Genomic DNA, 40,671 nt, shown 5'->3' with positions numbered 1-40,671 from the left:
GGGACGGAAAATCCGGTTTTCTGCTAGCTGCTCTTTCCAATGGGCTAGCCAACCGGCAACGCGAGCGATCGCAAATATTGGTGTAAACAAGTCTGTGGGAATTCCCATTTTCCTATACACCAAACCTGAATAAAAGTCAACATTGGGATAAATCCCTTTGCTGCCAAGTTTTTCTTCGACTACTCTTTCCATCTCTTGGGCAATGTCATAATATTTATCTGCCCCAAACTTGGCAAACAACTGTTCTGCTAAGTTTTGTAAAATGGTGGCTCGTGGGTCTTTGACTTTGTAAACGCGATGCCCAAAGCCCATAATTTTGGCTTTACGTTGCAGAAGATCCTCAACGTAGGGACGGACATTTTCTACTGAGCCGATGTCTTCCAACATCTGAATTACTTCTTCATTGGCTCCACCATGCAGCGGCCCTCCCAAGGTGCCTACAGCACTAGCAACCACGGCGTAGGGGTCAGTTAAGGTAGAAGCCGTTACCCTGGCACTAAAGGTAGAGGCATTCATTGTATGTTCGACATGAAGTATCAAGCAAATGTCGAAAATTTTTGCCGCCAAAGGATCGGGTTCTTTCTCATTCAGCATGTACAAAAAGTTTGCGGCGTAGTCTAAGTCATCACGAGGCCGCACCGGATCATTACCCTTCCGCATCAACTGAAATGCAGCCACCATTGTGGGAATGGTTGCTATCAAGCGCACTACAGAATCCCGAATGTAAACAGGGTTGTGTAAGTCACGCAGAGAATAGAACAAACCCAAAGCCGCAGCAGAAGCTTGCAAAGCATCCATTGGGTGACCACTTTCAGGAAAGGATTTCATCATGTCCCGAATGCGGTACTTTATCCGCCTGTGGTGGCGAACTTCATCTTCAAACGCTTTTAGTTCTTCTTTACTTGGCAGTTCACCCCAGATTAAGAGATAAGCAGTTTCCAAAAATGTACTTTTTGCTGCTAATTCCTCAATCCGGATGCCACGATACTCTAGTATTCCCTTTTGCCCATCTACATAACTGATACTCGATTGGGCGGCGGGAATGCCTTCTAAACCAGGCTTGTATTCGCACACCATCATGGCAACACCATTTGCTTTGTGAAATATCCGACTAGCTAATTTACCAGAAAATGATTTTCGCCATAACAGTAGCCGATCTAACAACAATCCTTAGAGAAAGGTTGAAAAACTGTTACAGCAGGTACTTGGGTGGTGTCATCCAGAACATCTGACTACGACCCACAGCAGACCCTATTTCTGGTAGTTTTATCCCAATCATACCTGCTTTTTTCAAGACTAGGCTGGCTTTGACTTCCCCCCAAAGCAAAATTTCTGCCCAACTGCTCAAACAAGGTTCGTGTCCCACCAAGGCAAGCTGGGTATTTGGGGAATAATTTCTCGGTTCTAACCAGTTAAGCAGCCAACTGGAAATTTGTCCATCAGGGGCAAGGTGAGTTGATTCCTCTAACTGGGAACTGACTCCGGCTGCGATGAGAATTTCAGCCGTTTGGCGGGCGCGTACTAAGGGACTGGTGAGAATCAAATCAAATTGCAAACCCAGTTTTTCCAGCCGATGAGCAACTTTTTCAGTTTTTTGTCGCCCTTCTTTGGTGAGATTTCGCTGTTCATCTTTCAGACCAGGTTGCTTTTCTTCGGCGATGCCATGACGAATTAGATACAGTTCCACACTAGAGTCCTGAGTACTAAATTCAGCTGCTTTAACACAATATTAGAACGCTATCCATCACTTAGTAAAACTAAAATTATTGTAGTGTCGTGTCAAGGCTAAAATGGTGGATTAACGAACCGCAGAGGCGCAGAGAACACAGAGATATTAGAAGAAATTTATGCACAACTTTAGTCGTGACACGCTACTACTTAAGATTTACTTAGGTTTAGATTTTGCAAACAGTTTACTGCTTCAAGAACACCGCGTAGCGTAGATAACCTTACAGCTATTTGTCAGCGTGAGGATAAAAGTCTAAGTCTAAAATTTCATCGACAGAAAAAGGGCAGGCGATCGCAAAATTTTCTTCTAACAAACCAGTTTCCACCATAGCCTCTCGCCGCGCTCTTTGATAAGTACTATTAATCCACTGTGCATCATCTAAAAAACGGCGCAAGCTTGGACTTTCTTGCAGTAATTCATCTATATTTAGTCGCTCACGGGTAATGGTTACTTGCCAACTTTGGGTACGACGTTCGGGTTGATATTTCCACTTCAACAAATGTGATAACACTAACCGCAATGCACTTTGCAAAGCCCGCTGTTGACTTTTACCCAAGTCCACTACTTCCTCAATTAAGTTGTCTAAATCCAGCGCTTCCCACTGATGTGATTGTAAAAGCTCTGCGGTTTGCTTTACCCAAGCATAATAATCTTGCTCGTACAAAGTTTGTAACATTTGGAGTTCTCTAGACTGCACAATCTTCCTCCTGAGCAAGATTGAAATGTTGGTATGAAGGGCATTTAGAAAAGAGAGCAAAGGCAAAGCGAAAAGATTTACTATAACTTACCTTCCGCCCCTTTGCTCTGTTTTACTCTGACTGAATCGGGTTATCTTTAGGATTAACTAACCTCAGCAGCTTTTGCTTAATTTGAGTATCGAAAACTTCCCATTTCATTTTTGCATAGGCAGAATTTTCATTACTACCTGATAAGAAACCCATGGGAATTTCAAAGCCGCCTGCACTGGTGCGTCCACCACCAAAAAATCGCCCTGTGCTATCTTGCCCAAAGGCTTCTTTGATGAATTCATCAGGGTCGAGGGTGAGTTTTGTAGTTCTCAAGGAACCGATGACTACTTCTAATTCATCATCTTCATCGTGAACGATACCGTAAACTACTGCGGTGTGGACGTTTTCTTCAGTAACCAAGAAATCTGCCGCTTGGGGGATGGCGTCGCGGTCGTCGTAGCGTAAGTAACCAACACCAGCAATGGAAAAGTTATTTTGGACGATGCGATTTTTTAGCGATCGCTCGATCACATCCATCACCCGCTTGGAACGATTTGCCTGTAAAATCGCATTCAGCAGCTGGGCATCATAAAATCGGCTCAGATATGCAGCTGCCATAAAGTCTTCTTCTTGGGCTTGCATCAGCCGATTAGTATCCGATCGCAAGCCGTGCATTAAAGCTGTAGCACATTTAACATGTTGAGCGATGCTGCTATCTAAGGTCAGTAACCCCACCTGTAAATACTGTGTAAAAATCGTTGCAGTTGCTCGCACATAAGGACGGACATCTACAAACTCTGACTTGAGTTCCGCCTGTAAGCTGTGATGATCTATGACTGCTATCAGCGGTATATTTGCGTGCTGTATACAAGATAGTAGCTGACTTGTTGTTCCTTGATTATCAATTAAGACAAAACCTTGATAAGATGATAAATCCTTGCTTTTCAAGGTTTGCTGTGTCCAACGCTGAGCTGGTAAGTTTGTCAGCTTGACCAGGGCAATATTTTCTTGGTGGCTTAAAGTACCAGCATAAATAATTTCACATTTAATATCGTATTGCTGGGCAATTAACTGGTAAGTCCAAGCAGAAGAGAGAGCATCAGGATCAGGAAAATCTTGCAGAATTATCAGATGACGCTCATGTTGGTGCGCTAACAGGGTTTTTTGCAGTTCTTCAGACTTCTGAAAAGCCAAAGAATTGCTTCGCTGATTTGTATAAAAAGTTACTGAATCTCCTGTGGATGGTGGCAAGGATGGCCTGGTAAATGGCACTTCAACCGCTTCTTTATCTATCTCACCATCTTCAGGGTGTGGTTCTGTCTTCAATGACAATTTCTCAGACTGCTTAAAAGAAGAATTCAATTGCATAGCAAACGTTTTTGTTGAGTGTGAGGCGTCGTTAATTTGTTAAGAAATCTTAAAACCAGCACTGTACTGATTTAGCCGCACATTATGATCTTCGCAAAAAGATAGAATCTTGTGGATACATATGTGGGTCTATTTTTTTATCAATGGAATCTATGAGAAATATGCTAAGTTACACCTGAGTGGATACAAGTGGCTCAAAACAAAGACCTTTGGTTGCTTAAATTTCATCTTAAAGGAGTACAAGTAGGAGGCAGGAGGTAGGAGTTGTAGGGGCGGGTATACCGCGAAATGCAGTTAGTAGCAATATATACCCAGTAAATCTGCCCATACAGGAGTTAGTGGTTATTTCCCTCATCCCCCTATCTCCTCTACTCAGTAATAACTATTGAGTATTAGTTAATACTTGAATTTAACTATATGTGTGGTTATTAGTTCTAAATGTTGCCGAGGATAGATAATTAATAATTATTTGTATTTTGAACTACAAAGACACTTAGATTGCGATTCTCAGCAAACTTCAAGTACGAGCTAGGAGGCAGAATAACAATCTTTCCTGTCTTCTCAATTCTGACCTCGAAGCGAAAGCCTATTGCTGGTAGCGAGATGATTACCAAACTACAAAAACAAACTTTAGAGTGTATCAGCGCTTTTGCAAAATTACAAGGTATAATCGAAAGCTAAATATTTGCAAATGACTTTAGCAGGCGATCGCAGAGAATCCCCAACAAGATGTATAGCCTAGTCGCATAGCTTAGGACAATGTTAATTGCTCAAAGCCAATGAACAACTGGCTTCTGACTCAGAACTCAGCACGAGCGCACTTTGCTGTATCAGCACTTCATATGGGCCCATCCAGTCAACAAAGTTTGTTTGCACCCAGACTCAACTGACACCAGATGCATACAGGTCTATGGCTAAGACACAATCGCAGCACCAAAAGTGATGACAACTACTCTGCCATCTTAATTCAGTTACTTAGCCCAATGCTAAAGACCTATAACATATTTTTGCCACTCTTGGTGTAGTCCATTCTTCAGATGCTTGCTAACCTCAAAATATAGGCTGCTATAAGGTTGGCGAGGGGCATGACGTAGAGGCATGTGTGCTTCGTGGGGTGTGCGATTGCCTTTTTTGACATTGCAACGTACACAAGCAGTCACAATGTTTTCCCAAGTATCGCCCCCACCGCGCGATCGCGGTATTACATGGTCTAACGTCAACTCATCACCTATATAACCGCAGTATTGACATGTATGACCGTCACGGTGCAGTATATTGCGGCGAGTGAGAGGCATCTCCTTGTAGGGAACGCGCACGTAATGACGCAATCGAATAACGGTTGGCAACGGGAAATCAGAATAAAGAAATTTACCGTTGTGTTCAACGCGTTCTGCTTTGCCTTTAATTAATAAAACCGCAGCCCGACGCCAGCTCGTGATATTGAGCGGTTCGTAAGAGGCGTTCAGGACTAAAACCTTCCCCATTGATTAACGCTCAAGGTATTAGTTTTACATATATTAACACAAATATACTCTTCTTGGAAGATGAGAATAAATTATACTTCCGGAATAATTTAAAAATTAATGTTTAGTTACAGGGCATTGGGAATTGGGCATTGGGCATGGGGAATGGGGAGACAATAAGTAAGAATAAATATTCAGTAACTAACCACTGACAACTGACAACTGACAACTAACACTTAAGCATCTTGTATCAATTCGCAAATCAACGCTAAACTTCCAGATTAACTCGCTATGTGGCTTGTAGGTCTATAAATAAGCATAATAAATAACTTACAAGCAAAAGCAGTGGTGTGATAGGAGGGAGTAAAAATGTTAAGTCGTAAGCCAAGACCTAGTGTTGATTCTAATCAAGAGTGCGATACCTACGCGTGGTTCTCACAACGTGCTTGGGTGGAAATTGATCTAGAGGCTTTATCGTACAACGTCAAACAACTGGTGCAGTTTTTGTCACCACGTACTCAATTGATGGCAGTGGTAAAAGCTGATGCTTATGGGCACGGAGCAGTAACAGTTGCCCAAACAGCATTAGAATCGGGAGCTAGTTGGCTGGGAGTTGCTACAGTTCCAGAGGGTATTCAATTACGGGAAGCAGGCATTAATGCTCCAATTTTGATTTTGGGGGCGACTCATACAATAGAACAAATTCATGCGATCGCTCAATGGAAATTACAGCCAACTTTGTGTAGCCCCAAACATGCCTTAATTTTTTCTAATATTTTAGAATCTATCAAACATGATTCCCCTATTCCCGTACACATCAAATTAGACACGGGAATGTCTCGCTTAGGTACTAATTGGCAGCAAGCAGCTGAATTTGTGCAGTTAGTGCAACGGTTGCCTCATCTTGAAATGAAGAGTATTTATTCTCACCTAGCAACAGCAGATAGTCCTGATGCTACAGTCATGCAAGAACAGCATAGAAGATTTTCAGAAGCGATCGCCCAAATCAAAGCCATGGGAATTAAAATCCCCTGCTTGCACTTGGCAAACTCAGCCGCCACTCTTGCAGATTCAGCATTGCACTATGACATTGTACGAGTCGGTTTAGCAGTTTACGGACTCTATCCAGCGACTCATTTACAAAATGTCATTGACCTCAAGCCAGTTTTACAACTCAAGGCGCGAGTTACCCAAGTGAAAACAATTGCCGCTGGAACTGGCGTCAGCTACGGTCATCAATTCATCGCCCCTCATGAAATACGCCTCGCCGTTGTGGGAATTGGTTACGCTGATGGTGTACCGCGTAATCTTTCTAACAATATGGAGGTACTAATTCGCGGTCAACGAGTGCAACAAATCGGCACAATTACAATGGATCAGTTGATGCTGGATGTGAGTGCCTTTGGTGATTTACAAGAAGGGGAAGTAGTCACCTTACTTGGTCAACAGGGAAACGAGCAAATTTCAGCTAATGACTGGGCAGAAAAACTCAACACCATTTCATGGGAAATTCTCTGCGGGTTCAAGCATCGTCTGCCTCGTGTTGCAGTCATGTAATTGGGAATTGGGCATGGGGCATTAGGTTTCTTTCCAATTGCCTCTTGCCGTACATAATTAGTTATGTTAGGATAATAAGCTAATGCGGATGTGGCGGAATTGGCAGACGCGCTAGATTTAGGTTCTAGTTCCGAGAGGAGTGAAGGTTCAAGTCCTTTCATCCGCATGAACGTGTAAACATAAAATAGTAATAAGTTTCAAGCACTAGCAAAGTACTGCATAGTCTTGAAACTTTTTTTTGACTACTAGCTTGAAACAGAGAGTTGGAAGTAGGCAACGGATAGCTATGCTCAAAAAGACAGTTTGATATAGCAAAGTGCGATCGTGTTGTAGACGCTTGGTGCGGCTTCCCCCAAGGTGGAGCCACTGTGCGATCGCGCTTTGGCGACAGCCGTGTATGTGGCGTTGCTAAGTAAAAAGCCAGTTTATTCAAGGCTTTGAACAATCAACACTGTCCTCATACCATTTCCAAAAATATTTGCAACACATAAATCGACTCTCCGGGGCGTACAGCTGTACGCCCCTACAACTTTACGTCTCATTGAGATTCGTTCAGGCAAGATGTAGCATTCTTATTTAACGAGAGTGCTTGAACCTACTGTTTTTCCATTATATATAGTGCTGATTTATACTGCAAAATATTGCCAATTTCTGATGCTTTTCATGCTGTAAAAAGACTCTTAGGTTTAAGTTATTTATCGATCGGTTCTATCAAGGGTATTGAATTGCAGATTTAAGGGAATTGGTTATTTTACAGTGTATTGGTAGATTTAAGAGATGCCGTAGCTGATGAACTATATTTATATGCGAAGCATATATTTGATATAATTTACTATTGTCTTTATCATTTTTCTGTTGTTCATTAAAAAAAATCCCGCTTCTGATCCAATTAAGTATTTTTATACTACTGCAAATAAAGATTTAGGCATTGTTAGACGATAGCCAAAACCAAGCACGAAGAGAATCGTTGCGCTTTTACCTGAACAAGAGTGAGGCACTGAACAATGTTTATTTCAAGCTTATTATCAAAGCTCCTTGATATCTGGCAAACAGCATTAACTTGTGAGCAATGATTGAAGACAGGAAGTGGCATAGCAAAACATTGTTGGTATGAGAATAATTAAGAGAAGTGGAGATTTGTCTCATTTCATATGTTTGTTATATTTTTCTGCTACTCTCTGAATTTATAGAAGATTGGCTAACCGACTTGTCCTAAAGCCAAAGAATTGCAATTGGGACGGCTCGAAAAGCCCCTACTTTTATCGCACATGACGCACCCTCAACTATGGTAGTTAAAGAGTCTCCAACAATTGGACTGATTGAAGTTCCAGCAACAGGACTATACGATGCAGAAGGCAAAAATTGGACTTCTTTATATAGACATCGTTCCTTAATCAGTAAGCAAGTTTTGATCCCTGACTTGCAAGCAGGAGGATTTGATGCCCGATTGGTCAACCTCAGAGATGATAACTATAGTGAAGAATTTGGGGAAGTTTCCTGGAAAGGGATGACCCTGCGGAAAACTTACGTTGGGGGCAAAATTTCCGCCCTCGATCCCCACGCATTCGATGCTTGGGGAGTTACAGTTAATTTCTCCCAAGACCGTCAAGTCACTTGTATGATAATCGAGCATCTGGCTAAGGGAGGTCGTCCCATTGTCGTTGGCGGATCGGATGCTTTCGCTGAACCGCACCACTACTTGAAAGCTGGCGCAACAGCAGTTGTTCAGGATAAATCCGGGGCAGCAAATTGGGCAATTTTCGACTATGTACTGGGAAAAACTCCACGGGAAGAACTTACGGGTGTGATTCTCGCAGACGGCAAACAATATCCCAGAAAGAATAAAGCCAAAAGTCCAGAGGATTGGGCCCTACCCTCGGTGGAAGTGGCGCAGGACTGTTTAGGGACACTCCCCAATGTCCAGGGATTTGTGCCAGTAGGTTCACTGGTGGCTGATATTGGTTGCGATCGCACCTGCGATTTTTGCATGACACCCACCTACGGCACTGGCTTTCGGAGAATGTCCCCAGAAACAGCCCTCAAATGGTTGGCTATCCAGAAAGAAGCGGGGGCCCGTTCGATCAATATCGGTTCCGATCAATTCCTCGCCCGTGGACTCTTTCCGGAGGGACGACAAGAGATCCTCGAAATTACCAATGGTGCGCGGGAGATGGGAATAACTCTGATGTGGCCGAATGGTTTAGAACTGAGGAAAACAACTTTGGGAAGTGGGCGGAACTACGAAAGCACTGACCTCAGACCTGACGAAGAACTGATTGAAGCACTGTTTGGCTGGGATGGCAAAGTCGGTTGTCCTTTGGCTTATATCCCTGCCGAACGTCCCGTTTTTGGACGAGAAGCCTACAAGAAGCTCCTGCCGTGGCAAGAGCATTGTACGTTGATGAAATCTGTAGTCAGAACTGGTGTACCTGTCATTGCTTATGGCATCATTATCGGGCTACCCGACGATGACAATGATGACTTGTTACGTCTTGAGGAAGCGATCTCAGAACTCGTGGATGAACTGGTAGAGATTAACCCTCAGCTGGAATTTCAGACTTCGTGCTACAGCATTATTCCCTTGCCCGGAACTCCGCAAGCCTTTAATTTACGCAAGTCAGGACTGCTACAGTTTGAAGACACCTGTCTTTGGGGGGTGTGGACTACTACTTCCAAGACTCATCACCTTACCTACGAGCAGGTCTCCGATTGGCAAATTCGTCTGTCTAATATTCGCAGAGCAGCGTCTGAATTTACCAACTATAACGGGGAATATTCAGGGATGGTTAGTCAAGCTTCCTCCGACGACTCAAAGATTGTGTTGGCAAATTCTTGAGCTAAGGAACTTCCAGAAATAAAATATACAGTTTGATAATAATCATTACAGTAAAGAGGGCAAGGGTTCCAACGGCAACTCTTGCCCTCCCTAAATAGATCGAATAAAAAACTTCACTTCAAAAGGGGATGGAGTTTTTGGGCATAAGGAATGGGGTATGGGGCAGTCCCCCAGACGCTCAAAGACTCGCTAACGCTGCGCTAACGACGGAAACCGCCAAGATGGGGGCTGCCTCACCGCAGTGGCTCCTCAAGCACTCAGCAACGCCACATGCTCCACTTGGTGAGTGAGTCGCCGTCTTGGCGCTTTGCGTCGATGGCGAACTCACGAACCCGAAGGGGGAGACCCCAAGACCGCAGTGGCTCCTCAGCACTTGGCTATAACTGTTGAATTTCAACTGGCTGCATTAATAATAATCGGTGAAGTGGGAATTATATAGAGAATTCCACTAATAAAAGCTGAGGTAATTTTCATGCTTACTTTATATTAACTTTCAGAAATTTTACTTAATAAATCGTCACATTCCATGAGATTTGAGCGAGCCAGATTGTTTTTAAGTGTTAATACTGAGAAAAAATTAGTTAGATTTTGGTAACTTAACTGTAGTATTTCAGCGAGTATCACTTAAAGTTACGTGGCTTTATTTAGTCTTTACTTTTTGTTGACTTATTCTCTAGAGATGTCGATCTATCTCAGTACAAATAAGTAAGTAAATTAACAATAACTTACAATTTATGGGGTTTTGACAATCTCAAAATATCTTTGCTGCTGTTGAGTTGATCCACAAGTTGTGATTGAAGCTCTTGTATTTGATATTACAAAAAACTGTTCATTAATATTTTGATGGGAATTGTGGCAAGGCTGATGTCCAAATTTAGCTTACACGTATTAAATTTAGCTGAAGTAAAGGCAAAATGAGTACAACTCCTACAGATAGCTACCGGTTGGGCCATAAACTACATCCGCTATCTCTGTTGGCACAATTAACTAGTCGTAATGCTACAGGGTGCTTACGCGTATTTAGTGGGGCGGGTTTTTGGTCAATTAATTTAGAAGAAGGTAAACTAACTTATGCTTCCTACTCAAATCAAGAATTTGAGCGGCTTGATAATCACTTGCGACAGTTGAGTCAAAAAATTCCGACTCTTAACAGCGCCACTCGCGTACAGATGCGGCTGATATTTGAACCAAAAAGTGAAAATCAGTCAATACCATACGCAGATTATCAAGGGATTTGTTGGTTAGTCAATCAGGAATATCTCAACCATACGCAAGCGGCAAAACTCATAGAAGGACTGGCTAAAGAAGTCTTAGAGTCTTTTTTGGTACTCAAAGAAGGAAACTATGAATTTTATTCTGATAGTTCCTGGGATGAATTGCCAAAGTTCTGTTATTTGGACTTACGGTTATTAGTCGAATATTGTCAAAGGCAGTTACGACAGAGATCAAATATTCAGTCACCAGTTCATGCTGCGGGGAATTCTCAAGTTTTGCCCACAGCTAAATTACCTCAATCTCAGTCACTATTGCCAAATGGGCAACAATTACCAAGGCAAAAAAATCAAGAACCTCCTGAAAATAGAAATACAACAACTGCTTCATCAGTTGTGCAAAAAAGTCTCTATACAATTGCCTGTATTGATGATAGCCAAACAGTGTTGAATTCTATCAACCTTTTTTTAGAAGGAAATCCATTCTCAGTAGTTACAATTAATGATCCAGTCAAAGCTTTAATGCAAATTATCCGCAGCAAACCAGACCTAATTTTGCTAGACGTTGAAATGCCTAATTTAGATGGATACGAACTATGTTCTTTATTACGTAAGCATTCAGCTTTTAAGAATATCCCAATCATTATGGTGACTGGGAGGACAGGCTTTATCGACAGAGCAAAAGCCAAACTTGTCAGAGCATCGGGATATTTAACCAAGCCTTTTACACAATCAGATTTGCTAAAAATAGTGTTTAAGCATATCGGTTAATTTTGTCATATTCAGGTCATAAATTCAGGCAGTTATCTAAAAAAAATAGGAGGTTTACGAGTGAGTATTACCTTGGTTGGCACAATTTTAATTGTAGAAGATTCGCCCAGCGAATTGGAACTCATGAGCCATTATCTGAAAGAAAGTGGTTACAACGTCATTAAAGCTAGTGGTGCTAAAGAAGCTTTAGAAAAAGCTTTATTACAAGAGCCAGATGCAATTGTTACTGATGTAGTTATGCCGGGGATGAGTGGATTTGAGTTATGTCGCTCTCTGAAAAAAAATCCGGCAACTCAAAAACTACCAATAGTAATTTGTAGTTCTAAAAATTTAGAAATTGACCGCTTGTGGGCAATGAAACAAGGTGCTGATGTCTATATAACTAAGCCATATACACGGGAGCAACTCTTACGCGCTATTAAATCAGTGGTGTTTTAAATCAATGAATAATACTCAAATGATACTGACTGCTAAAAAAACAAAAAATAACTTATTAGATGGTTATCTCAAATTCCAGCTAAATCAACAGACGACAGCTGTTTTATCAATGAAGCACACGCAAGAAGCGGTGATTTTTCCTATTGAAGCTGTAACTTCAATGCCAAATATGCCTGCCTGCATCTTGGGATTAATGAATTGGCGCAGTCGGATAATTTGGGCGATTGACCTGCCTAGGTTACTGAATTTAGAAGCCTTAGATCATAGATTATGGCAATACAATGCGATTGTGATCAAAGTAGAATCACTGCTCTTAGGCTTAGTTGTGCAAGAGATAAAAGGAACAACTAAATTCATGCCTGATGATATTCGTTCTCCTGTAGGACAAGTGGCATCCAGTTTAGTGCCTTATTTACGTGGGTGTGTTGTGCAACAAGAAGAAACCTTGCTGGTTTTAGATGCACAAGCTATTGTAGATTCTTCTATTCTCCGTAATGAATAGGTGCTATTAAAATACCATTTTTTAGTGTTCTCATTTACCTATTCAGGAGAATTATATTATGTTTAATAAAACTGACATGGCTAAGAGTAGTGATGCTCAAAATCGAGCAGATTTCATTTCACCCCCACAAGTTACTGATAGTACAATAGAGCTATCAAGTCAGCCTGATATTGCAACAGCTGATGGTTCTGTCTGGAAGCGAGCAATTGCTTACTGGCAGCGGCTCAGCTTTAGTAAAAAAGCCACAATTTTAGCGATCGCTATCAGCACTATACCAACATTGGGCATAGGAGCGATCGCTTATAGCTTGATGAATAAATTCATTACTCAACAAATTACTCAATCTCAACAAGCCGCAGCTATTGACTTAACTAACACAGTCAACCGCTTTATCTTGGGAAGATATAGAGATATTCAAGTACTGGCAAATCTGCCATTTTTGGCAAATACCAAAATTATCGCTAGAACCAGCGATGAAGAAAAGCAAGCTGTGCTAAATCGCCTTGTGGAATCTTACAAAGCTTATAACAGCATTGCCGTCTTGGATCTCCAAGGTAACTTGATTGTTCAATCTAACGGTGAACCTCTGGATAATCAAAAAGACCGCAGTTATTTTCAAGAAACTCTGCAAAAAGATGCAGCTGTTATTAGTAAGCCGGAAAAATCAAATAAGACTAATGTCGTGAGTATTGATATATCTGCACCAGTTAAAGATAGTAACACAGGCAATACCATCGCTGTAGTGAAAGCAAGTGTGCCTGTCACATCTTTAGGAGAGGCGATTCAAAACTACACAGGCAAAGGACAACAATATCATTTACTCGATGATTCAGGAAAAGTTTTCCTGACTCCACAAAAAGAATTCATGGGGAAAGATGCAAAAGCAGAATATCCCGGTTTAGCTCAAGTATTGACAGCTAAGAAAATCGAGACTTTTACAACAGTTCAAAAAATTCATAAAAAGCAAGAATTAGTTAGCTACATTCCATCAACAAAACTCGAAGGTTTACCCAATTTAAACTGGCAAATACTTTTATCCACAGATACAGCAATTGCTTTTGCACCTCAAAGACAATTGTTGTGGACAATCGCCATCACCACAATATTTATAGCAGTAATTGTAGGAGCGATCGCCACTTGGATAGCCAAGGTTATCACACAACCAATTCTCAATGCAACTCTAGTGGAGACACAAAAAGCAGATGAGTTAGGAGTATTGAATACAAATATTAACCACACTACGCAATTGCCAAGCTTGGTGACAGAACAACAAGTCTCTCCAGAACTGCAACAACAACTTTTAGAACTACTCAACAACGTAGAAGGCGCAGCTAGAGGAGATTTAACAGTGCGTGCAGACGTAACCACTGGGGAAATCGGCACTGTTGCTGACTTTTTCAACTCCATCGTGGAAAATCTGCGAGATATTGTCACCCAAGTTAAACAAGCTGCTACTCAGGTAAATGGCGCAATTGGTTCTAACGAAACAGCCATTAGCCAACTAGCAGAGGAAGCACTCATCCAAGCTGCTGAAATCAACCGCACCCTAGATGCTGTTGACAAAATGACCCATTCTATGCAAGCTGTAGCTGCCAGTGCCCAACAAGCTGCAAAAGTTGCCAACCATGCTGCTGACAATGCTACCAAAAGCGGTCAAGCAATGGATTTGACAGTGCAAAACATCCTTTCTTTAAGAGAAACCGTTGGTGAAACTGCCAAGAAAGTCAAACGTCTGGGAGAATCTACCCAACAAATATCGCGTGTGGTGTCCTTGATTAACCAAATCGCCATGCAAACCAACTTACTCGCCATCAACGCCAGCATTGAAGCAGCGCGTGCTGGTGAAGAAGGACAAGGTTTTGCTGTAGTTGCAGAAGAAGTAGGCGAATTAGCAGCCCGTAGCGCCGCAGCAACTCAAGAAATTGAAGAAATTGTGGAAAATATCCAACGGGAAACCAGCGAAGTTGTGCAGGCGATGGAAATCGGCACAATTCAAGTAGTAGATGGCGCTCGAATTGTGGAAGAGGCTAAGCAAAGTTTGAGTCAAATTTTGGATGTATCGCATCAAATTGACTTGTTAATACAATCGATTTCCACTGCAACGGTATCTCAAGTAGAAACATCACAAACTGTTAGCCAATTGATGAAAGATATCGCCGCTATATCACAACGTACCAGCGATTCTTCACGCCAAGTTTCCCAATCTCTGCAAACAACTGTTGAGATTTCACACCAATTACAAGAGACTGTTGAGACTTTTAAAGTTAGTTAGTTGTTAGTTGTTCGTGACTTGCTGCTAGAAGAATAATTATTTGTAACCGCAGAGGCGCAGAGGAGGACACTTCCGTGCGGGGGTTCCCCCCCGTTGAGGAAAGTGTCCGTGACACAGAGAGAAGAGTTAATCAATATAGGTAATCTTAGACCAGGAAGAGAGTAGTTGATAATTAATAGTTACTTGTTCTGACAACTTACCACTGACAACTGACAACTGACAACTGACAACTGACAACTGACAACTGACCACTGACCACTGACAACTGACCACTGACAAATCAAAAATACCATGTCACAAAATAAAGAATTAGAAATCCAGAGGCAGTTTTTGGAAGAGGCTACAGATTACCTCAATACTTTGGAAGGAGTATTGTTGGAAATCGATTCTCATAACCGCATTGATTTAGATAAAATTAATGCTGCACTGCGATCTGCTCATTCTATTAAGGGTGGGGCGGCGATGATGGGATTTAAGACATTAAGTGATTTAGCTCACCGTTTAGAAGACTGTTTAAAAGTCTTAAAAACCCGAAAAAATTCTCTGGAATTTGATACGGAATTGCAAAGTTTACTACTTTCTGGAGTTGATTGGTTACGTCAGATTGTGCAACTTTTAACAGAAGGAAATGCCATAGAAGAACAGTGGCTAGTGAGCTTTTGTTATCCCGTTTTTGATGAATTGCGCGATCACTTGGGTGAACCCACTCCAGAAGATGCTACAACTATGCTATCGCCGGAAGACGGGCAAGATATCATCCCTTTGCTATTTGAAACGGAAGTAGAAGGATGTTTGCAGCGTTTAGAATCGGTGTTGTCAGATAGTCAACAACCATGTTTGCAAGAAGAAGTTGCCATCATGGCAGCTGAATTAGGCGGTTTGGGCGAAATGCTGCAATTAACGGCTTTTACCCAACTTTGTGAGTCAATCAAGCAACACATAGAAGCACCGGAACCTGAACGTGTCCCGGAAATTGCGCGGTTAGCCTTACAAGCATGGCGGCGATCGCAAGCTTTGGTGTTGACAAATCAACGTGATAGTCTACCTACAAAGATTGAGTTGCATGAAGTCGCAACTTTTGCCACAAATACAAAAGTGTTCTCTGAAATCAATCTGGCAAATACAGAATCTTTAGATATAGAACTTCCTGATGAAGCAGAGCAAAAAACATTAGTTGCTAGGGAAATTCCCACAATAGATTTTAAATTTATCGAACAGAAAACAGAGTTAGTTGGTGTTGGGAAAGAGCGGGAGACTCAAGAAAATACTGTTCGGGTTCCCAGTAAGCAACTTGAGCAAATTAATGATTTGTTTGGTGAACTGATTGTCCAACGTAATGGGCTAAATTCACAAATAGAAAAATTACGCAAACTTGTGCGACATTTGAGCCAGAGAGTGCAACTTCTCGACCGCGAAAACCAAGAATTGCGGATAGAATGTGATAGAGTTGCCACAAAAAATGCCATATCTAATAGTGGGCGATCGCTCGCTGATGAGACTTATCAAACACAAGGTATAGCCACAGAGTTTGATGGTTTAGAAATGGATCGCTATAACGACTTGAATTTGCGATCGCAGGAAGTTATGGAAACCATTGTGCAAGTACAAGAAGTTTCCACAGATATACAATTAAGTGTTGATGATACAGATCAAATTGCTCGCAAACTTAGCAAAACATCAAAACAATTGCAGACAAAGCTGACTAATATCAGGATGCGGCCATTGTCTGATTTAGTTGAGCGTTTCCCCAGAGCTTTGCGCGATTTAAATGTAGAGCATGGCAAAAATGTGCAGTTAAAAATTGAAGGTGGCAACACTTTAATTGAACGCAGCATTTTAGAAGCTTTAAACGACCCTTTAATGCATCTATTAAGGAATGCTTTTGATCATGGTATCGAAGATTCTGCCACTCGCCAAGCTTTAGGTAAACCAGAACAAGGATTGATTGAAATTAAAGCTAGCCACCGTGGAAATCGCACAATTATTACTATACGTGATGATGGCCAAGGAATTTCTATAGAGAAAATTCGCTCTCGCGCCATAGCTATGAAATTAGATGCTGCTTTAGTTGAGAGTGCAACTGATGAAGAACTTTTGTCATTAATTTTTGAACCTGGGTTTAGCACTTCCGACCAAGTAACCGCCTTATCTGGTCGCGGTGTGGGAATGGATGTAGTTCGTAATAACTTGAAATTGGTTCGAGGAGATATTAAAGTTGATACCGAACCGGGAATTGGCACTACCTTTACATTATCAGTACCCTTTACCCTTTCTGTGGCAAGAGTCTTGCTGGTCGAAAGCAATAGAATGCTATTGGCATTTCCTACAGATGTAATTTCCGAAATATTTTTATTGCAAAACGACCGAATTTTTCCTATGTCAGGTAGTGAAGTCCTGAATTGGCAAGGCACAATGCTACCATTAATTCGCCTTGGTCGCTACTTTGAATTTAATTGTCCACGCCACGATAATCCAGAATTAGAAACACCGCCAGCCATTAATGCTAGCAGTGTGTTAATAGTTAAAGGTAATAATCAACCAGTAGCCATACAAGTAGACCGTTGTTGGGGTGAACAAGAAGTTGCTATTCGCCAAGTCGAAGGAAATATACCTTTACCTGAAGGTTTCAACAACTGCACAATTTTGGGTGATGGACGAGTTGTAGCATTAGTTAATATCAATGAATTGCTGTATTGGATTGCTAGTAATCAGCGTACTCCTAGAAATAATCAATTACCATCAGCAAGATTGAAGACACCATTCCTGTTTTTGAATCCTGAAAAAGTTCCTCCAACTCCAGCTAAAGAAAAAGGCACAATTTTGATTGTCGATGATTCCATAAATGTGCGCCGTTTCCTAGCTTTGACTTTGGAAAAAGGCGGGTATCAAGTAGAACAAGCCAAAGACGGTCAAGATGCTTTAGAAAAACTTGAAAATGGTTTGAAAGTCCAAGCAGTGATTTGCGATATTGAAATGCCACGCCTTGATGGTTATGGCTTCTTAGGTCGTATTAACTCCAACGTTAATATTAAAAATATTCCAGTCGCCATGCTTACCTCTCGCAGCAGTAATAAACATCGGCAACTAGCAATGCAATTAGGTGCAAGCGCCTATTTTTCTAAACCTTACAACGAACAAGAATTACTGCGAACGTTAGAAGAAATGATTCAAAGTGTAGCACAAACAGCAACATTAAATTAAAATACTTTGTGCCTTTGTGTCTTCGTGGTTTCAGATTTTTTACCACAAAGACACGAAGACACAAAGTTAGGCAACAACCAATTATTTAACTTTTTCCTCTTCAAGCAACTGAAAACCATACTCAGAACCAGGAGGATAAGGCCTATTTCTACCAACCCGAACAAGGCGATATTCTCTATTAACAGGCTCACCCGTTGTTGAAAAATGAAGTCCGCCTCCTGAAGTTTCATTTGGTGCAAGATTCACTTGTTTTAGATTCCTAAGAACCGTTTCCCGTGTAGCATTTTTAGATAACACCTTAATTAAAGCTTGCGCTGCATCATAGGCGTTAGCTGTGCGCCAGTTAATTTTTCCTTTCCATCTTTGTGCTGCTTCTTTCGCATATAAAGAAGTTCCATCGTCAAACCAAGGTATAGCTAAAATTAAGCCCTCAATATCAGAACCACCCTGTATTAAAGTGTTAACACTATACAAAGCACCACCGCCTAACAGCTGCAATCTTTGCTCTTTGGGTAGTTCAGCATTTGCTCTAGCAATAGATATAGCAACAGAATTTGTTGGTACACCTGGTAATAAAATAACAGCACGTACTTTATCTTGATTTACAATGCGTTTAATTTCAGCTTCGGCGTTAAGATTAGGGTCTTTAATATTAACAGTTCTGACAATGTTTCCCCCTCGTTTGTTGAACTCTTCCTGAAATTGTTTTTTCGCTATTCTGCTGTAGACACTTTTTTCAGAATCTTCAAATAAAACCACCACTTTGTCTAAACCCAAAGTGTTTTTGGTATACTCAGCTAACTTTTTAGCTACTAACTTAGTAGACGGAACCGTCCGAAAGAAAACCGGACTTTTTAATTCAGTACTGGTGCTAGTAGGAGAAATCATAGCCAAACCAGCTTTTTCGTATATAGGTAACACGTCGGAACTGGCCTCACTAGAATTATGACCAATTACGCCTAAAATTGCTTGATTATCAGCAACCAAACGAGCAGCTTTTTCTCTTGCTACTTTTCGGTCGTTTCCATCGTTAGCAATTACAATCTCTAGTAATTGATTATTTAAATCTCCCTGGTTGTTAAATTGAGTTTGTGCATCCGCCACACCTCGCAAAACTTCTTTAGCATCGTTGGGGCTATTGTCTACCGGTGCTACAACTGCTAATGTAAAGTGTTTTCTTTGACGGGCTTTGGCATTGTTGAGGTAAATTAGCGGTTCTGGGTCATTAGGCGCACTTTTTACAGCTTTTTCAAATAATTTAATCGCTTGAGAATATTCGCCTTTATTGAAAGCCTCAACCCCATTAATTAAATAATAATTACCTGAACGAAACAGGTTACTTTCTCCACTGCTAACTATAGGTGAACAGGTGCCGTTCAGCCAAGCTTGACCAATTGGGCAAGATTTGGACTGATTCCACCACGCAACAGTAGCAGTCACAACAGCAACCACCGCTACCGCAGCAGCCCATTTCCATTGCTTTGTTCGTATCTCTTCAGATAATGCAATTTGTATAGCTTTTTCTTTATCTTTTTGAGTTATTTTTCGATCTAATTGTTGGCTAGCGCTTAAAAACTGATAATCTTGATCGCCTAAGCTTTTGTCTGCTGCCCATTCGAGGGCTTTTTGCAGTTCTTGCCCTTCTAACAGTTGGGAATTTTGACGATTAGAATCTAACCAAGCTTTTAAAGATTCAGCGTAAAAGTGAGGACGCAATTTTGTTAGTTCTTTATCAACCCAAGTTTGGTTAAAAACCTGTTGATAAATAGGGTTATAAACTCTTAAGTACTTGTCCTGTTTTACCACCAACCCTGATAGTCGCAACTCTATCTGTTCGGAACTATCATCAGCGGCAATTTTTCCCTGTTGCAAGATTTGCTCATACAGCGATAATAAACGAAGTGTTCTACCCTTACTTCCTAAAATGCGATCGCGGATTGTTTTTAAATGTTGGGGTGCATCTTGAGTTTCCCAATTTTCAATCACAGATGAGTGCACCAGATTCTCAATATACTCAGCTTCACTGCTTTGGGGAATAGTAGATGATGAAGTTGCTATCAGTTTACATAGCTTTTGGGTGAGGAAAGGTTGACCACCCGTCCAATTTAAAATTTCTTTGAATGCAGCATTGAGGTTTTTGACTTTTCCAGCTATTCCCAAAGCTAAAGGTATTACTTCTTCTAGAGAAAAACCATGTAATTCAATTGCTCGACCAATATTAAACGGTGACTTAGTTTTATCTTCAATTAAATCGGGTGGTGTTGCTACTCCAAAAAGTGCAAGGGTGAGGCGTGTGTATTTGGGATTGTTAGCACGTTTGTTATAGCAAGAACGTAACAAAGCAAAAAAATCATCTTTGAAATCTAATGTCAGCAAGCTATCAATTTCATCAATAAATATGAAAATGTTTTGGGAAACCTCTGTTAAGAGTACATCTTCGATAAAGTTACTTAACCGTTGCACAGGAGAAAGGTGCTGATGTGAGTTCCACCAAGCTGATAAGTTATTAGATTGAATTGACAGCTGAAAATCTCTACATAGCAAATCGACAAAACCCACATACCATTCATTCGCCGTTGTCCCTGACTGACTACCAATATCCGAAATATCTATAACTGCACAAATAAAGCCTTCTTTTTGTAAACGATGCATCGTTTGCACAAGCAAGCTAGACTTGCCCATTTGCCGCGAGTTTAGCACATAACAAAACTCGCCAGATTTTAAAGCTTTATAGAGTTCTTCGTCAGCTAGCCGTGATACATAGCAGGGGGCATCAAATCGTAGACTTCCTCCTACTTTATAGTTGAAAGGTGAGTTTGCTTGTAAGTTCATTGTGTATCTTTCAGACGTTCTTGAAAATACAGACGATATAACTGACAACGTGGTTCTACATCATTGCCTTGACGTTTTACTAATCCGATTTCATATAATTTTGAAGCTAAATTTGACTCTAATTTCACTGGACTATTTACTGTCACTAACTGTTTTAGTGCTTGATTCATTTCTGGATACTTGACTAAATTTTGCTGTAAATTCCAGAGATTTTCTTGTAGAAATTCACTATAGATTCCTGCTTCTGTAGGTGCGATTTTTAAAATTTCTTCCAACTGCATACCCCAACGTTGAACATGCTCAATAGCTTCCCTTACTAAATATGGATGCCCTCCTACCATGTTCATTAACAGATTAACTTGATCATCATTCCAATCAAGCTCATACATATTTGCCAAATCTTTTATCTGGTCTGCACTCAATTCTGGTAACTCTATTTCTTCGCCAACATTGTAAAATGGTGAGTTAGTGATATCTAATAAAGTGTATTCTGTATAAGTTACTATTAAACGAAACCTTCCCCAAATCTCACGAGTTCTAGCCTTTTCATGCCAGCTTCGCAGCATATTAAAAAAGTCTCCAGCAATTTCGGGATTTTGAAAAACCCGGTCTACATCATCCAAGCCTAAGACTAAGGGAGGCTCATTTTCATTCAATAGATAATCTTCAAAATATTTCATGCATTTCAGTTTGCTGTTACCAAGTTGCTGATTCCAATGCTCATCTATTTTGTGATCTAGTTCCTGGTTAAGCATCTGAGTAATACTGCTACAAAACCACCGCAAGAATTTATCTAAGTTTTCAAAATCTGCTTTCTCTGCTAACCGCAATTTCAAATCAACTGCTCTGTAACCTTGAACTTTTTCTGCATAATTAATCAGCATGGACAAATGCAGAGTTTTACCCATTTTCGGAGGTGCTTTGATTTTCAGCAAGGAACCAGGCTGTAAAATTTCCTGTTGACACAAGGTTTCAAGGCGGGGATGCTGCACATATTTCATGGTATAAGTCAGGTTTAGCGATCGCACCGACGTAGCGACTTTGTGGGAGAATTGCGATCGCTCCACTACTGCGCGAAAATTCCTTTTACTTACCGGTTCTCCTAACACCTCTGTTAGTAACTTCCAGAACTTGTGCCCAGCATCTCCCTTGAGGTAACTAGCCTCATACATGGAGCTTTTTGCCATTTCATCATAAGTCTGACCCTCCCAAGAGCCTCGAAGTATGGTTAATTCGACATCAGTCAGGTGTCTGTGTTCATGTTCCTGAATTGCTGCCTCTACAACCTTGCGTGTTTCTTCAAAATTCATGGTGATCTGAGGGATATAAATCTACTAACCATTCATAACTAACTTTATTTTACTTGTTTTTTCAGACTTTTAGAGCTTATACAAGTATTTTATTCATTTTTTACATGCCTTAGCAGACTAACTTAGCTAAAGTCATGCTAAAGTCATATTTATCATGTTTAGGCAGGATGTAATATGGAACTAAATCAAGGCTGTATAGCTGTAAACTCCTTGCAATCAGGACAATTTGAAGACCAGACTATTCTCGTCTCTGCCAATCCAACTAACTCCTCTCCAATGGCTGGAGAAAGCATCATCCCTGTATTGATGCAGGGAGGCGTTGCAGTAGCCGTGATTTTAGCTATGTCCTATTTTTGTAATATTCTTCTAAAATCGATGGCTCAGTTAATCAAGGATGCTAACCAAAAGCACAAATAAGCTGCAAAGAATCCCGTGGCTGGGGATAAGGAAGATGAGGGAGATAAGGGGGATGAGGGGGACGTTATTTTCCCATCTTCTCTATTTTGAGATGCTATTTTTCTTTGCAGCAAATTAGTATCAGTTGTCAGTTGTCAGTAGTCAGTGATCAGTGGTCAGTTGTCAGCCAGCAGTTGTCAGTCGTCAGTCATTAGTCAGCAGTCATCAGTCACCAATGAATGTTTGCTTCGATAGAATCTAAGCGCTGGCGTTGCTTTAACCACTCTCGACAAACTTCTTGAGTGAGTTGTATTTCTTCATCAGTCAAAAGCTCATCTGGACAACCAGATGCGATGATTTTTGCTACTTTGGCAGCTTTGCGGTAATGTATGCCATATTTCACCAACTGCGTATGTAATAATTGTTCTTTATCTTGACAAAAAATCATTTTTGTGTTCGAGTAGTTTGGCAACTCCTACTCTAATTTCTAAAAACTAGGAAATTACTACGTCTTACTGTGGATAGATAAGTAAGTAATTTTATATTTTTATTAGATTTACTGTGGTCAGTTGTCAGTTGTCAGTTGTTAGTTGTCAGTTGTCATTAGTTATTCTCCCCATCCCCCATCCTTCCATCTCCCCTGCTGACTCAAGACACAGCACGTTGTACTTTGTGCCAGATTAAGCCGGCTACAATTAACCCTAGACCCACTTGCCAGATAGCAGACTCAACCCAAAAAGCCAGGAACAGGCAAGATATCAGACCTATCCAACCCACCCACACAGGATAAAGTCGTTCAGATGGGGAAAGACGCAAAGCTGCTAAATTGGTAACTGCGTAGTAAATTAAGACACTAAAGGCGCTAAACGACCATGTAGTTTTTACGTTGCCTAATAATACCAAAGCAACGATCGCTCCCCCGACTACTATCACAGCCCAGTATGGAGATGTCTGTTGTTGATTCAAACGTGCTAAAAATCTGGGAGCATCCCCACGCCGTCCCATTGCCAACAACACGCGGGATAAACCCAGAATCAAGTTCAACAATACACCCAACATTGCCGTCATCGCCCCAACAGCTAACACCAAAGCAGCACTCGAACCCGCAACGCTACGGACTGCTACTTCCAAAGGAGCCGCTTTTGCCTGTCCTGTGGCGTTGCTTAAAACATCCACCCCCACAGCCCCAATGCCAACGGTTGCCACGGCGATGTAAAGTAACATTGTTAATAGCAAACAGACAATCATCGCTTGGGGTATGGTCTTTCTGGGAGAACGTGCTTCTTCTCCCATAGTGGCAATGCGACCATAACCTGTGTAGGCAACAAACATCAAAGCGCTAGCATGAAGTATTGCCCCTGGCGAACTGGTGAAAAAAGGTGTCAAATTGTCAATACCCACCACCGTCACACGGGGCAAACATACCAGGATAAAGAATCCTAAAGATAGCAGCGTTGCCGACACAATCACAGTGTTAGCAAGATTAGAGCGGCGGATACCGCTCAACACTATCAATGTCATAATTATTACAGCCAACAAAGCTATTGGCACAACCCAATTGGCACTCACGCCTGCAATGTTGAGTAAGTAGCCAGCAAAACCCAAAGCCGCAGTTGCAGCCGAGGCTGTTTTTGCTACCAAAAACATCCAGCCAGCTGTAAAACCGAAAGCGGGAGTGAGATATTTATAACCATATTCATAAGTGCCTCCACTGACTGCATGATTAGCTGCCAACTGAGCGCTATTAAGTCCATTGCAAGTAGCAACGATCGCACCAATAGCCACTGCTAAAATTACCGCAGGCCCAGCAATTCCCGCAGCAATGCCAATACTGACAAATACACCCGTACCGACAATCGAACCCAGTCCCATCAGGGTTGCACCAAAAACCCCTAACTCTCTTTGCAACTGCGGTGATGAATTGGTAGCGGACATTTATTCTTCCTGTGATTGGAGTCTAGCATTCATTGGTGAGGATATCATTACAGACATGGAGTAGGGCGTATAGAAAAAGACATTTGATATTTGTTATGTTCTTCTTTACCTTGGTGTCTTTGTGCCTTGGTGAGTCCAGTCCCCGTCTTGGCTTCTGCCGAGATGGGGAACTGGCGAACCCGAAGGGCGGTTTAAAAGTAAATTTTTTACCACAAAGACACTAAGACACTAAGAAAAATGCATCGGGCTACTGCTTTATTAAGCTTCGACTTTTACGCCCTTCCAGAAAGCCACGTAACCTTCGATATTCTTAGCTTTTTCCTTGGTGCTGGGATAGTACCAAGCTGCATCTTTGTTGACTTGTCCATCAACTTCAATGCTGTAGTAGCTGGCAACACCTTTCCAGGGACAGGTGGTGTGAGTATTACTGTCTTTAAAGTATTCCTTGTTAATGGTGTCAGCAGGGAAATAATGGTTGCCTTCCACAACCACGGTATTATCGCTTTCGGCTAAAACTGCGCCATTCCAAATTGCTTTCGGCATAAGTGATTTTGCAAATAAACTTTACATATATATTTTTACACTTCTACAGCTTTTCTCTTTGTGCCTTTGTGCCTTGGTGGTGAAAAATCTTGAACCACAAAGGCACAGAGTATTTTCCAGTCAGCTGCGTAATAATATCTGTACATATATTGACTTTGTAGTGAAATGGAACCTGTGACACTGACGGCTGTTGTGACTGCGATCGCAGCCTTAGTACACCTGCTGCAATCAAATCATGTGGATGACGACACCCGTTGGCAGGTAGCAAAAAGCTTAGGGGAAATTTTACAGGATAATAAACATCGCATTGAGGTAGTCAAAGCTTTAAGTGGTTATTGGCGATTGGATTATCATTGCTACAATGTGATTTGGAATTGCGCCCAGAATTTGCCTTACCCCGACTTCTATCAAGCTTGGCATCAGCATAATATTGCTACTCGTGCAAAGCAAAGCTTAAAGAAAATCCTTTTCACAAGAAGAATTTAACCACTTTTGCAGCAGCGACGTTACAAATGTTATCCCGTTTGTTAGGAACCTCGTGCCGTTGGTTAGGAACGTCATCCCGTTTGTTAGGAACATCATGCCGTTGGTTAGAAACGTCATCCCGTTCGTTAGAAACATCATGCCGTTTGTTAGGAACGTCATCCCGTTCGTTAGAAACGTCGTCCCGTTCGTTAGAAACGTTGTTCTGTTTGTGGCAAACGCTTATGTTGTCGTTACCACAGCTTAAGCAAAACTTATCAATCAACTTGTTGCCGTAACGATAGCTCCTAGTCATTGATTACAACAGTTCTAAAAATCGGTCTAAATCTATTTGAGCTTGTTTTAAAATTTTAGCTAATGTTGTACGCTTAACTGGCCGATGAGCAGGAACAGTCAACTTCAAAACCTCATCTGAAATTTGTTTTTGCAGTCTGATGTGACTACCTTGTTGGCGTACAAATATCCATCCATCTCGCTCTAATGCTGCAATAATCTCAATGTATGACAGACTGAGAACTCTAGTTACAGCACTAATTCCCTTACTATAGCTCCCTCTTCAATTATCAATTCTTCTTCCAATGGTTCCAGATAAAGCAGTATTGACTCTTGAATATTTTCTAGTGATTCTTCGATAGTTTCTCCTTCACTGATACAACCTGGAAGTGAGGGAACAAAAACTGTATAACCACCTTCATCACTTGGTTCTAATACTACTTTGATATTCATAATTATTTAAATTTATACTAGTTAATAATAGCTGTTAAATCATGTTTACTTCAGTCATATCTGTACATATTGTAGCTGATACTATTTGCAAAAATATTTGCAACATATGAATCGGCTCTCCGGGGCGTACAGCTGTACACCCCTACTGATGTATCTTTATCAGGTATTTCGTGAAATGGTATAAGTTCTTGCTCGATTGCCGTTGTATAATGTAACAATGTTATTATTGGATGCAATTTGATGATTTTCGGGCATCATGAGTAATATCAAGCAGCTTTTGGAACAAGCGCAAGCAGCACATGATGCGGCAAATTGTTCATTGCTAATTCCATATTTGCAACAGTTAATTTCCATAGCGGATTCTCAACATCCAGAGATAGTTAAAAATCAAGAATATTTGCTGGAATTAGCACTCTGGGTTTTAGAAATGGGGGATTTTCAGCAACGCTGGGATATCGCCAAAGTGTTGATTTATCTAGGTAACATTGCCATCCCAGCGCTGATTGATATCTTAGAAGATGAAGATGCAGAATTAGAAGTGCGTTGGTATGCAGCACGGACTTTGGGTGAGTTTCAGCACCCAGATGCTATAGGCGCTTTGGTGGAATTGCTAAAAACCAATGAAGATGAAGAACTCAAAGCCATCGCCGCTACAGCTTTGGGGCAAATGGATACTGTGGCTATCACTGCACTAACTGAACTGCTCCTAGATGAAGATACCAGACTTTTGGCAGTGCGATCGCTCTTTTCCATCCGGCATACAGAAATTATCCCGCCTTTGTTGAGTGTAGTGCAAGATGCACAACCAGCAGTCCGCGCTGCTGCAATTGCTGCCCTCAGCAACTTTCACGACGAACGTGTGCCACCAGTTTTATTAAACGCTTTAGATGATTTATCTGCCACAGTCAGACGCGCAGCTGTGCTTGGTTTGGGTTTTCGCCCTGACTTGTGTTCAGAATTAAATTTGGTGACAAAACTGCAACCTCGATTGTATGATTTTAATCTTGAGGTTTGTTGTGCCGCAGCGATCGCTCTTTCCCGCTTGGGTAGCGATGACGCTGCTAGGCACTTATTTCAGGTGTTAATATCACCCCACACACCAATAAATTTACAATTAGAAGTTATCCGCGCTTTAATCTGGGTAGAGACAGTATCAAGTTTGGAATATTTGCAACAAGCACTTCATGAAAGTAGTTCAGAAACAGTTTGGCAGGAAATTGTCACAGTTCTGGGACGAGTACAAAAGCCGCAATTAACCATACCAGCCGCAGCAGTTTTGTTGGAGGTATTGCGTTCGTCACATCCAGCCACTAAGATAGCCAGTATTAAAAATGCGATCGCTTTGTCTTTAGGACAGTTAGGCAACATTGAAGCGGTTGAACCATTGATTTTACTACTGTCAGATGCAGATCAACAAGTAAAACTGCACGCGATCGCCGCCCTCAAGCAACTAGCACCAGAAATTGCATTCCAACAATTACAGCAATTAGCCAATAATCCCACTCTCACACCAGAATTGCAACAAGGAGTAGCGATCGCTTTGGCAGAATGGTAGCAGGGCTAAAGTTCCAAACTGTAATTATGACAAAGTAAAAACAGCTGTATGTGAAGTTTGTTAAATTTACTTTGACAAATTTAAAATACATCCTTGATAAATCAACTGCCATTTCTCGCCAATTCACCCAGACGCTTCAACACACGGAAAACTGTATACAAATCATTCCCAGGATTGAAGATGTAAAATAAGCGAGACAATGCATATTTTGGCGTTTCTTGTTTGAGCAATTTCACAAAAATAAAACTATTGCCATTGGTGATTAATCCGTATATTGGTTTATGCGAGTTAGAAAATGTCAGCATATAAGCTAGTAGTTGTGGTTTACCTACCTCTACAGAAAATGCTGCTTGTTTGGATTCTATGACTACTACTACTAGCTGTTCAAACAAAACTAAGACATCAATTTGACCTTTGATTGTTACGCCTTCATCTTCAGCAGAAACTTCTACAGATTTTTCAGATTTAACATGAAACGGGGATAAATAAAAGTCTGCTAAATCCAATAAGGGAGACAACACCACCATCTTGACAGTATTTTCCAGTAGAGGAGGATACTTGAGCAAATTAGCATAACTTGCCTTAACTCGGTCGAGTTGTTGTCTTTGCGAGTTGGTAATTTCTGGTAAGTTATCTTGCCACTCTCTAAAAAATTCCTCATCCTCAACCAATTGCAGTCCAAAGCTAGTTTCTAAGTCAAGTAAGGTAATATTATTTTGGATTTTAGATTTTGGATTTTGGATTGGTAAGTCAAGCAAAGTAATACTATTTTGGATTAGTAGCTGAGTCAGTTGTCAGTCGTCATTTGCCACTAACAACTAACAACTGACAACTAACAACTAACAACTAAATTACACTTCCGCCGGATGTTGTTCTTGTTGTCTTTCTACAAACGCCTGCACACGGGCGCGGTAGTTCCTAGAAGTCTCATCTGCCCAATCGCGATCATTACTGTTGGCGTATAAATGTACTAATGGCTCGCTGGCATCTGGTAAAACTAACAGCCAACTGTCATCATAAGGTTGACAAATTTTCACGCCATCGATTAATTCTAGGTTTTGCGCTGGGTGAGTTTCCACCAAGTAACGCATCAGCGCCCCTTTAGCTGTCCAAGGACAGCGGATGGTGTGAGTTTTGTGAATGACACGGGGCAATTCGGAACGCGCTGTGGCAAGCGATCGCTCTTGAATCGTCAGCATCTCTATAATCTTAGCTATGCAGAACATGGAATCAAATCCTGGATGCAGATGTGGGAAAATAAAACCAGTGTCTCCACTACCACCAAGCACCACATTGGGATTTTTTTGACAGGCTTCCATCAAAGCTGTAGGATTAGCTTTAGTGCGAATCACTTTACCATCATGGCGACGTGCAACTTGTTCCACAGCACTGGAAGCATGAACTGGCACGACTACTGTACCTCTGGGATTAGAGGTTAAAATCATGTCCACCATCAGCGCTGTTAAAGCTTCGCCACGAATAGGAAAGCCTGACTCATCAACTAAAATTAGCTGTTCGCCGTTAGCTGATACCTGAACCCCAAAGTTAGCTTTTAAGGCTTCCACTACATGACCAAGTTGAGTTAGTAATGCTTCTCGGTCGGTTACTGACACCGCTGCTTTGTTCACACTGGCATTCAGCACCACCGCATCAGCACCAAATTTATCTAACATTTGGGGTAAAACTGCCCCAGATACAGCATAAACATAGTCAATTACCACTTTTGCCCGACTGTTACGCAGAGTTTCAATGTGTAATAGCTTCTCAAAGGCTGTGCAGTAACGGTCGATGACTTGGCTGGGGTAAGCGACATCGCCAATTTCCTGAATTTGCGATCGCCGCATATCTTCTTTAAAATAAGCCCCCTCTATTTTCTTTTCCAAAGCTTTGGTGATATTAATCCCCTTAGCATCCATGAATTCAATTAAGATGTAGTCGGGGCGGTCTGGATGTACCCGCACATGAATTCCCCCAGCTACGGACATTGTAGGTATCACTGTCCTAGCAATGGGAATCGCTGTAGCATCTAGGTTTTGAATATCCACACCCACTGACATTAAACCAGCAATTAGCGATCGCGTCACCATGCGCGAAACGTTGCGTTGGTCACGGGAAACCGTTACTTTAGAACCAGGTTTCAAAGTCGAACCATAAGCCGCCCCCAACTTCACGGCAAATTCTGGGGTGATGTCAATATTCGCTAAACCTTGTACGCCACGTTGCCCAAATAAATTTCGTTGAGCGGTGTTACCCCAAATCAAGTTAATATTTAAGACTGCCCCCGACTCAATTTTTTTGCTGGGCCAAACCCGCACACCGGGGCTAATTTGCGCTTCTTCTCCCACAGTGGACAGTGAACCCACCACAGAAGCTTCTAAAACATGGGCGCGGCGGTCTACGCGAGTACCGCGAGAAATCACACAGGCGCTAAGATGTGCTTCATCCCCAACAATTGCCCCATTCCAGACAATTGGGCGTTTGAGGTTAGCATCAGCACCAATGGTGACATTATCGCCTATTACGGTTCCGCCCTCAATTTGCACTCTCGCACCGATGCGACAATTAGCACCAATCACTGCTGGAGTTTCAATGTTAGCTGTGGGGTCGATATAAGTATTTTGACCAACCCATAAATCAGTGGAAACTTCTCTATAAGCAAAGTCAAGTTTTACCTTACGGTCTAAAGCATCATATTGAGCTTCCCGATAGGCATCTAAATGACCGACATCACACCAATAACCTTGAGCAATGTAACCATACATTGGCTCGCCTTTGGCTAATAGTAAGGGAAATAAATCTTTAGAAAAATCAGATTCAGTATTATCTGGGAGATATTCTAAAACTTCTGGTTCGAGAATATAAGTACCAGTGTTAACGGTATCGGAAAAAATTTCACTAGTAGAGGGTTTTTCTAAGAAGCGGCGAATTTGTCCTTCTTCATCAGTAATTACCACCCCAAACTCAATCGGGTTAGGAACTCTGGTTAAAATTAAAGTGGCTTTTGACTTCTTTTGTTTATGAAATGCGATCGCTGCTGTCAGGTCAAAATCTGTGATACTATCACCGCTAATTACTAAAAAAGTTTCATCAAGGAGTTCAGCAATATTTTTTACACAGCCCGCCGTTCCCAAAGGCTGGTCTTCTTCAACGGCGTAGGTCATTTGTACGCCAAAATCACTCCCATCTTGAAAATAATCTCGCAAGACATCAGGTAAATAATGTAACGTCGCAATCACTTCAGTGATTTCATGGCGTTTGAGAAGATTGATAATATGTTCTGCGATCGGTCTATTGAGGATGGGCACCATCGGTTTAGGTAAATCGCAAGTTAATGGACGAAGCCGCGTTCCCGAACCGCCTGCCATCAGTACTGCACGCATAAATCCTCCTAAGTTATTTGCAGCATTTGTGCTACTTCAAAAACCGTTATTGTATTTTGTGTTTTTCTTTAGTCTCCTACGGATGTTGAGATTTGAGGAACTTCCGCAAGATGCATCCGTCGCTAAATAAGCATATCTACTCAAAACACTCATCTGTTTGTCCAGAGACAATTAAGAGAACTGCTCATAAATCAGGGTTGTTCTAGGTGTTTAGGATAACTTACGATAGCTCCCGGAAACATCGCAGACAAAGAGGAAGAAGGAAAAAGTAACATAGCAGATAAAAACAGCCTTTTTACCTTTTATCAAGTCAATTGTCTTTCTTATTTTGATGTTCTATGCTAATGTGCATCCAAGTTGCATATTCTCTAGTTAAGACCGTCAAAGTCCTTTATAAATACAAACGACTCATGACGACCAAACGAAGTGATTATGCAATGAATATGTCTTTTAGCTGACTTGGGCAGTAAGTACTTTTCTTCGTTAATCGCTAACTAGCCACGATGCAGGAGGCTATTTTACACTGGAGTAGAGATCGTATCATCTAGGAACTCAGATGTCCCAGACTGAGTAGCTCAGGCATACATTCTCAGTGTAGGGTAAAAATCGCCTACTGAGTGTAGGGATAGTTGATTTAAATTCTGTCAGTTGCTAACGGAGTTAATGGCAATGGGTAGCTTTATTCTTTTTACCTTGATAGTTGTTTATGTGGGTGGCATCTGGAAGTTTTGGACTGGGTTTAGCCGGACTAACTTTTCTCCATCTTTACCCAATCGTATAGGTTTATCTTTACTATGGCCTGCTTTGTTTATTACTAATGAATCTTATCGTCGCAACTTTAGAAAGGCACTTAAGGGTTAGAGGTTACTATTAAGTTTAATTGATATCAAGCCTGATATTTACTAGGCTTGACATTATAGCGAAATGCAATTGAATATCATTCAAATGAAAACCGCTATAGTCAAAATTACCGACTTATCAAATAAGTCGGTAATTTTGTTTACAAAGCTAATTAATAGTTAATTACGAACTATTAATTACGAATTATTTTGTGTTGTTGCGGTAGATATGAACTGCTGTACCTGCACCGAGACCAGTAATGCCATTTTTCACAGTATTTCTGCAACCACCTACCAGCTTGCCAGTCAGGATACTAGCACCAGCACCTACAAGCGCATCTTGACCATAATTACGACCATTTCTACGGGCACGGGCACTTCTCAGCCCATTAGCAGCATTGACAGCGGCACCAGCGGCACCCCCTCTAGCGGCATTACCTAGCACAGAACCGCATCCTGTAATCAGTCCTGTCACCACACCAGCACCAGCACCAACGGCTGTATCTCCTAAAACTCGGTCATCGGCAGCAGCGGGTTGAGCAGGAAATAAAGAAACACCTGCTAAACTAGCAGCCATGAGGCTGGGTAGAAATGTACGTTTTAGAAGTTGATTCATGGTAGCACCTTATGAAAATATTCCAAGCTGTTGCAGTTATGAATGATTATATTTCCAGTTTAAACAATAGCAATATTTTTGTGTAATAACATTCTTATGATTGCATTAAAAAATGCCAGTTTTATCTACTAAAAGCTAGAATTTGGCATCTCACTCTAGAATAGGTTTTGCTGATTGAGTAGACGATTTTAGGACTGTCACATGCACAGAAATAAATGATTTAGGATTGCTATATCACAAACCAGTATTGAAAATCTGCTCGGCGGTTAAATTCAATTCTGGAAAAGTAGATGAGATAATACAATCACTCCCACGGAACTGACTGACTTGGTATTCATCTCCAAAGAGTGAATAAACCGATATTGTAGGCTGTTTGGGATTACCAATAAACCGTCTACCCCCCAGTGCAGCGTAATCTACAATCCAATACTCAGGGATGCCAATTTCTTCATAACGGGCTAACTTGATAAAATAATCATCACGCCAATTGCTACTTACTACCTCGATTACCAGGGGAATGGATGCTGCTAAACTAACAGTAGATTCTTTTTTCCAAAGAGCCTCATTTACTAAATTTGGTTGATTTAATATCAGCACATCGGGTGAATAAGCTGATTCACTCTCTAGTGGTTTGACAAACGCTGTTTTGGGAATGAAATAGGGAAGTTTTAGTCGCCTAATTTCGACAGATATCTCTAGCGCCAAAAAACCAATAACCTCTTCGTGATCGCCTGTTGGTGGTGGTATTTCGATTACAACTCCATCATGGAGTTCATAACGTTTAAGAGTGTTGTGTGGGTATCTGGCAACGAATTCATCGAATGTAACTAGTTGGCGTAAGGCTGGAGTCATGTTTCAGTCCTCAGAGGATGTCTGAAAAGTCGAAAATTATACTAAGAACCCCTCTCCAAACCTCTCCCCGAAACGGAGAGAGGCTTTGAAACCCCCATTCCCTTGTAGGGAACTCGGGGCCCCCATGAAATTCGGGCTAAACCCGAATTTCATGAGGATTAGGGTCAGGGGGGCTAGGGGGGTTAGGTTTTTAAAGCTTTGATGTTAATAACAATACTTCTCAGACATCCTCTCAGAGCAAAGCTAATATATGTCTTAATAAAATTTGCATTTTAAATTAAGTTTTTATTTGCTTAGCCCAAACATTAACTGTTGAATTAAAAAGCCTGAATCCACTCTTTGACAGAATACTCAGTCCAAATGCCATTTTGCCAGTAGGGGTCATTTTCAATTAGCTGGCGCACTGTGGCTTCATCTTCGGCTTCGTAAATGCCAAAAACTTTTGTGACATCTTTGGTAGGGCCGATAGTAATCAATACACCAGATTCTTTTTGTTTGGCTAATCCATCTAAATGAGCTTGACGGTAAGGTTCACGTTTTTGTAAAACGTCTTCGCAGTAAGTTCCCCACAGGATGTATTTTGGCATGGTCAATCAATAAAAAATTAAAAATGAAAAATTGAACAAAAAGTCAGGAGTGATGAATTGAAAACTCCTAACTCCTAACTCCTAACTCCTAACTCCTAACTCCTAACTTCTCAGGTTGACGCCGAATTTTTCTACTAAGGCTTCGCGGACTTTATTGTGTACCGGTTCGACTTCAGCGTCGGTGAGGGTACGATCGCTCGCACGATAAACTAAACGAAATGCTAAACTTCGCTGTCCTTGGGGGACGTTTTCACCGCGATATTCATCAAACAATTCCACGGATGTCAGCAAGTCTTTACCGGCTTTGGTAATTGCTTTTTCTAGTTCGGCGACTGAGACTTTCACAGGTGCGAAGAAAGCGATATCGCGATCGCTAGCGGGATAGGTAGAATAACCTTTAAATGTAGGCGTGAGGATATCATCTTGATCTAGAGAATCCAAAAGCACATCTACATCTAATTGAAAAACGTAGACGGAATCAGGCAAACCTTTTTCTCGCCGCAGTTGGGGATGAAGTTGTCCAAAAATACCTAAATTTTGACCGCGAACCCATAAAGAAGCGGTGCGTCCTGAATGCAAACGTTCATCGCGACGGTCTGGTTGATATTCTACTTGCAAGCCAAGTTGCTGGAAAACACTTTCTAAAATGCCTTTGGCTTCAAACCAGGTGATTGGTTGTTCACGTCCACCTTTCGACCATTTGCCAAGGGTGCGATCGCCTCCAATAATACCAGCGATCGCTTCTGCTTCTTGCAAACCGTCTTCTTCTTGCCAGAAAATTCGCCCCATATCAAAACCGTTTAGCGAACCGTTTCCTTGTTCTAAGTTGTACTGAAAAGCATCAATCAACCCAGAAATCAAATCGGTTCTTAGCGCCGAATATTCGACAAATAACGGATTGCTTAATACTATCTGTCTGTCTTCCCCTGGTTTCACCAAAGAATAGTGAATTAATTCTGTCAAACCTTCAGCTCGCAGACAAGCCCGCAACTTGCGAATTAATTCTTGATCTAAAGGTAAATACCCAGCTTCTGACTTTGCTGGCAAGGTATCGCAGAAATTATCATAACCGTAAAGACGGGCAATTTCTTCAATTAAATCAATTTCCCGTTCCAAGTCGCGGTAACGATAGGGTGGAACAGAAACATTCCAAGTACCTTCTCCTGAAGATGTCACCTCACATCCCAGTGCAGTCAAAATCCGTTCAACGTCTTTTGCTTCGAGTTCTCCTGTTTCTTCGCCTAAATCTACAGGCCCCAACAGTTGATTCACTCGTTCTAAACGCAATGCAATGGAACGACTCCAAGTAGATTTATCAGGACGGGTGTCAGCAATTTCTTGCTGGACAATCACTCCTTGGGCTAATTCGCTAATCAGCGATAATGCGCGATTAGTGGCTACTTCCAATTCAGCACGGTTAACACCGCGTTCATATCTTCCAGAAGCCTCGCTTCTTAAACCGACACTGCGAGAAGAACGGCGAATTGCCACAGAATCAAACAACGCTGCTTCTAAAACTAAGCTTTGGCTCCCTTCATGGACTTCGGTTTCTTCTCCCCCCATGACTCCCGCTAACGCCACGGGTCTTTCGTTAGCGGTAATTAACAAATTTTGGGATGCTAAAGTGCGAGTTTGACCATCCAGAGTTTTAAGAGTTTCTCCAGAATTAGCAAAGCGCACACCAATAGTTAAATTGCCATTACCAGCAACGGATTCTAAACGGTCTTTATCAAAAGCATGTAGTGGTTGTCCCCATTCCAGCAAAACGTAGTTAGTAATATCCACCACATTATTTATGGGACGTACCCCAGCCGCCCGCAAGCGCTGTTGCAACCAATCAGGGGATGGGGCAATTTTAACTTGTTCAATAACTGTACCAATATATGCAGGACAAGCTTGCTTGTCGGCAATTTTTAAAGTGAAATTTCCGCCATTATTGTTAATAGCTACTTCCCCAGGAGAGGGAATGCTGAGCTGACCACCAGTCAAAGCTGCGACTTCCCGTGCTATGCCTACCATACTCAAAGCATCAGCACGATTGGCAGTAGCAGTCACATCTAAAATTACATCATCCAAACCCAGCAACGGACGCACATCACTACCCAAAGGCAGATTTTCCTCTGGAAAAATATGAATTCCATCTATATCAGTGGGTAAACCGAGTTCTTTCAAAGAACAAATCATCCCCTGAGAAGGGACACCGCGCAGTTTTGCAGGTTTAATTTTTAAATCGATATTGGGTAAATAAGTACCTATAGTCGCCACTGGCACATAGATATCTGCGCGGACATTAGCAGCACCGCAGACAATATTTAAAGTCTCCGCTGCACCGATATCGACTTGGCAAACACTCAATTTATCGGCGTTGGGGTGGGGTTGACGTTCAAGCACTCTCCCCACAACCACGCCATTTGCCCAAGTGCGGCGGTCTTCAATATCTTCGACTTCAAACCCTGCCATTGTTAGGGTTTCGGCTAATTCTTCCGGGCTAAGTTTGATTTCTACTAGTTCCCGTAGCCAACTTAAAGAAATACGCATGGAGTGTGCTTGTTTTAGGAATCGTCTTTTGCTCTCATTTTAAGGTGTCCAAGAGCGAGCGATCGCCACTCGCCTGGGCTTACCCTTTCACTTGAACAATCCTACTACATTGGACTTTCATAACAATGTCTTTTCTCATCTTTCCTTGGCGTTTTTGGCGTTTTGGCGTTTTGGTGAATTACTCGCTCATGCTTACCATCATGAATCGCGTCACCCTACTCGGGTTTTGTCTAAAGCCAAAACTTCCCCTCGTTCACGGGGAACTCGGGGCCCCCTTTGGGGTAATGGTGCATGGAAACTTTGACGCAAGTCAAAGGCGGGGTGGGGTTTTTCGCTTTTTATAAGCAATTAAGCGAACTTGATATAACTCCTAACTCATAGGACTTACGCAAAAAACCTCTCAAACTCTCATTTCTCTATGTACTCTGCGTCTCTGTGGTTCGTTTTTCCGTGACCCGTGCGTAAGTCCTAACTCATAACTCCTAACTCCTAACTCCTAACTCAGCACTCAGCACCTAGCATTGCACCAAAGTTATCGGTATACACTGACTGAAGTTTTCAAAATCTTTATCTGTGGTCAGGATTCTGTAATTTCTCCGAACGGCTGCGGCACAAATCAGGAAATCTGTGTTTGTACCCATAACATCGTGATGTCGGCAAGTGTTATAAAACTCAGAACCAAGTTCGTAATCTTCGATATCTAGCTCCAGATTAGGAAATCCGTGCAGATAATTTCGCAATAAATTATAATGCTCAGTATGGCGAATTCCTGAAAGTATTTCTTGCCGGACAGCACCCAGCAAGGCAACTCGATTATCTGTGATTAAATCTCGCAGCAATGCAATATGGGGTGAATCCTCAACTTGGGAATTGTGTCTGAAAGCTAAAGACCAGACTGACGTGTCAACGATGACTTTCACTGTTGTTGGCGCTGTTGCTTATAGTCATAATCATCATCGTATTCAATTTTGCCGAATAGCTCTATAACTTTTAGCTGCTTACGACGCTGCACATATTCTCGTAATGCCTCTTCAATAACGGCACGCTTTGTGCTACATCCGCCAAGTTCAAGGGCTTCTTGAATTAATTTTTCGACAACTTTGAGATTAGTATCCATGACTATATTATCCCATACACCTTGTATGGGAGTGATGGAACTTAACAAGCTACTGTGTTTTTTAGCGATCGCTTCCATGAGCCGCTTTGTACCATCCCATGAATACGCACTTTTTCCACAGAATGCTACATATAGCTTTCTCAAGCGCAGAACTTTTCAGCCTAGTCAAATTCAAAAAAGAATTGCAAAATAGCAGAAATTTTATTTTAAAGCTGCTTTTTTAACCAAAGCTAAAGCTCGTAGTCGCAACATCAGCATCATGCCACCTGTAAAGAATATACCAAGTATTCTTTTCCTCTTCCCCTTCCCCTTCCCCTTCTTCATTTACTTTTTTAGGTCAAATGCATAAATACCATTTTTAATAACTCTGCCTGTGTAAAAGGTTTAGTTAGATACCCAGATGCCCCGGCTAATCTTGCTTTTACCTTATCTACAATACCCTTATAACCTGTGACAAAAATAATCGGAGTATTTCTAAACATTGAATTATTACGTATAAGCCGACATAATTCATAGCCATCAATTCCTGCCATATTTAGGTCTAGTAAAATTAAGTCTGGTTTGTGTCTAATAATGGACATTACGGCTTTTAATGGATCATCGATAGCGACTACAGTAAAATTTTCAGTTTCTAAAAAACGACTAATTTCTTTAAGAATTGTGGGACTATCATCGACAGAAACAATTTTATAAACCTTTTTCGGACTGATAGTAGCATTCGTTACTATTTGAGGAGGAACATGTATGTTATTAGGTATTGTTAATTCCTGAATATGTTCTCTTGAAAGTGCAGAAATCTTTGGTAATTCATGCACACGAGATATATTTTCTCCAGGAATATCCGCATCAGTTTGGGCGATATCGCTACTGACTTCGACTACTAGTGTGTCACCTAATTCTCTGTTTAGTAATGCTGTTGTAAGTCTAGGAGAAGATGACATTGCTGTTAAAGTCTTTGGTAACAGATCAAAAGGTGGGTCTGGTTCATGCAAGATAATCCCTCCTTTGAGGATGTAAGGGTGTAAAATTTTAGCCAGTTGAATTTCATCTTGATTGATAATCACAGCAAGATGACGTAGGCTAAAACCTTTCATCCAATTAGTTAGATTTGGCTGGATGTCTGGAAAATTTTTGTTGGGAACTTCGTTAGAAAACAACAGGTATGGACGCTGATAGGGAGATGAAATTTGCGGTGATAAAGACTGCCAACGCTCTATTTGTAACTGACAGCAGTTTATAACTTTTTCTACATCTAGCCTACAAATTTTTGCAACTTTCTGCTGTGAATCACTTAATTGATAAATACCTGTTTTGATTAATAGAAATGCTTCCATCACTTCTTTAACCAATTCTTGAATTAAAACTGTAGCTTGTGTAGCATCCAAATGTCCTTGACTAATAAGCCAGCTAATTGCCTGATACTCTGGAGGTTGACTTCTAAGCTCGCTATACTCTTCTATGAATTGACTTGGTGAGTCAGTTTCAAACATCAAGCGCAATTGCACACGAGTTTCACTAGTTACTCGCTTAATTCGATGGCTAAGGCGACGCAGATGGCGTTCAAGTCTATCAAAAGGTTCTACTGTATGGGTCGCATAAGTAATTGTTCCCTCTTCTAGGTAAATAGACCAGGTAACTTGATTACTCAAAGCTTGCAAGCAGGTCGTTTCAGAACAATTAGATAACTGTCTTAATAAATTTTGGGGACGCAGTACCGTGAATGTACCAAAATTATTCATGTTTTACAGTCGTTTTGAAAATCTTTACAAAGGATAGCTATGACCATGCGGTATTTTATTATTTGTAATTTTTCTCTAACTACAAAATACTTTCTTATTAAAGAATATGTACATTTATTAAAAGGTATGAAAATTACAGCCCAAGTAGCCATTATCAACTGCGCTCGGTCGCTAGACAACTATGCATTTGGTGTAAAACCCCAAGACCCTTTGAGTGACGCTCGTTGCTAACGCTAACAGCAGTCCCTAGACGCTACGAGCGTTGAAGATCGCTGCGCTAACGACGGAAACCGCTATTGTTGGGGCTTCGACGAACGGGTGACCCTCGCGCTTCTCGCGCAACGCTTGCGCTAACGGAAGTGAAGCTCCTGTGTCGAAGATCGCTAGTAACCGCGCCTGTCTGCGACACCCTTACCGCAGCAGCGTCTACAGCACTCAGCAATTAGCAGTTATAAAGTCAGTTAGTTACATTTTGCACGACCTGAAGACAGGTTTTTTATAGCTTAGTTTAGCCTTGAGTTCTTAACGTGGGCGGTTAAAGTTTTTATGTCGATGAGGTCAACTTGGATTAATTTGTTTTATATAAAAAATAAATTTTCTACATGGAATCTTTAAAATTTTGCGTAGGTGAATCTGCGTATTATTTATTATATTCTGTGTTTCATGTATATACAGGTTAGTAGATTTACTCACCTAAATAATGCTAACAGTTGAGAAATTCTCTTTCGACTAGACCATGCCCAAGACTTTCTTAAAAATTGTAAAAAATTTGCGAAGGATAATTTGTTTAATAAAGATTCAATTAGCTCAAACTAAACATCTACCTTTAGTTTATTAAGCTCCGGAAATTAAACTATATACTTTGAAAAAAGGGAAATAAAGCTTTGGACTACAACATAACACAAAAAGTTATGCACGATACCTTAAGACTTGATGAAGTAGTGGAGTTTGCTGAGAATCCAGAACCCCGTTGTCCTTGTGTCTTACTACTAGACACATCTGGCTCTATGCAAGGAGAGCCGATAGAAGCTTTAAATCAAGGTTTGCTGACTTTGAAGGATGAATTAATCAAGAATTCCTTGGCAGCCAGACGGGTGGAGGTGGCGATCGTCACGTTTGATAGTCATGTCAATGTCGTGCAAGATTT

At 41.3% G+C, this 40,671-nt stretch carries 35 protein-coding genes and 1 tRNA gene (1 of these 36 running past the window's edge); 14 read left to right on the top strand and 22 right to left on the bottom strand.

The genetic code is table 11. The annotated features are described in order from the left end of the window. From I8748_RS23125 to I8748_RS23105, 5 genes are all read right to left on the bottom strand, one after another. On the bottom strand, positions 1–1,080 hold a 1,080-nt coding region (locus I8748_RS23125), incomplete at its 3' end, for a citrate synthase (RefSeq protein WP_198126958.1). A 112-nt stretch (positions 1,081–1,192) separates the two neighbouring features. Continuing rightward, entirely contained in the window at positions 1,193–1,687 is a 495-nt protein-coding gene (sixA, locus tag I8748_RS23120) for a phosphohistidine phosphatase SixA (RefSeq protein WP_198126878.1), read from the bottom strand. Positions 1,688–1,955: 268 nt separating this feature from the next. Then, positions 1,956–2,426 carry a DUF29 domain-containing protein gene (locus tag I8748_RS23115; protein WP_198126877.1) on the bottom strand — a complete coding sequence of 157 codons (471 nt, stop codon included), beginning with the start codon at positions 2,424–2,426 and terminating at the stop codon, positions 1,956–1,958. A gap of 112 nt (positions 2,427–2,538) precedes the next feature. After that, complete coding sequence (locus I8748_RS23110; RefSeq protein WP_198126876.1) at positions 2,539–3,825, bottom strand: DHH family phosphoesterase; 1,287 nt, start codon at positions 3,823–3,825, stop codon at positions 2,539–2,541. A 986-nt stretch (positions 3,826–4,811) separates the two neighbouring features. Then, positions 4,812–5,309, bottom strand: a complete 498-nt coding sequence (locus I8748_RS23105) for an HNH endonuclease (RefSeq protein ID WP_198126875.1) — start codon at positions 5,307–5,309, stop codon at positions 4,812–4,814. A 348-nt stretch (positions 5,310–5,657) separates the two neighbouring features. Between I8748_RS23105 and alr the strand changes: the two genes are divergently transcribed. The 8 genes from alr to I8748_RS23065 all read left to right on the top strand — a co-directional run bounded on the left by alr (position 5,658) and on the right by I8748_RS23065 (position 18,076). Continuing rightward, positions 5,658–6,845 (top strand): alanine racemase, encoded by a 1,188-nt coding sequence (alr, locus tag I8748_RS23100; protein ID WP_198126874.1) that lies wholly within the window; start codon positions 5,658–5,660, stop codon positions 6,843–6,845. 84 nt (positions 6,846–6,929) lie between these two features. Next, positions 6,930–7,011, top strand: a tRNA-Leu gene (locus I8748_RS23095). Positions 7,012–8,130: 1,119 nt separating this feature from the next. Further along, the gene (locus tag I8748_RS23090; protein ID WP_198126873.1) at positions 8,131–9,681 is read left to right on the top strand and encodes a radical SAM protein; all 1,551 of its coding nucleotides are present in this window, start codon (positions 8,131–8,133) and stop codon (positions 9,679–9,681) included. Between the two features lie 914 nt (positions 9,682–10,595). Beyond that, positions 10,596–11,663, top strand: a complete 1,068-nt coding sequence (locus I8748_RS23085; RefSeq protein WP_198126872.1) for a response regulator — start codon at positions 10,596–10,598, stop codon at positions 11,661–11,663. A gap of 60 nt (positions 11,664–11,723) precedes the next feature. Next, a complete protein-coding gene (locus tag I8748_RS23080) occupies positions 11,724–12,101 on the top strand; it encodes a response regulator (protein WP_198126871.1) in 378 nt (125 codons plus the stop codon). 4 nt (positions 12,102–12,105) lie between these two features. Then, on the top strand, positions 12,106–12,603 hold the full coding sequence (locus tag I8748_RS23075) for a chemotaxis protein CheW (RefSeq protein WP_198126870.1): 498 nt from the start codon (positions 12,106–12,108) through the stop codon (positions 12,601–12,603). Positions 12,604–12,661: 58 nt separating this feature from the next. Next, positions 12,662–14,875 carry a methyl-accepting chemotaxis protein gene (locus I8748_RS23070; protein WP_198126869.1) on the top strand — a complete coding sequence of 738 codons (2,214 nt, stop codon included), beginning with the start codon at positions 12,662–12,664 and terminating at the stop codon, positions 14,873–14,875. A gap of 291 nt (positions 14,876–15,166) precedes the next feature. Further along, a complete protein-coding gene (locus I8748_RS23065) occupies positions 15,167–18,076 on the top strand; it encodes a hybrid sensor histidine kinase/response regulator (protein ID WP_198126868.1) in 2,910 nt (969 codons plus the stop codon). Between the two features lie 81 nt (positions 18,077–18,157). Here the strand turns inward: I8748_RS23065 and I8748_RS23060 are convergent, their stop codons facing one another. Next, positions 18,158–20,908, bottom strand: a complete 2,751-nt coding sequence (locus I8748_RS23060) for an AAA-like domain-containing protein (protein ID WP_198126867.1) — start codon at positions 20,906–20,908, stop codon at positions 18,158–18,160. Continuing rightward, positions 20,905–22,218, bottom strand: a complete 1,314-nt coding sequence (locus I8748_RS23055) for an AAA-like domain-containing protein (protein ID WP_198126866.1) — start codon at positions 22,216–22,218, stop codon at positions 20,905–20,907. The genes I8748_RS23060 and I8748_RS23055 overlap by 4 nt, the downstream gene beginning before the upstream one ends. Positions 22,219–22,392: 174 nt before the next feature. Here I8748_RS23055 and I8748_RS23050 point away from each other — a divergent pair, with 174 nt between their 5' ends. Continuing rightward, positions 22,393–22,635: a hypothetical protein gene (locus tag I8748_RS23050; RefSeq protein WP_198126865.1), complete on the top strand. Its 243-nt coding sequence runs from the start codon at positions 22,393–22,395 to the stop codon at positions 22,633–22,635. 208 nt (positions 22,636–22,843) lie between these two features. Here I8748_RS23050 and I8748_RS23045 read toward each other — a convergent pair whose 3' ends face one another. The 3 genes from I8748_RS23045 to I8748_RS23035 form a co-directional block, all read right to left on the bottom strand. Further along, complete coding sequence (locus tag I8748_RS23045; RefSeq protein WP_214662709.1) at positions 22,844–23,062, bottom strand: hypothetical protein; 219 nt, start codon at positions 23,060–23,062, stop codon at positions 22,844–22,846. Between the two features lie 200 nt (positions 23,063–23,262). Beyond that, positions 23,263–24,549, bottom strand: coding sequence for an APC family permease (locus tag I8748_RS23040; protein ID WP_198126864.1), 1,287 nt, complete (start codon positions 24,547–24,549; stop codon positions 23,263–23,265). A 258-nt stretch (positions 24,550–24,807) separates the two neighbouring features. Further along, positions 24,808–25,092, bottom strand: coding sequence for a DUF427 domain-containing protein (locus tag I8748_RS23035; RefSeq protein WP_198126863.1), 285 nt, complete (start codon positions 25,090–25,092; stop codon positions 24,808–24,810). A gap of 165 nt (positions 25,093–25,257) precedes the next feature. Here I8748_RS23035 and I8748_RS23030 point away from each other — a divergent pair, with 165 nt between their 5' ends. After that, entirely contained in the window at positions 25,258–25,578 is a 321-nt protein-coding gene (locus tag I8748_RS23030; protein ID WP_214662708.1) for a hypothetical protein, read from the top strand. On the opposite strand, the gene I8748_RS23025 is transcribed toward I8748_RS23030, so the two are convergent. From I8748_RS23025 to I8748_RS23015, 3 genes are read right to left on the bottom strand one after another with little or no spacing between them, the layout of a single operon-like run. Continuing rightward, positions 25,562–25,870 carry a hypothetical protein gene (locus I8748_RS23025; protein WP_198126861.1) on the bottom strand — a complete coding sequence of 103 codons (309 nt, stop codon included), beginning with the start codon at positions 25,868–25,870 and terminating at the stop codon, positions 25,562–25,564. The genes I8748_RS23030 and I8748_RS23025 overlap by 17 nt on opposite strands. A gap of 3 nt (positions 25,871–25,873) precedes the next feature. Further along, positions 25,874–26,065, bottom strand: coding sequence for a type II toxin-antitoxin system HicA family toxin (locus I8748_RS23020; protein ID WP_318781257.1), 192 nt, complete (start codon positions 26,063–26,065; stop codon positions 25,874–25,876). A 32-nt stretch (positions 26,066–26,097) separates the two neighbouring features. After that, on the bottom strand, positions 26,098–26,301 hold the full coding sequence (locus I8748_RS23015; protein WP_198126860.1) for a type II toxin-antitoxin system HicB family antitoxin: 204 nt from the start codon (positions 26,299–26,301) through the stop codon (positions 26,098–26,100). A gap of 256 nt (positions 26,302–26,557) precedes the next feature. Here I8748_RS23015 and I8748_RS23010 point away from each other — a divergent pair, with 256 nt between their 5' ends. Next, on the top strand, positions 26,558–27,856 hold the full coding sequence (locus I8748_RS23010) for a HEAT repeat domain-containing protein (protein ID WP_198126859.1): 1,299 nt from the start codon (positions 26,558–26,560) through the stop codon (positions 27,854–27,856). Positions 27,857–27,957: 101 nt separating this feature from the next. Here I8748_RS23010 and I8748_RS23005 read toward each other — a convergent pair whose 3' ends face one another. Continuing rightward, entirely contained in the window at positions 27,958–28,614 is a 657-nt protein-coding gene (locus I8748_RS23005) for a DUF2959 domain-containing protein (protein WP_214662707.1), read from the bottom strand. Between the two features lie 93 nt (positions 28,615–28,707). Beyond that, positions 28,708–31,236 (bottom strand): mannose-1-phosphate guanyltransferase, encoded by a 2,529-nt coding sequence (locus tag I8748_RS23000; protein WP_198126858.1) that lies wholly within the window; start codon positions 31,234–31,236, stop codon positions 28,708–28,710. Positions 31,237–31,899: 663 nt separating this feature from the next. Here I8748_RS23000 and I8748_RS22995 point away from each other — a divergent pair. Further along, positions 31,900–32,097 carry a hypothetical protein gene (locus I8748_RS22995; protein WP_404800353.1) on the top strand — a complete coding sequence of 66 codons (198 nt, stop codon included), beginning with the start codon at positions 31,900–31,902 and terminating at the stop codon, positions 32,095–32,097. 183 nt (positions 32,098–32,280) lie between these two features. Here I8748_RS22995 and I8748_RS22990 read toward each other — a convergent pair whose 3' ends face one another. From I8748_RS22990 to I8748_RS22960, 7 genes are all read right to left on the bottom strand, one after another. After that, a complete protein-coding gene (locus I8748_RS22990) occupies positions 32,281–32,691 on the bottom strand; it encodes a hypothetical protein (protein ID WP_198126856.1) in 411 nt (136 codons plus the stop codon). Positions 32,692–32,925: 234 nt separating this feature from the next. Next, positions 32,926–33,543 carry a Uma2 family endonuclease gene (locus tag I8748_RS22985; RefSeq protein ID WP_198126855.1) on the bottom strand — a complete coding sequence of 206 codons (618 nt, stop codon included), beginning with the start codon at positions 33,541–33,543 and terminating at the stop codon, positions 32,926–32,928. 317 nt (positions 33,544–33,860) lie between these two features. Then, positions 33,861–34,130: a YciI family protein gene (locus tag I8748_RS22980; RefSeq protein ID WP_198126854.1), complete on the bottom strand. Its 270-nt coding sequence runs from the start codon at positions 34,128–34,130 to the stop codon at positions 33,861–33,863. Positions 34,131–34,232: 102 nt separating this feature from the next. Beyond that, the gene (pheT, locus tag I8748_RS22975; RefSeq protein ID WP_198126853.1) at positions 34,233–36,668 is read right to left on the bottom strand and encodes a phenylalanine--tRNA ligase subunit beta; all 2,436 of its coding nucleotides are present in this window, start codon (positions 36,666–36,668) and stop codon (positions 34,233–34,235) included. 515 nt (positions 36,669–37,183) lie between these two features. Then, positions 37,184–37,588 carry a type II toxin-antitoxin system VapC family toxin gene (gene vapC / locus I8748_RS22970; RefSeq protein ID WP_198126852.1) on the bottom strand — a complete coding sequence of 135 codons (405 nt, stop codon included), beginning with the start codon at positions 37,586–37,588 and terminating at the stop codon, positions 37,184–37,186. Continuing rightward, a complete protein-coding gene (locus tag I8748_RS36105; RefSeq protein ID WP_318781254.1) occupies positions 37,585–37,929 on the bottom strand; it encodes a type II toxin-antitoxin system VapB family antitoxin in 345 nt (114 codons plus the stop codon). The genes vapC and I8748_RS36105 overlap by 4 nt, the downstream gene beginning before the upstream one ends. 188 nt (positions 37,930–38,117) lie before the next feature. Beyond that, positions 38,118–39,524, bottom strand: a complete 1,407-nt coding sequence (locus tag I8748_RS22960; protein WP_198126851.1) for a response regulator — start codon at positions 39,522–39,524, stop codon at positions 38,118–38,120. A gap of 370 nt (positions 39,525–39,894) precedes the next feature. Between I8748_RS22960 and I8748_RS35815 the strand changes: the two genes are divergently transcribed. Together I8748_RS35815 and I8748_RS22955 are read left to right on the top strand one after the other, a co-directional pair. Further along, the gene (locus tag I8748_RS35815) at positions 39,895–40,026 is read left to right on the top strand and encodes a hypothetical protein (protein WP_263976420.1); all 132 of its coding nucleotides are present in this window, start codon (positions 39,895–39,897) and stop codon (positions 40,024–40,026) included. Positions 40,027–40,435: 409 nt separating this feature from the next. Next, positions 40,436–40,671 carry the beginning of a vWA domain-containing protein gene (locus I8748_RS22955; RefSeq protein ID WP_198126954.1) on the top strand. It continues 439 nt past the right edge of the window, so 236 of the gene's 675 nt are visible here — the first part of the coding sequence; the start codon lies at positions 40,436–40,438; the stop codon falls past the right edge of the window.

Source organism: Amazonocrinis nigriterrae CENA67 (assembly GCF_016056305.1).
GTDB lineage: Bacteria > Cyanobacteriota > Cyanobacteriia > Cyanobacteriales > Nostocaceae > Amazonocrinis > Amazonocrinis nigriterrae.
Note: the sequence above shows the minus strand (reverse complement) of the source record. Positions and strands in the feature narration are given on the sequence as shown.

Coding starts and splice junctions, on each gene's coding strand:
- alr (WP_198126874.1), top strand. CDS start 5,658: ATGTTAAGTCGTAAGCCAAGACCTAGTGTTGATTCTAATCAAGAGTGC.
- I8748_RS23040 (WP_198126864.1), bottom strand. CDS start 24,549: ATGTCCGCTACCAATTCATCACCGCAGTTGCAAAGAGAGTTAGGGGTT.
- I8748_RS23025 (WP_198126861.1), bottom strand. CDS start 25,870: ATGACTAGGAGCTATCGTTACGGCAACAAGTTGATTGATAAGTTTTGC.
- I8748_RS23075 (WP_198126870.1), top strand. CDS start 12,106: ATGAATAATACTCAAATGATACTGACTGCTAAAAAAACAAAAAATAAC.
- I8748_RS23070 (WP_198126869.1), top strand. CDS start 12,662: ATGTTTAATAAAACTGACATGGCTAAGAGTAGTGATGCTCAAAATCGA.
- I8748_RS23065 (WP_198126868.1), top strand. CDS start 15,167: ATGTCACAAAATAAAGAATTAGAAATCCAGAGGCAGTTTTTGGAAGAG.
- I8748_RS22990 (WP_198126856.1), bottom strand. CDS start 32,691: ATGAATCAACTTCTAAAACGTACATTTCTACCCAGCCTCATGGCTGCT.
- I8748_RS23105 (WP_198126875.1), bottom strand. CDS start 5,309: ATGGGGAAGGTTTTAGTCCTGAACGCCTCTTACGAACCGCTCAATATC.
- I8748_RS22995 (WP_404800353.1), top strand. CDS start 31,900: ATGGCAATGGGTAGCTTTATTCTTTTTACCTTGATAGTTGTTTATGTG.
- I8748_RS22960 (WP_198126851.1), bottom strand. CDS start 39,524: ATGAATAATTTTGGTACATTCACGGTACTGCGTCCCCAAAATTTATTA.
- I8748_RS23085 (WP_198126872.1), top strand. CDS start 10,596: ATGAGTACAACTCCTACAGATAGCTACCGGTTGGGCCATAAACTACAT.
- I8748_RS23035 (WP_198126863.1), bottom strand. CDS start 25,092: ATGCCGAAAGCAATTTGGAATGGCGCAGTTTTAGCCGAAAGCGATAAT.
- I8748_RS22985 (WP_198126855.1), bottom strand. CDS start 33,543: ATGACTCCAGCCTTACGCCAACTAGTTACATTCGATGAATTCGTTGCC.
- I8748_RS23045 (WP_214662709.1), bottom strand. CDS start 23,062: ATGATTTTTTGTCAAGATAAAGAACAATTATTACATACGCAGTTGGTG.
- I8748_RS23000 (WP_198126858.1), bottom strand. CDS start 31,236: ATGCGTGCAGTACTGATGGCAGGCGGTTCGGGAACGCGGCTTCGTCCA.
- I8748_RS23060 (WP_198126867.1), bottom strand. CDS start 20,908: ATGAACTTACAAGCAAACTCACCTTTCAACTATAAAGTAGGAGGAAGT.
- I8748_RS23055 (WP_198126866.1), bottom strand. CDS start 22,218: ATGAATTTTGAAGAAACACGCAAGGTTGTAGAGGCAGCAATTCAGGAA.
- I8748_RS23050 (WP_198126865.1), top strand. CDS start 22,393: ATGGAACTAAATCAAGGCTGTATAGCTGTAAACTCCTTGCAATCAGGA.
- I8748_RS23110 (WP_198126876.1), bottom strand. CDS start 3,825: ATGCAATTGAATTCTTCTTTTAAGCAGTCTGAGAAATTGTCATTGAAG.
- pheT (WP_198126853.1), bottom strand. CDS start 36,668: ATGCGTATTTCTTTAAGTTGGCTACGGGAACTAGTAGAAATCAAACTT.
- I8748_RS23030 (WP_214662708.1), top strand. CDS start 25,258: ATGGAACCTGTGACACTGACGGCTGTTGTGACTGCGATCGCAGCCTTA.
- I8748_RS22980 (WP_198126854.1), bottom strand. CDS start 34,130: ATGCCAAAATACATCCTGTGGGGAACTTACTGCGAAGACGTTTTACAA.
- I8748_RS23015 (WP_198126860.1), bottom strand. CDS start 26,301: ATGAATATCAAAGTAGTATTAGAACCAAGTGATGAAGGTGGTTATACA.
- I8748_RS23010 (WP_198126859.1), top strand. CDS start 26,558: ATGAGTAATATCAAGCAGCTTTTGGAACAAGCGCAAGCAGCACATGAT.
- I8748_RS23090 (WP_198126873.1), top strand. CDS start 8,131: ATGGTAGTTAAAGAGTCTCCAACAATTGGACTGATTGAAGTTCCAGCA.